The sequence below is a fragment of the Alcaligenes sp. CHO6 genome (genome assembly GCF_037120595.1).
Classification (GTDB): Bacteria; Pseudomonadota; Gammaproteobacteria; order Burkholderiales; family Burkholderiaceae_B; genus Alcaligenes; species Alcaligenes ammonioxydans.
Genome location: NZ_JBANCI010000002.1, coordinates 457283 through 514381, shown reverse-complemented (window position 1 = coordinate 514381; position 57099 = coordinate 457283). Strand labels below are relative to the sequence as shown.

Genomic DNA, 57099 nt, shown 5'->3' with positions numbered 1-57099 from the left:
AATGCCGACAAAATCCAGGGGCAGACTGTGACACATGGGGATCAGTTCAGCGCAGCGCTTGGCGGCCAGAACCCCCGCCACGCGTGCGGTGTTCAGCACCTCGCCTTTGGCATTGTGCTGGGCCGACAGCAACTGGTAGGCGGCCGGGCTCAGGCGAACCACGGCGCGGGCAGTGGCCGAGCGGGCGGTGGCCGATTTATGGCTGACATCGACCATCTGAACCTTTCCATCCTCATCCAGATGGGAAAGGTGCAAATCAGTATTTTCGGTAGTGGTGCTCATGATCGCTCCGGAGACCGGGCCTAGTGCGCGGTTCTAATTGTTTATGGTTGCATTATATACATCCGCAGCGCGGGCCCCGCCTAAGGCCCTGGAGGGGGGCGGTCTTCGCGCAAGCGTGCTGGATCGAGCAGACGCGCCAGTTCGATCAGGGTGCGCGACTGCATTTTTTCCAGAGCTCGTGCGCGGTGGACCTCCACGGTGCGCATGGTGATGCTCAACTCCTGGGCAATCTGTTTGTTCAGACGTCCTTCCAGGGCCAGCGCCAGCACTTCGCGCTCGCGCTGGGAAAGGGTATCGAGCCGCTCTTCCAGCGCCTGCTCATCGTCCCGCTCTTGCTGACTGGCTTCGTAACTGCGCAACACATCCAGAACCCGATCCACCAGATCGTTGTCATTAAAGGGCTTTTCAATGAAGTCGGCCGCGCCTTGTTTCAAGGCTGATACGGCCAGCGGCAGGTCGCCATGACCTGTCAGAAAGATGACAGGCAGGCAGGACTGGCGGTCGCGCAACTGCTCGAATACCTCCAGCCCGGACAGGCCCTCCATGCGGATATCAAGCAAAATGCAGCCGTGTGTGTCAGGACTCAGGGCAGCTAAAAAAGCCTCGCCGCTCTCCCACTGTTCGGTATGGACCTGCCGAGTGGAAAACAGCCAGGACAAGGCATCGCGGATGGCTGGGTCGTCGTCCACGATATGGACCAGGGGAGCGCGCTTAGTCATAGTTCGATCAGGGGTAAGGAAAACAGGAAGGTGGCACCGTGGGGAACCCCGTTTTCAAACCAGAGTTTGCCATGGTGCAGCTCCACAATGGAGCGGCAAATATTCAAACCTATGCCCAGGCCCTGGGCTTTGGTCGTGGTGAAAGCCTGGAAGACCTCGGCCATGATCGTCGCTGCCACACCGGGCCCTTGGTCGGCCACCATCACCAGCACCACGCCATTGCTGGCTTGCATGGTCACTTCCAGAATGCGCCGTTCCGGCTCCAGGCCTGACATGGCTTCGGCCGCATTGCGCAGCAGGTTGAAGATCAACTGCTCCAGCAGAACCTTGTCGCCCATGACGGGTAGCCGCTCGGGGTGGGAGGGCACAATCAACTGGATCTGGTGATGGCGCAGGCCCGCTTTGGCCATGGCCAGGGCACCCTGCAGGGCATCGGGCAGATTCAGGGGACTGAGCTGCGGATCTCGCTTGCGCACGAAATCATGGATACGGTGAATGATCTGCCCGGCGCGACGCGTCTGGTCAGCCAGACTCTCCAGCCCGCGTCGCAGCTGCCTGGGGTCCAGCGGCTCTGCACCCAGCAGGTTCAGGGAGCCAGCCGCATAGCTGGCAATGGCCGATAGGGGCTGATTCAGTTCATGGGCCAGCGTAGAGGCCATCTCGCCCATGGTGATGAGCTTGGCTGTGTGGTGCAGTTGTTCAGACTGTGAACTGGCCAGGGCTTCGGCCTGCTTGCGCGAGCTGATGTCAATGATGGAGCTGATCCAGCCTACATGCTGTTCCTGGGCATCAATCAGGGGGGACTCAAAAACCTGCACATCGACGCGAGAGCCGTCGGGTCGTTGAAACTGGGTGTCAAAAACCTGCACGGCGCGGGTGGATTTGAGGCGGTCCCGGCGCTCCAGGGTTTCATCCATCATCTCCGGCACCCACCAGGGCATGGGCGGGGCCAGGCCAATAATGTCCTCACTGCGGCGGCCGACCAGCTCGCAAAACGCGGGGTTCACGTACAGCACCTTGCCGTCCAGATCGCGGGCGCGCATGCCAGTGACCATGGAGTTTTCAATGGCGCTGCGAAAGGCCTGCTCTTGCATCAATGCCAGTTCCGCATCACGGCGCTTGCGGGCGTAGTGGTGCTGCATGGCCAGGTTCACCACAGCCAGCAAGGCTAGGCCGGCGATGACGGTCATCAGCAGTGTGAACGTGGGAATGTTTTGCTGCGGGTATGGGATCATCAGCAAACGCACCCCATGCAAGGGAGGGTCCACCGACATGGCATAGCGCAGCTCGCTTGGGCCGGGCTCGCCTTTGGAGCGCGTGGCCAGCGTCTGGTCGCCCTGGTCAATCAGGGAAACATGGTACTGCTCGGCAATCCACCAGGGCACGTTTTCCATCAGGATGGTCGCCAGGGAGAAAGTGGCCCGCAAGGTGCCGACAATCGCATTGTCCTCGTAAATGGGAACCACCAGATCCAGCACGCTTTCCTGGTGCTCGCTGGAGTAATAGGCTGGCAGCCAGGTCGAGGTTCTGGGTGTGCTGACGTGGGCCGCAATACGGGTGTCGGCGCCGGGTGGACGTACCAGCAAGGTCGTGCCAAAGCGGTCCTGGATGGCCACTTTCAGCAGGTCAGGATGAATCGTCTTGAAATGCTGCAATTGCGTTAAAGCCGTCTGGGTGGTGATGGGTGGGGAGTGCATTTCAATTTCGCTGGCAATGCGGCTTAAATTGTTTTCGTGCGAGCGCAGTTGAAAGGACAGGGATTGTTCCACCCACAAGGCATTGCGGATCAGTTCATTGGATTGCTCATCCGTGCGCTCCTTGTTGACCGCCCAGGCAAATACGCCCATCAGCAGCACAATAATCAGGATGGCCAGAATCGGCACATAGCTGCTGAGCGGGTGAGGGGTCAGGGTACGCGAGGCAGCCTGGCGTATGAATCCGGACGGGCGAGCAAGACGCATCATGGCAAAAGGTTTCGGATTTCCACAATAGATAATTCGGGACCGCTTTTTTAAGCTACACGCTTTCACGCAAATCAATCAATAACACGTGTCGGCTCCCCACCGACCGGAGGCAACCATGAAAAAGACCCTTGTGGCCAGCGTGCTGGCGTCCGTGTTTCTGTCCGCGCCCGCCATGGCCAACCCCCTGATCATCAAGTTCAGCCACGTCGTATCGCCCGATACGCCCAAGGGCAAGGGGGCCGTGCGCTTTAAAGAACTGGCCGAAAAGTACACCGAGGGCAAGGTGGTTGTCGAGGTTTACCCAAACTCGCAACTGTACAAAGACAAGGAAGAGCTCGAAGCCCTGCAATTGGGCGCGGTACACATGCTGGCACCGTCGCTGGCCAAGTTTGGTCCTTTGGGTGTGCGCGAATTTGAGGTGTTTGACCTGCCATTCATCTTCAATGACCGCAACGATCTGCGCAAAGTCACCGAAGGGCCCGTGGGCCGCATGCTGCTGGACAAACTGGAGCCCAAGGGCATCAAGGGCCTGGCTTACTGGGACAACGGGTTTAAGGTCATGAGCGCCAACAGCCCGCTGAAAAGCGTGGATGACTTTCTGGGCCTGAAAATGCGCATCCAGTCCTCCAAGGTGCTGGAAGCCCAGTTCAAGGCACTGGATGCCGTCCCCCAGGTGATGGCGTTCTCCGAGGTCTACCAGGCCTTGCAAACGGGTGTTGTGGATGGCACCGAGAATCCGCCTTCGAACATGTACACCCAGAAAATGCACGAAGTGCAAAAGCATGCCACCGTGTCTAACCACGGCTACCTGGGTTACGCCGTGATCGTGAACAAGAAGTTCTGGGAAGGCCTGCCTGACGATATTCGTCAAGGCATGGAAAAAGCCATGAGCGAGGCCACGGTGTATGCCAACGACATTGCCGAGCAAGAGAACAACGACTCCATGAAAGCCATGGAAGAGTCCGGCAAGACTCAGTTCTACCAGCTCAGTGATGCGGAGCGCGAACAATGGGTCAAGCAACTGCGCCCTGTTCATAAGGAAATGGCTTCGCGTATCGGTCAGGACGTGATTGACGCTTTCTATAAAGCCACCGAATAAGAGCAGCGTCATCTGATTGTCTTATACAGGTCTGATTCAGACCTGTTCTTCCTTTCTTCCCGCTCTCTGTTTGCGCCAGCCCGGTTCCGGGCGGGCCAACTGTAGTCTGGAGCTACCCATGTTTTTACGATTTCTGGACCGCTTTGAGGAAATGTTCATTTCATTTCTGATGGTGGCCGCCGTAGTGATTATTTTTGTAGCGGTCTGCCAGCGCTACTCGGTCAGTCTGTTGGCGGACCTGGTGGCCTGGTCGCGGGCTCAGGGCTATGAGTCCGTCATGGCCATGGCTCGTTCTACCTATCGAAGCGTGGCCGGCATCAACCTGCTCTGGGCACAGGAGCTGTGCATTTACCTGTTCGTCTGGATGGCCAAGTTCGGCGCTGCTTATGGCGTGCGCATTGGCATCCACGTGGGGGTGGACGTGTTGGTGAACGCGGTGGGACCGCGCTGGCGTCATCTGCTGGTGGTGATTTCTCTGTTGTCGGGCGCTTTGTTCACCGCGATTGTGGCCTGGATCGGTGGCAGCTTTGTCTATGGCATTGCCCAGACGGCCCAGGTGTCGGCTGATCTGGAGGTGCCCGTGTGGATTGTGTATCTGGCTGTGCCGGCAGGCTCGTTGCTGATGTGCTTTCGCTTTCTGCAGGCCTTGATGAACTTTATTCAGACGGGGCATTTGCCCAATCACGAGCCGGTGGCGGATCTGGTGGCTGAAACAGAGCGCGGTCTGTCTGAATCTGAAGGAGCGCGCGCATGACCGCCCTGATTATTTTTGCCATGCTGGCTGTCCTGCTGCTGACAGGCATGCCCGTATCGATTGCCCTGGGCCTGACGGTGATGGGATTTCTGTTCACCATGACCGAAGTTCCGATGGACAGTATTGCGCTCAAGCTGTTCACCGGGATTGAAAAGTTCGAGATCATGGCGATCCCGTTCTTTATTTTGGCGGGCAGTTTCCTGACTCATGGCGGGGTCGCCCAGCGCATGATTCGTTTTGCCGCCTCCCTGGTGGGGCACATGCCCGGTGGCATGGGTCTGGCGGCCGTGCTGGCCTGCGCCTTGTTTGCATCCATCAGCGGTTCGTCGCCGGCGACGGTGGCGGCCATTGGTTCCATCATGATTCCGGCCATGGTCAAACAAGGCTATCCGGCGCAGTTTGGTACCGGGATTGTGGCAACGTCGGGCGGTCTGGGCATTTTGCTGCCACCGTCGATTGTGATGGTGATGTACGCCGTGGCCACCAGTGGCATGATGGTGGAAGGTCCGGACGGCGCCAAAGTGGGCACAGCTTCGATCGGTCAGTTGTTTATTGCCGGCGTGGTTCCAGGTTTGATCCTGGCATTCCTTCTGGGGGCAACGACCATGTTCCGTGCCTGGAAACTGGACTACCCCCGTATGCCGCGTGCCTCCTACAAAGAGCGCTGGCGTGCCTTCCTGGACTCCATCTGGGGCCTGATGCTGATCGTCATTGTGATGGGCGGTATCTATTCCGGTGTCTTTACCCCCACCGAAGCGGCCGCCATCAGTGCCGTGTACGCCTTTGTGATTGCCGTCTGGGTCTATAAGGATGTGAAGCTGCGTGAGGTAAAACGCATTGTGCTGGAATCGGCAGCCATGAGCGCCATGCTGCTGTACATCATCACCAATGCGGTCATGTTTGCCTTCATCCTGACCTCCGAGCAGATTCCACAGGCGATTGCCGAATGGATTGTGTCGCAGGGCATGGGCCTGATCGCGTTCCTGCTGTTTGTGAACGTCTTGCTGCTGGTGATCGGCATGGTGATGGAGCCCTCGGGTCTGATCTTGATTATGGCTCCCATCCTGTTCCCGGTTGCCATGAAGCTGGGCATGGACCCGGTTCACTTTGGCATCATGCTGGTGGTGAATATGGAGATCGGGCTGGCGACACCGCCGGTCGGTTTGAATCTGTATGTGGCCTCCAGCATATCGAAGCTGGGGCTGACCGAAGTGACCAAGTCCACGGTGCCCTGGTTGCTGACCGGTTTGGCCTTCCTGCTGATGATTACCTTCATTCCGGAAATTACGCTTTGGCTGCCCCGCATGATGGGATGGCTGTAGGAGTCCTGATTGCTATCCGCGGTCAGGGCGGGGTGAGCCCATAATGGGGCAGCATGGCGTTATGTCGTCTGTGTAAAACGTGAATCACCCTGAAGGCCGGGCGACAAGCCCGGCCTTTTTTGTGGGCGGGCGTTTTGGAGGCGGGCAGATTGTTTTTGTGCAGCGGCTGCTTTGGTGTGTGTTGAAACGGCCTGATGTCAGAATCGTCGGCTGCTGGCGTCTTGCGCTTATTGCATGACCGGGCTCTGTTGAATGGGTTTCCCCCGGCATGTAGGCAAGTGAAACGTACTGATAAGTATTATTTGCCTATTGGCGCGGCCAGTCTATTAGTATCATAGGTTGTTCGGGCCGCCATGCTGGCGGTATTTATTCATACGGAGACCTTATGTCCATTTCAGTCGGTGAGCGCGTTCCAGACGCGACCCTTAGCGAGTACATTGAAACCGCCACGGAAAGCTGCCCTATGGGCCCCAATAACTTTCAGGTGGCTGATCTGGTTAAAGGCAAGAAAATTGCCGTGTTTGCCGTTCCAGGCGCGTTCACTCCCACCTGCTCCGAGCAGCACCTGCCTGGCTTTATCGCCAAGGCAGAGGCGTTCAAGGCGGCTGGCGTTGATGAGATCTGGTGCGTGGCGGTAAACGATCCTTTCGTGATGGGCGCCTGGGGCAAGTCCCTGAACGTCAATGGCAAAGTTCGTTTGCTGGCCGATGGCAGCGCGGTCTGGACCAAGAAACTGGGTCTGGAATTTGACCTGACCGCCAAAGGTCTGGGCGTTCGTTCCAAGCGTTTTTCTGCTTTGCTGGACGACGGCGTTGTCACGCAGCTGAACATTGACAACGACGGTGGCCTGCACACAACGGATGCAGACACCCTGCTCAAACAGGTACAGTCTTAAGTATCTGATCCCGCGCCAGTCCGGCGTGGCGTGGGAGAGAAGGCTTACAAAGCGCTGGCTGCAAGCTGGCGCTTTTTTTTACCGTGCTTCTGTCGCGATATCGGTGCCGACACCTGAACGATCGCGATGGCCTGGGCGGTTCTGCAGTTTTTTTAGGATGTGTGAATGCTGACATCGGTGGGTGCGTTCTCGTCCCTGTATTTTGCGACCCTGATGCTCTTGCTCAGCTCGGGCCTGTTCAATACCTTCATGGGGGTGCGCCTGACGGCCATCTCGGTGTCAGAGGTGTGGATCGGCGGCCTGATTGCCGTGTATTACCTGGGTCTGGTTTTTGGCGCCCGTATGGGACATCGCCTCATCATGGGGGTAGGCCATATTCGGGCCTATGCGGCCAGCGCGGCTATTGTCACCATTTGTGTGCTGCTTCAGATTCTGATCGACTCCATGTACGTCTGGTTGTTGCTGCGCTTTTTGGCGGGCGCGGCCATGGTGGTGCAGTTTATGGGGATTGAAAGCTGGCTGAATGAGCAAAGTGACAACAGCCAGCGCGGTACGATTTTTGCCATCTACATGGTGTTTTCCAGCCTGGGTACGGTGCTGGGACAGTTGTCCCTCACGCTGTTTCCCCATTTGAATTACGAGCCCTTGGTATTTGTGGCCATTTGTTCGGCCTTCAGTCTGGTGCCCGTGGCCATTACCCGCCGCAGTCACCCGCCTTTGCAGGTACCAGCGCCGATCAATGCACGCTATTACGTTGATCGAGTGCCCCTGTCCATGATGGTGTTGCTGGTTGCCGGTATGCTGACGGGTGCTTTTTATGGTCTGGCACCGGTGTACGCTGTGCGCGTGCATTTAAGTAGTGAGCAGGCTGCCTTGTTTGTGGCGGTGTCGGTGGCCGCGGGCGTTCTGGCGCAATGGCCGGTAGGTTGGCTGGCGGATCGCATGAGCCGCGTCAAGCTGATTCGCATCAATGCCATTTGTTTGCTGGCCCTGGCCATTCCATTATGGGGCTGGTTCGAGGTGCCGTTTTGGTTTTTGCTGATCTTCTCGGCCATGTTCGGGGTGCTGCAATTTACCCTGTATCCCTTGGGGGCGGCGTTTGCCAATGACAACGTCGATCCGGAGCGGCGCGTAGGTCTTAGTGCCATTCTTTATATGGTGTATGGGCTGGGGGCCTGTGTGGGGCCGCTGCTGGCCGGTGGCCTGATGACCTATATCGGCAGCAATCTGTATTACATCTTTGTGGCGGTCTGTGGCTTGTCGCTGGTCTTGCTGGTTCGTCCGCAAAAGGTACTGGGTGATCACTTGAGCCAGGATGCTCCCACCACTTTTGTGCCCATGCCCGACAGTTTGCAAAGCTCGGCAGCCGCCGTGGCGCTGGACCCACGCGTGGATATCAGCTCTGACGTGTCGCACGACCCGGTGTTCGAGGATCTGCCGCCCGTTCAAGAGCGGGTGCCCGCAACGATGGAAAGCACGGCCATGGAGCGCAAGGAGGGGGATGAATCTGCAGGGGCGACACATACAGAGAAAGACAAGGGGGTTGATCCCGTCGTGGGCAGCGCCGCAGACTTGGATGGCTCTGGGAAGCAGATCGATACGGGAAGCCCGGGACACACCGAAGACGCAGAGAGCAAGCGTACATCGTCAGATCCGGGTTCCTGAGCCCTCGCCAGAATCGGACATGGTGTTGTAGCCTTTTCAAGCATGATTCATTCATGAAAAAACCCAGGCCACGCCTGGGTTTTTGTAGGCCTGCCTGAATCTTAAATCTGGAATTCAGGCCCGTTAAATTCGGCCTCAACCTCAATCTTGCCGCTCAGAATGTCCTGCTGCAGCGCTGCAATACGCTGGCGCACGACATCCGGGGTATCGGGAGCCATGATCAGCCGTACCGCATCAGGCTGTTGCAAGCCCACCTTAAAGATCTTGCCGGACTCGAACTTGTTTTCGCTCAGGTCCTTGCATGCTTGAAAAACGCCAATGCCTACATCCGCCCAGGCCGAACCTATAAACACATCGGGTTCGCGAGCCACCCAGTCAATCACATTGCCGATTTGCTTGATGCCCAGTTCACGGCAGGCCTGCGTTGTGCCGCTACGTCCTTTGTTCAGCATGGTGTAGATGATGTCTGCTCCGGCTTTGGCCTGAGCCTGGGTGACGCGGGCGGCCAGCTCAATATCATCCTGATTGCCGGAGAAATTTGTCAGCAGCTTCACCTCCGGATTGGCGTGCTTGACGCCAGCCGCATAGGACGCACGGGCGCGTAAGCCCGGTGGCACCCGTATCCCGGACTGGTGTGCCACCACGCCGGTTTTCGTCATCAGGGCTGCATAGGCACCGGCCAGCCAGGCGGACTCTTCCTGACGAACGTCGTAACTGCTCAGATTGCTGGCGGTAACCGCTCCTTGGGTGATCACCAGGCGGATATCAGGAAACTCCTTGGCGACAGCCAGTGCGGCGTCGGTATTCTGACCTCCGTGAGCGATCAGCAAGTCAGGTTTGTAGTGAGTGGCCAGTTCACGCAAGGCGGCTATCTGCGCCTGGGTTTCATTGGCAACCTGGTCTTTGTAATGGCCGCTAAGAGCGAGCTGATCCATGGCTTTTTTAAAGCCTTGGTAGCCCGCCTGCATGAAGCCGTTGTCATCGATGTGGCCGCAGAACAGGGCAGCGACCACCGGTTTGCTGGCAGCCAGAACGCGGCGGCTGAGCCAAGGCGTGGCCAATGTGCCCGCTGCAGCGCAGGTGGCCAGTAGTAATTGGCGGCGTGTTAATCCGGTCATGATGATGTCTCCTGGGTAGTCTCCGACGTGAGCGTCGGTAGAATTTGTTTTTTCTAATCTACAGGAGATGAAAAGCAGTCGTGCCCCGTCGCTTTAAATGTCAATCATATGGCTTTTCTTATAGTGCGGTTTGCCGGGCCCCGATGGGCTTGGCCCGGCAGGGGGCTGTTTAACGGGGAATCAGCGCGACGATGGCTCCTATGGCCAAGACAACACCCACGATATTGAGCGCACTAAGCTTTTCTTTGAAGAAACCGGCTCCAATGAGGGCTCCCAGCGCAATCACGCCGATGTTCATGGCAGAAAACACCAGAGTCGGGTTTTCGGGAAAGAGCTGATGGGCCCGAATATAAAAGAAAATATTCCCAAAATTCAGTGAACCCAGTACCAGTCCGGCCAGCAGGCTACCTTTGTGCCATTGGCAGCGCTTGATCAACAGCCAGCACAACATCAGCACACCCGCCAGGGAAAAGGACACAACCAGGCTGCTGGAGAAGGCAGCGCCCGCTTTGGAGAGCTGCTTGAACAGAATGTCGATCACGCCATACCCTAACCATACCGCCAGCAGCATCAGGGCAGGGTGCCCGGATCCCGGCTCCTGACTGCTGGACGAGCGGGGGCGTATCAGCAAACACAGCAGGGCAGTCAGGGCCAGGGCAATACCCAGCAGTTTCTGGCCGCCCATGTGTTCGCCAAACAGAAGAAAAGCAGCCAACAAGGGTAGAAACAGCGACAGTCGCTGGGCAGCGTCACTGAGTACGATGCCAGCCTGTCGGACGGCGGCCGCCATGAACAGAAAGACACTGGGCAGCAGGACGCCCAGCGCAATCAGAATCCACCACGGGGTAGCTGGATTGAGCAGGCTGCTCGGATGGGGTTGCAACAGTACCAGGCTTAAGGTGACTGCTACGCCGTAGTTGACCATGATGGCCTGAGCCACATCGATCTGCCGCTGGCGAGCGATCTTCAGCAAAATGGAAACGGCAACACTACACAGAATACTGGCGAACAGGGTCAGCATGTCAGAGAGCCTCGAGCATGGCGCGTGGTCGGGTCTGTTCCAGGGACAGAGGTGGTTCGGACAAGGTGGTTTTGGCAGCTTCCAGTTGCAGTCGGGCAAACAGATCCTGATCGGCCACAAACTGCGGATTGCCAGTCGTCAACAATTGCTCGCCGTAGAAAATCGAGTTGGCTCCGGCCATAAAGCACAGTGCCTGGGTGCTGTCGTCCATGGTTTCGCGGCCGGCAGACAGGCGTACGGCGCTGGTGGGCATCAGGATGCGGGCAATGGCGATGGTGCGCACAAACTCGAAAGGGTCCAGGTCCTCGACCTGATCCAGAGGCGTTCCGGGCACTTTAACCAGTTGATTGATCGGCACGGACTCGGGGTAGGGGCGCATATTGGCCAGTTGAGCAAGCAGACCGGCACGCTCGCGCCGGCTCTCGCCCATGCCAATGATTCCGCCGCAACAACTGTTCAATCCGGCTGCGCGGACACGTTCCAAGGTGTCCAGCCGGTCTTGGTAGGTGCGTGTGCTGATGATCTGTCCGTAGAATTCCGGCGAGGTGTCCAGATTGTGGTTGTAGTAGTCCAGTCCGGCCTCTTTAAGGCGTTCGGCCTGGCCTTCTTTGAGCATGCCCAGGGTGACACAGGTTTCCAGTCCCATGGCTTTGACAGCGCTGACCATATCAATGACTTGATCCAGCTGTTTTTCGGTGGGGGAGCGCCAGGCAGCGCCCATGCAAAAGCGTTGCGCTCCTTGTGCCTGGGCCGCACGCGCGGCTTCCAGCACCTTCTCCAGAGGCATCAGGGGTTCGGGTTCCAGCTCGGTCTGGTACTTGGACGACTGTGGACAATAGGAACAGTCCTCGGGACAGGCGCCTGTCTTGATGGACAGAAGGCTGGAGAGCTGGATCTGATTGGCAGGGTGGTGTTGTCTATGGACAGTCTGTGCCTGGAATACAAGGTCCATAAAAGGCAACTCGTACAGCTCCATGATGCGACGGATCGTCCAGGGGGCGGGGGTATTTACAGACATGGCAGGCTACCTTATTCAGTGACGCGGCTATGCTAGGTTCTCCCTCACTGAAAGACGACTTTGCCGCCCTGTCGATAGCGCGCCATTGTCGGGCTGACTGGCTTGCTTTCATGTTAATTGAATGAAAATGCGCTTAATTTCTTCTAATTTTCATTATTTATGTTGATGCAAATTGTTTCCATCCAAATATTTGCAAAATGTTTCAATGGCTGATTGACAGGCTGATTGCCCAGGGTTCGAGGTTTTTATCCGCGCTAAACTAAGGGGAAAATTTGTCAAAGGATCAACATGCATGTGTTCGAGCGCCGCATCACCGTGGAGTGGGGTGACTGCGATGAGGCCGGGATTGTTTTTTATCCCAATTATTTTTATTGGTTTGACAGCACGTATCAGGCCTGGCTGCGGCAAGTGGGGTTGAGTCAGCGTATTTTGCAAAGTGAGTACGACGCGGTGACACCACTGGTGGATGTGGGCGCCAATTTCCGTGCGCCGGTGACTTATGACCAGGAAATTCGTATTGGGGTGCGGGTCGTCCAATGGCAGGAGGGACGTTTCAAGATGGAATACCAGGTCTTCAATATGGACGGGGTACAGGTTGCCAGCGGTCATGAGTGGCGCGCGTGGGCGAAGGTTCTGCCCGGGGGAAAACTCAAAGCGGCGGCCATTGCCCCCGGTTTTCGTCAGCGTCTAGAGGGAGGTGGTGCTGTTTAACTGGGCCTGATTCGACGCAGGCAGGCGTTGTTGCACATCATGCAAGGCCGGCTTGCCATCGAGCGGGATGTAGACAAAAGCCAATTGCTTGAACAGGCGCGCTTGCCAGCGTGCTTGTTGCAGGCTGATATCGAGTACCAGCAGGCTGGGTTCATCTGGCCATTTACCATTGGGGTCCAGGTTGACTGCAGGCCACCAGCGCAAGTCCAGTTTCTGCAAACTACGCAGCAAACTTTCCTGGACTGCGTCGTTAAAAGCACGGCTGCAAATTTGTGCGCCTGGATTGCAGGCGGTCAAAATCGCCGCCCCACGGCTGGTTTCCTGTTGCAGTAACTGATTTAAGGTTCTGTTGAACTGGCCGATACGCACATCTATATCGCCCTGCGGGCTATGTACACGGTAGATCGCCTTCTCGAATGCGTGAGACAGGGCGGCGGGCAGGTCTTTCTGTGTAGACATAAGCTATCTTGCGTCGTTCTGTTCTCTGGACCCACAAAACAGGCAGTGGGATGCATGGTTTCTGTGCTAAAGCCCACCCCCGGCAAAAGGCGCCCATTTTTAATGGGAGGCAGCCGGCAGAGAAAAAATCTGCCGGGCGCGGGGAGCTTGTTTCAGACCATGCATCCATTATTTACACAGTTTCAGCCTTCAAGCAAGGGATGCGACCCGTGGGTCCTGGATGCGATTCCAGATGGCATACAGGCTGGGCAAGAATAAAAGGGTCAGGATGGTGCCGATGGCTGTGCCGCCGATCAGCGTCAATGCCATGGATCCCCAGAACACGGAAAACGATAGCGGGATAAACGCCAGCACGGCGGCCAGCGCCGTCAAGATAACCGGGCGGGCGCGCTGGACGGTAGCTTCAATCACCGCATCATAGGGGGAGGCCCCTTCGGCGCGATTGGTCTTGATCTGCTCGATCAGGATGAGTGTGTTACGCATCAGGATGCCGGCCAGACCAATCAGCCCCAAAATGGCGGTGAAGCCAAAGGGCTGCTGAAAGATCAGCAGGGCCGGCACGCTGCCAATCAGTCCCAAGGGGGCAGTCAGAAATACCATGATCATGTTCGAGAGCGAACGCACCTGGATCACGATGACCAGGAGCATCAGCGCAATCATGACCGGAAAGACCGGCAACAGAGCGTCGTTGGATTTCTTGGCCTCGGCGGTAATCCCGCTCATCTCGATCAGATAGCCCGGTGGCAGAGAGGCTTGCAGGGGAGCAAATGCCTCCATGACCCGGTTGGCCACTTCTGCCGGCTGAACGTGTGGAGCAATGTCACCGCGCACGGTCATGGTGGGTAAACGATTGCGGCGAGCCAACTTGGGCTCCTCCTGGATGATCTCCAGTTTCCCAATCTGTTCCAGTGGCAGGTTCTTGCCTTGGTCGTTGGTGACGGTCAGGCCAGACAGTCGGGTGGGGTCATGCCGGTTGATCGCCGAGCTGCGGGCGATGACCAGGACATTGCGCAGGTCCTCACGGTATTCCGCCACTGTCGTACCATCGAGTTGCAGCTGAATTTGCTCGGCCAGACGCTGGCGGTTCAAGCCCAGGGCTTGCAGGCGTTGCGGGTCTATATCCAGCTTCAACACGGGCACGCGTGCGCCCCAGTCCACGTTGACCTGACGCATGTCCGGGTCGGCTCGCATGATGGCCATGGCCTGTTCCGAAATGTCGCGCAACCTGTCCAGTTCGGGGCCCCGAACCAGAAACTCGACCGGATACTTGGTGGAGGGGCCAAATACCAGTTGGGTGGCGCGAACCCGTGCCTCGGGAGTCAGACCATCGGCCACCACCTGACGAAAGCGCTGCAGCAAGGCATCGCGGTCGTGATGATCCGCCGTCAGGACGACCAGACGGGCAAACGAAGGGTCCGGCAGTTCCGGGTTGTAGGACAGAAAAAAGCGTGGCGCACCCTGTCCGGCATAGCTGGTGACCAGTCGTGTTTCAGGCTGCTCGCGCAGCCAGCTTTCCACTTTGCGGGTGACGGCCTGAGTGGACTGGATGCTGCTGCCTTCGGGCAACTGCACCTCCACCAGCAGTTCAGGCCGATCGGACGTGGGGAAAAACTGCTGTTTGACGAAACCCATGCCCACCACCGCCAATATGAAGGCCCCCACCACAATACCGGCCACCAGAAACTTATGGTGTACGGACCAGGCGATCATGCGCCGCAGGCGCATATAGTTGGGCGTGTCGTAAATGGCTTGATGGCCCCCTGGGCGGGCCGCAATGGCGGGCAAGAGCTTCACGCCCATATAAGGCGTGAACGCCACGGCGACCACCCAGGAAGTCAACAGGGCGGCTGCCAGAATCCAGAAGATGTTGCCTGCATACTCTCCGGCAGAGGAGCGGGCAAACCCGACGGGCAGAAAGCCAATAATGGTCACCAGCGTGCCAGAGAGCATCGGGGCTGCCGTATGATTCCAGGCGTAGGCGGCGGCCTTCAGGCGGTCCATGCCTTCTTCCATCTTCACGATCATGATCTCGATGGCAATAATGGCATCGTCCACCAGCAGGCCCAGCGAGATAATCAGCGCGCCCAGTGTGACTCGGTCAAAGACCTTGCCCGTCATCATCATGATGACAAACACCATGGCTAGTGTCAGGGGGACGGCAGCGGCCACGACGATCCCCACCCGCCAGCCCATGCTGATCAGACACACCAGCAGCACCACACTGAGCGCGGCGAAGAACTTGAACATGAACTCGCCCACCGCCGAGGCAATATTCACCGATTGGTTGGTCACGGTCTCCAGCGAGAATCCCAAAGGCAGGGCGGCAGCAATCTCTTCGCGCGCTTTCTCGAGATCTTTGCCCAGGTACAGGCCGTTATAGCCTTCTTGCATGACCACATCCAGCAGCATGGCAAACTGCGCATTATGATGAATCTCGAAGCTGGGCGGGTCCTCGTAGCCCCGGCTGATGGTGGCAATATCGCCCAGACGCAGCGCGTGACCCTGAACATAAATATAGGTGTCGCTGATCGCCTGAACATTATCCAGTCCCGCACTGAGGCGCAGATGAATCCGTGGCCCGTCGGTACTGATGGCGCCACTGGGGGTCATGGCGCTGCGCTGCGACAGGGCCTGCAGGATCTGTTGGGGATTGAGTTGCAAATTGTGCAGCTTGGTCTCGTCCAGATCGATGAAAATACGTTCGCTTTGCTCCCCCAGGATGTTGACCTTCTTGACGCCGGGCACTTGCAGCAACTGGCTGCGTACCTTCTCCGCTTCCCGGGTCAGCAGGCGGGGCGGCAAACCAGGGGCCTGCAGCGCGAACAGGCTGAACGACACATCCGAATACTCGTCATTGACGAAAGGGCCCTGTACGCCCTGGGGCAGACTGGGCGCCTGATCCTGGAGCTTTTTACGTAACTGGTAGAACTCGCTCTGGACATCGGCCGGGGGCATGGTGTCCTTCAAGGTCACCACCATCAGGGCAGTGCCGGGACGGGTGACAGTCTCCACTTTGTCAAACCAGCGCAGCTCCTGCATGCGTTTTTCCAGGGGCTCGGCCACCAGATCCTGCATTTCCTGGGCCGTGGCACCGGGCCACAGGGTGGTAACGGTAAGAACTTTGACGGTAAACGCCGGGTCTTCTGCCCGACCCAGTTTGACGAAGGAGTAGATGCCGGACGCCGCCAGGGCGATGATCAGAAATAGCGTGATGGCCCGTTCGCGCACGGCCAGCGCGGAAAGATTGAAGCGGCCTGTCATGGCTTGGCCTCGCGTGTTTCAGGGCGCACTTCCTGGCCTTCGTGCAAGAGATTGGCGCCCAGCGCCACGATAGGGGTGCCCGCATCGGGCCCATCGGAAAGGTAGGCGTGTTCCTGGGCCAGCTTGGCGATAGTCACTGCCTGCCAATGCACGGTGTTCTGAGCGTCGATGACCCACACGCCCGGGCCTTTGCCTGGATCGTAAAGCGCGGTGAGGGGAACCTGGTTCAAGGCATCCGCCTCCGGGGGTGTCAGGTGCACGATGGCGCTGGAACCCAGGCGGGCGCTGATGTTTTCATCGTCAAAGGAGAAGCGGGCCTGATAGCTGCGCGTGGCCGGGTCCGAGGACTGGGCCAGTTCGCGCAATCGGGCGGGCAGGCTTTGCTGGGAGTCGGTCAGCTCGATCGTGGCGCGGGTGCCCAGCGGAATATCCCATTGCTCAGGCAGGCTGACGATCACCTCTCGCGGGCCGTCCTGAGCCAGACGTAGCACGGCCTGGCCGGGACTGACAACCTGGCCAACGTCACCCATCTGCGCAGTGATAATGCCATCCGCATCTGCCTTTAGGGCGCTGTACTGATCGGCATTCCGTGCGATTTCGGCCTGTGCCTGGGCGGACTTGAGATTGGCCTGAGCGCTGCGCAACGCCTGTCTGCTTTGTTCGTGGGCCTGACGAGAGACGCCCCCCTGGTCGACCAGCAAAGACAGGCGCTTGTAATCCGATTCGGCCTGTTCGGCCTGAGCCTGGGCAGCTTGTACGGCGGCCAGACGGGCGCGGTGATCCAACTGCAGGTCCTTGGGGTCCAGCGTCATGAGGAGCTGCCCCTTTTTCACATGTTCACCGTTTTGGACATGGCGTGTGTCAATTTTGCCGCCCACCCGGAAGGCCAGTGGGCTTTCGATTCGTGCGCTGACCAGTCCCAGAAAGCGCCGTTGCTGATCCGCCTTGGCTTGAACCATGCTTTGAATCACCAAGGGCGCCTGGGTGCGCGGGTCAGCCTCCTGGGTCTGCTGGCTGCACCCCATGAGAACCAGGGCGGTGGACAAACTCAATACAGGACTAAGAGAGCGAAAGAGAGCCATGCAGGACTCCGGGTAAGTAAATAGTTGGTTGAACTGTAACTCGGGAGGTAGGTCAGGGCATCAGGCTGCGCAAAATCAGGGGAGTTACCACCAGCAAACCCTGACGCGTTTTTTCGGCCGGATGTATCTCCAGCAGCACGGGATGCAGACAGGCTGTGAGCGCAAACAAAATGCCCTGAACCACTTCGTCCAGCGGGGTACGCCGCTCGAAGTCTCCGCTTTCCCGGCCTGCGCGTACCAGTGCCGTGATTTGTGCCAGCAGATCCTGCCTGTGCTGATCGACAGTGGGCCAGTTGTTTTGCAGGGCCTCGATCACGACTTCCTGCATGCGTCCTTCTTGCAGGAACAGCTCCAGGCTTAGCTGGCAGGCGGTTTCGATAAAGTGGCGCAGCCGCTCGATGGGAGGGAGGTCACTGTCGACAATCTGCTGCAGCTGCTGATGCATGCCATGCAGCACCGAGTGGCAAATGGCCTGGCCGATAGCCTGCTTGGAGTCGAAGAAGCGATACAGGTAAGCGCTGGAGACACCGATTGATTTGGCCAGACTCGCGACCGAGGTTTTGCGATAACCATAGAGCCGGAAATGCCTGTTGGCCTGCTCGATGATCTGTTCGCGGCGATGGTGTTCGGTCGGACCACGCTGGCCCAGGGTGCTGACAGGCATGACTCTTGAATATTGAAGTAACGATAATGCAATACATTAACTTCCCTGGAGAGCAGGAGCAAGGCAATTGCTGATTTGAATAGGGAGCAATGCAAGAGCACTAGCAAGCCACAGGCCTGCGCAGGCAGCTCGCTTGCAACTGGCGAGCCCTGGGCTACGCCTCATTTCCTGGAAAGGGGGCTGGGACTATCAGGGGGGGCATGGTACCGGTAGGAGAGCCCGATGGACGGGGTGGCCTTGGAGGAGCGGAGCGCGACCATGGTTTGACTCGGGGCGCTGGGTTGCGGCGTGCCTGGAAAGGCAGGCCTTTATAAAAGCCTGCCATGGGTTTTGCAGCAGTAATGAAAAAAGCCTGACAGATCGAAATCTATCAGGCTTTTTGGAATTTTTGGCGGAGCGGACGGGGCTCGAACCCGCGACCCCCGGCGTGACAGGCCGGTATTCTAACCAACTGAACTACCGCTCCGCAGCGGTGCCAAGCAAAAGCTTTGGCGTCCCCTAGGGGATTCGAACCCCTGTACCCACCGTGAAAGGGTGGTGTCCTAGGCCTCTAGACGAAGGGGACAGGACTTACAACTAAACCGTCGTTTTGGTGGAGGTAAGCGGGATCGAACCGCTGACCTCTTGCATGCCATGCAAGCGCTCTCCCAGCTGAGCTATACCCCCAATTTTTCTTTACTTCATTTTTTGACTGTGCCAAAAAACCAAAGTATCGAAATAAGTGTCAGGCTTGACGAGGCTTGCCACTTCAAACTGCTAGAACCAGTCCGGGACTGATTCATAAAATCTTTTGGCGGAGCGGACGGGGCTCGAACCCGCGACCCCCGGCGTGACAGGCCGGTATTCTAACCAACTGAACTACCGCTCCGCAGCGGTGCCAAGCAAAAGCTTTGGCGTCCCCTAGGGGATTCGAACCCCTGTACCCACCGTGAAAGGGTGGTGTCCTAGGCCTCTAGACGAAGGGGACAGGACTTACAGCTAATCTTCGTTTTTTGGTGGAGGTAAGCGGGATCGAACCGCTGACCTCTTGCATGCCATGCAAGCGCTCTCCCAGCTGAGCTATACCCCCATTTCGGTGTTCTTTTTTGTTGACCACCAACGAAGAATTGAGATTATGAAGATGTTTTTGTCTTTGTGCAAGTCTTTTGAGAGAAAAAAGAAAAATAAAGCAAAAAAACTTCAAGACAGGGGGCTGAGGCAAGACGAACGCGGGTAGGAAGGGGTGAGATGGACACAAGAGGCAGGCAGGGGAAACCGGGCCGAGTGCGACTTGCTCCCATCCGTATCTTTTTATTTCAAGCGGTGTTTTGTATCTTCTTTGTGTCATAACATTTCATATATGAGTCAATAGACGTAAATCGTTTCTCGACTTCACGTCGTTTTTTTGTCCCTTGCGCGGGGGGGGGGGAATCCCCTCTTAGGCGCATAAATGAAGGCTCTATAAGAAATTTGCGCTGCTCGGTAATCTAATGATGTTATGCTTCGATGAGTAACATTTCACCTGCAATCATTACGTTTTGTAGGCCGATCTCTGAGCCTGCATTTTCTATTTAATGGCGCTATGTCAGCAAAGCAGTGCATATCATCACCTCTGCCTGTTCCAGTGGATGCACAAAGACGAATCAGTTTGCGTGCTTTGCTGATTTGGGTGCTGCTGGTTTGGCTGTTATTGATTTCCGCGACGGTTACGGTCATTTACAAGCAGAATCAGGCAGATATCCGCTTGCAGGCCAGCAGTGGCCTTTTGCGACAACTGTCGGATATCAGTTATTCCGTGGCGCTGGCCGCGCCATCCAGCTCCACCCCGGCCCGTTTGCGTCAGCTCGACCAGCAGTTTCAGTCTGTCGTGCAGTTGCTTCGCGAGGGAGGCATGGTCGATGGTGTGGTTCTCGTGCCGCTGGACAAACCCTTGCTGGGACTGGTCTCGCAGTTGAGCAATGAGTGGCAGCGGCGGCTGATGCGCCTGGATTTTCCGGTCAGCTCGGAGCAGGTGCTTTTACCCGCTGCCAGTCTGAATGCCGAAGATTCCCTGTTCCGGCATAACACGCAGCAATTGCTGGACGCTTTTGACGTTCTGCGTGAACGTACTCGCTCCCAGCACCGCTGGACGGTGTTTTTCATGCTGGCGCTCGATGCGTTGGCGCTGTTTCTCTCTTACTTTATGTTGCGCGCCTGGGTGGCCACGCCCTTGAGGCAACTGCTCGCCCAGGGACAGGCCTTTACCCAGGGGCATTACCGCACAAAAAGCATCAGTTCCGGTACGGATGAAACGCGCTATTTGTCGCAGATTCTGAATGACTGCGGGTTGCAGATTCAACAGCGGGATGCCCAGCTCTCCATTCAGCAGCGCAATTTATCGCAGCTCAACGCCATATGCCGCAGCGTAAGTCACAACCCTTTATTGGGTATTTACGTGAGCCGCGACGGCCGCTTTGATTTTGTTAATAAAAAGTTGGCGGAAACATTGGGATATAGTCGCGCGCAATTGCGTCAGGAGTTCACGGTGGATCAGATTTTCCTGTCTCCACGATTTCCGTCCCTGACTCATACGGTGCCCGATTCGCGTTCAGGCGGCAGCAGTTTGCGTTATGAAACACGGGCATTGCGCCATGATGGCAAATCCATTGATGTAGAGATCTGTGCCATCCCCATTCGGCTGAATGGCCGTACGGCCATGGTGGCGGTGGTGCAGGACATCACCACGCGGGTGCGTAATGAGGTGACGGGCCGCTTGGCGGCGGTAGTCTATGAGAACACCTGCGAAGCCATTGTGGTTACCGACCGCTTTGGCCACGTGGTCGATGCCAATCCGGCCTTTAGCCGTATCACGGGCTATGAGCTCGATGAAGTTCGCGGACGCAGCTTGTCGCTCCTGAATTCCGGTCGTCAAGATCGCGAGTTCTATCGCAAGATGTGGCGCGAGATTTCAGAAACGGGGCGTTGGCAGGGGGACATCTGGAACCGTCGCAAGAACGGGGAGGATTTTGCCGAGCGCCTGACGATCAGTACTGCGTGGAACCCCGACGGCACGGTGTATCGTCACATCGGCCTGTTTACGGACATCACCAGCCATAAAAAGCGTGAGGCCCAGATGTGGCGGCAGGCGCATTACGATCATTTGACAGGCTTGCCCAACCGGCAGATGTTCCAGGATCGTTTGCAACAGGCTCGCGAGCAATCCCGCCGTACTGGTTTGCCCTTCGCCCTGATCTTTATGGACCTGGACTTCTTCAAGGATGTGAACGATTCCCTGGGGCATGAGAAAGGAGACGTGCTCTTGCAGGAAGTGGCCCAACGCCTGCAACGCTGTGTGCGGGTGACAGATACGGTAGCGCGAATTGGTGGCGACGAGTTCACTGTCATTTTGTCCGATATCAGTGATGCATCGATTGTGGAACGTACCTGTCGCTGTTTGCTGGACACGATTGAGGAGCCTTTCCAGCTGGGCAAGAACTCAGTGTCTGTCTCTGCCAGCGTGGGTATCACCTTGTTCCCCGAGGATGGGGACGATGCCGGTCAGCTTTTGAAAAATGCGGACATGGCCATGTATGCGGCCAAAGCGTGTGGTCGCAACCAATACTGCCGTTTTTTACCTGCCATGAGCGAAGCGGTGGAGGCTCGCCTTCGTTTCTCCCAGGATCTGCAAAAGGCCTTGAGCGAAAAGCAGTTTCAGCTCTATTACCAGCCTATTGTGGATATGCGTACGGGACAGGTCACCCGCGCTGAAGCCTTGATTCGTTGGGAGCATCCTCAGCTCGGTCTGGTGCCGCCTTCGGAGTTCATTCCTTTTTCCGAAGACTCCGGGCTGATTGTCTTGATCGGAGAATGGGTATTCGAGACGGCTGCCCAGGCGGCTGTCAGGCTGCGCCACGAGTTGGACCCCAGTTTCCGGGTCAGCCTGAACGTGTCACCCGCGCAGTTCAAGCTCAATGGTTCTTGTGCGCGGGAATGGGTGGAGTATCTGCAAACCCAGGGCATTCCGGGCGATGCGCTGGTGGTGGAAATTACGGAGCGTCTGTTGCTCGATGATCAGGGGCAGGCCTTGCAGCAGCTGCGCTCCTTGCGTGAATATGGCATGAGTGTGGCGCTGGATGATTTCGGCACAGGCTATTCCTCTCTGTCCCATTTGAAGCGCTTTTCCATCAATGTGCTCAAGATTGATCAGTGCTATATCCGTAATTTGGCGCTGAGCAGCGAGGATCTGGTCCTGACCCAGGCCATGATCGTCATGGCGCAAAAACTGGGTTTGCGCGTCGTGGCAGAAGGAGTGACCAGCCATGAGCAGCTGGACTTGCTCAACCATGCCGGCTGCGATTACATGCAGGGCTATTTGTGCTCGACGCCGATCCCGGCAGACGAGTTTGTGGATTGGTGCAAGACCTGGAATCGGGACCATGCAGGGGGATTTGCCGCGGGTCTGTATCCCGTGGGTCCCCAGGCGCTGCAGTAAGAAGGTCTGTTCAGGCGACGCGGTCGCTGGACATGTCGGCGTGCCGCACCCCCGGTGCTCAGGATGAGCGGCGAGCGCGCCAGGCAAACATAATCAGCAAGAGGCTGGCCCAGATCAGAAAGGGCAGGTTGCCGTATTTTACGTAGGGTGTCAGGCCAGTGGTGCCCTGTACTTCCACATCCAGTACGCCCGGTGTCAAGGGCGGCAGCACGGCGCGAATCCGTCCATACGGATCAATGGCAGCCGTCATGCCGGTGTTGGTCGCGCGCAGCATGGGACGTCCTGTTTCCAAGGCTCGCATGCGCGAGATCTGCAAATGCTGGCTCAAGGCCCAGGAGTTCCCGAACCAGCCCAGATTGCTGATATTTAGCAGCACGCTCGCCCCCTGCTGACCAGGGCGGCCCTGGACGGCCTGGATGATCTCTTCACCAAAAACGTCTTCATAGCAGATATTGGCCGCGACACGACCTTCTGGCAGCTGGAAAGGAGCTTGTGGCAGGGCGCCCCGGTGAAAGTCACCCAAGGGGATATTCATCATGTCCACGAACCACCGAAAGCCGGCGGGGATGAATTCGCCAAAGGGCACGAGATGGTGTTTGTCGTAGTAGGCAACAGTGCTGTTGATGATGTCCTGAGGCTGGGTTTGGGGGGTGATCAGCAAGGCACTGTTGGTATAGCTGAGTCTGCCATCGACCGTACCGCGATCCATGGGTACGCCCAGCACCAGATTGGCTTGATGACGTTGGGCCAGTTCTGTCCAGCGCAACCAGAAGCTGGTTTCCAGACGGTTCTGCAAAACCGGGATGACGGTCTCGGGCAGGACAATCAGACGCGGCGCGTCCTCGGGGGATTTGGCGTCCAGATTGGCCAAGTCGTAATAGCGTTCTATGCCCTCGCCCATCGCGGGGCCAAACTTGGCGCTCTGGTCGACATTGCCTTGCACCAGCCGGGCGATGAACGGATCACCCTGAGGTTTAACCCAGGCGATATGCGGCAAACTGATGCCGATCAGGCCGAAAACCATGGCGATGCCAATACCAATGGCACTAGAAGGGCTCTGGTTTTTGTCTTTGGAGGCGGCAAACTGGGCGATGACCGCGGCACTGAAGGCGGACAGCCAGGCCAGACCATAGACGCCGACAAGTGGAGCCCAGCCGGTAAACATGCCTTCCGCATGGGCGTAGCCGATGTTCAGCCAGGGGAAGCCGGTCAGTAGCGTGCCCCGCAGCCATTCGCTCAGCGCCCAGCAGCTTGCAAACCCCGCGGACAATAGCAGTCGTGGTAGCCAGGCATCACTATTGTGTTTGGGACGCAGCTTTTGCCACACGGCCGCAGCCAGGGCGGGGAAAAGGGCCAGTGCAGCTGCCAGCAGCAAGACCCCCAGGGCCGCCAGCCAGGATGGCATCCCGCCATACTGGTGCATGCTGATGTAGAGCCAATACACGCCGACGGCAAAGTTGCCCAGACCAAACCAATAGCTGCGTCCGAAAGCTTGTCGTAACGACTGCGCTGCCATGATCTGCGAACAGGCTATGGCTAGCAGGGTGATCTGATAAAACGGCAGAATCCAGGAGGGCAGCGGGCCTATCGAAAAGGACAGGGCATGCAAGCCCCCCAGAGCCAGCATTAACGCGACGCGCAGCGCCTGGGGGACAGGCTTGGAATCAGGATTGTTCAAGATGGGGCTCGGCGGGTGTGGCTCGCTGAACGTGCAGCCAAAGGGCTCGTTTGGCATCGGCACGCACGACGGTGATGCTGATGCCGTCAAGCTGGGCGACATCGCCCCGGCGAGGGATGTGCCCCAGTTCGGATGCCAGCCAGCCACCCACGGTATCAAAGTCGTCGTTGGGCAGATTGGTATGGAACGCTTCGTTGAAATCGGGGATTTCAGTCAGGGCCATGACCCGCCAACTGTCAGGGCCTGCCTGAAAAATGGTCTGTTCGGCGTCTTCATCGTATTCGTCCTCGATGTCGCCGACAATTTGTTCCAGCACGTCTTCCATCGTGACCAGCCCGGCGGTGCCGCCATGTTCGTCAATGACGACGGCCAGGTGATTGCGGCTGCCACGGAACTCATGCAGCAGCACATTCAGGCGTTTGGTTTCAGGAATGAACACGGCAGGGCGGATCAGCGGCCGCAGATCCAGTGTGGGGTTGGCAATGGACAGCAGCAAGTCTTTAGCCAGCAATATACCGATGATGTTGTCGCGTTCCGTCTCATAGATGGGGAAGCGGCTGTGGCCCGTTTCAATAATGATGGGCAGCATCTCGGTCAAGGGCTTGGCGATGTCCAGCATATCGATCTTGGAGCGCGGCACCATGATATCGGCCACCGTCTTGTTGGCCATATCCAGCGTTCCAGCGATCATGGAGAGCGATTCGTCGTCGATGACTTTGCGAGCGTGGGCCGCAACCAGGACAGACTTAAGGTCTTCTCGGTCTTCGGGCTCGTGACGCCGATTGAAAAAAGCACTTAAGCGAGAGATAGGATTGTTTGAGCTGGCCTTGGAAGGGCGGGGCTCAGGGTCGGTAGCAGAGTCTGACATTGTCCGAAGGACGAGTTAAGGAAAAATTAAGCATAACCGAAAAACGATGACAAGGTATGGACCTGTCATCATTCGCAAGGCGTGAAGCACGGCGCGTATTGATGCGGTTTTGTCATCGGCGGCCACACGAAGCCGGCACAGCGCGCGCTAGCGTTCCTGATAGGGATCAGGAATACGAAAGCTGGCCAGCACGGCTGTTTCCAGTGCTTCCATGTCCTGGGCCTCGTCTTCTTCGAGGTGGTCATAACCCAGCGAATGCAGGCAGCCGTGCACAACCAGATGAGCAGCATGATGCAAAAAGGGTTTGTCTTGTTCCTGGGCTTCACGTTCCAGAACGGGCAGACACAACACAATGTCGCCATGGACCACGCCGTCTTCGTCCTGACCATATTCAAAGGTCAGCACATTGGTCGCGTAGTCGCGATCTCGGTAGCTCAGGTTCAGGCTTTGGCCTTCCTGGGCTCCCACAATGCGCAAGGTGGCAGACAGACCCGTAAAGCGATCCTCGGGGTGGATGCGTTCGACCGCCATCTCAAGGGTGCGCTGCATCCAGCGGCGGATACGGGAGCGGCTCAGTTCGGGACATTCAACAGCGTACTGGACGCTCAAGGACAGATCAGGCATCACCGGCTCGTTCGTATGCGTCCACAATTCGCGCAACCAGGGGGTGGCGCACCACATCACGGCTGCTAAAGCGCGAACAGGAAATACCTTGCACGTTTTCCAGCACCGTGACGGCATGGGTCAAACCACTGCGCTGGCCTTTGGGCAAGTCCACCTGGGTGGGGTCACCAGTAATAACGGCCTTGCTGCCAAAACCGATACGGGTCAGGAACATTTTCATCTGTTCCGGCGTGGTGTTCTGGGCTTCGTCCAGAATCACAAAAGCATGGTTCAGCGTGCGGCCGCGCATGTAGGCCAGCGGTGCGATCTCGATGGTCTGCTTCTCAAACAGGCGCTGCACTTTTTCCACGCCCATCAAGTCGTACAGGGCGTCGTACAGGGGGCGCAGATACGGGTCCACCTTTTGGGCCAGATCGCCGGGCAAAAACCCCAGCCGCTCACCGGCTTCCACTGCCGGCCGGGTCAGAATCAGACGATGGACGGATTCGCGCTCCAGTGCATCAATGGCGCAGGCCACGGCCAGCCAGGTTTTGCCGGTACCGGCCGGGCCGATGCCAAAGTTGATGTCGTGGTTCAGAATGTTGCGCAGGTACTCGCGCTGACCAGGGGTACGTGGCCGCAGGTCGCGTTTGGCCGTGCGCAGGGAAATGTCGTCCTGACCCACAGGAGGCAGCTCGGGCAAAGCCTCTGGCGCAGGTTCCTTTTCGTGGCTGCGGCTGGCGCCCAGCTCGACCAGACCCAGTTGGATATCGTCGATATTGAGCGCCCGATGCACTGCGCGCGAATGAAACCAATCAATGGCCTTGGCGGCCTGTTCCGCACGCGCGCCTTCAATCGAAACATGGCTGCCACGCCGACGCAGCGTGACGTCGTAGGCAATGGCAATCTGCTTGATGTTCTCGTCCAAGGGGCCACACAGATTGGCCAGATGGGTGTTGTCCCCATCCAGACGCACAGCAGTGGGCAGGCGGCGGCGTTGACTAGTCATAGATCAGGCTCCTGCAACCCGGTCATGGGTCACGATTTCTCCGCGCAATGTGTTGGTCAGTACCTGGGTGACATGCACATCCACGATTTGTCCGATCAGGCGAGGATCACCCGGGAAGTTGATGATGCGGTTGTTTTCGGTACGGCCTTTCAGTTCCGAGTCGTCTTTGCGTGAGGTGCCTTCGACCAGAATGCGCTGCACGCTGCCGACCATGGCCTGGCTGATGGCCTGGGCCTGTTCGTTCACCAGTGCTTGCAGGCGGTGCAAACGGTCCAGTTTTACTTCTTTGCTGGTGTTGTCTTCCAGGTCGGCGGCAGGCGTGCCAGGGCGACGGGAGTAGACAAACGAGAAGGACTGGTCGAAATTCACATCGCGAATCAGTTTCAGGGTTTTCTGGAAATCCTCTTCTGTCTCGCCGGGAAAGCCGACGATGAAGTCCGAGGAAAGGACGATATCCGGCCGGGCTTCGCGCAGGCGGCGCACGATGGATTTGAACTCCAGCGCAGTGTAGCCGCGTTTCATGGCAGCCAGAATACGGTCGCTACCTGCTTGCACCGGCAGGTGCAGGAAGGGCACGAGCTTGGGCAGATTGCCATGGGCTGCGATCAGGCGCGAGGTCATTTCCTTGGGGTGCGAGGTGGTGTAGCGAATGCGCTCGATACCGGGAATCTCGTGTACGTATTCCAGCAGCATGGCGAAGTCGGCAATTTCGCCCGCCACGTCGGTAGGGCCACGGTAGGCGTTCACGTTCTGGCCCAGCAGCGTCACTTCACGCACACCCTGGTCGGCCAGGTCAGCCACTTCCATCAGCACGTCGTCAAAGGGACGGGAGACTTCGGGGCCGCGGGTGTAGGGCACCACACAGAAGCTGCAGTACTTGCTGCAGCCTTCCATGATGGACACAAAGGCCGAATAGCCTTCCACGCGTGCGGGGGGCAGGGCGTCGAATTTTTCGATTTCCGGAAAGCTGATGTCCACCTGCGAGCGGCCGCTGTTGCGCCGCTTGACGATCAGCTCGGGCAGGCGGTGGAGTGTCTGGGGGCCAAACACCACATCCACGTAAGGCGCGCGACGAATAATCGTGTCACCTTCCTGGCTGGCCACACAGCCACCCACGCCAATGACCAGATCGGGATTCAGCGCCTTCAAGTGCTGGACCCGGCCCAGGTCCGAGAACACCTTTTCCTGCGCCTTCTCGCGTACCGAACAGGTATTGAACAGGATGATGTCGGCTTCTTCGGGATTGGTGGTCAACTCAACGGGGCGATCCTGATTCAGGATATCAGCCATTTTTTCGGAGTCGTACTCGTTCATCTGGCAGCCAAAGGTGCGAATGAAGAGTTTGCGGGCAGGTTTGGCGGCAGCGTCCGCCGTGTCGGGGCTCGGGTGTGTGGTGTCAGTCATAAGAGAAGCCGTGACGGGTGTATATCCCGCGGGCCATTGAGAATGAAGAATCGAGCATTATAACGCCCCGTCTTACAGGGGGCACGAACAAGGGACTGTTCTTGTTCAACTTGTTGCGGGCAGGCCGCCCCTCAGAGGTGCGTTTATGGGAAGCCGCCACAGGGGTGAACTGGCCGTATCTGACGCGTTCAACTCGGCCCTCTTGCGAAGGGTTTTCTATGAATATATGATTCATATGTGTTTCATATAGAGGTTGAGTGATGGGTATTGTCAATATTGATGATGAGTTACACGATCAGTTGCGCAAGGCGAGCACCGTTTCGTGTCGCTCCATTAACGCGCAGGCTGCCTTCTGGATACGTATGGGTTTGCTGTGCGAATTGAATCCCACTTTGAGCTTTAACGACATCGTTGCCCGAGAGATGAGGGCGGTCGGTTTGGGTGAGCCTGCGGTGCCCCTGGAACAAACGGAGCCCGCATGATCAAGACGGCAGGCGAAATTGCCTTGATGGCCGAGTCGGGTCGTTTGCTGGCGCAAGTGTTCACGCGTCTGGATCAGTTGGATCTGATTGGCATGAACACCATGCAGGTCAATGATCTGGTCGAGAGCTACATCGTCCAGGACCTGCAAGCCCGGCCCGCCAGCAAAGGGCAGTACGGTTATGCCTATGTTCTGAACTCATCGCCCAATCAAGTCGTGTGTCACGGTATGCCGTCCACGGCGGATGTGTTGAAAGAGGGAGATATCGTGAACTTCGATATCACCCTGGAGAAGAATGGCTTTATCGCGGATTCCAGCAAAACCTACACGGTGGGGCAGGTTACGTCTGCTGCGCAAAAACTGGTCGATGCCTGCTATATGGCGATGTGGAAAGGCATACAAGCCGTGCGTCCGGGCGCGACTTTGGGTGATGTGGGATTTGCCATCTCGCAATACGCACGCACGAACGGCTACTCCGTTGTGCGCGATTACTGTGGGCACGGCATCGGGCGAGAAATGCATGAAGCCCCCGAGGTCCTGCACTGGGGTACGCCGCGCACAGGCTTGCGATTGAAGGAGGGCATGGTGTTCACCATTGAACCTATGCTCAATCAAGGCGGTCATGCGGTGCAAACCGGGAAAGATGGCTGGACCGTACGTACCTGTGATGGCTTGCTGTCGGCACAGTTTGAGCACACGGTGGCTGTGACAGAAAGTGGTGTGCGTGTATTGACGCTGCGGCCGGATGAAACCATCCCGCATTAATTAAGTAGACTGCGCTTATTTTGTTCCCTCGACTGTCGGCTTGTTGTTGTGTCTTATCCGGTCCTTGCAGCGTGTGGGCTGAGAGTGGCGGCGATAAGCTCTATCAGCCTTATGGAAATGAGATTCGCTCTAGACAGCGCTGGAGCCGCTACAGCAGTAAGGTTCTGCCATATTGCCATCGCAGTATTGCTCGCTGTATAGCTGTCGTGCCGAGGTCTCTCTTTAGATCAATATAGGGTGGCAGGCCTTTGTTTTCTTGGGGGACCCGAGCCGGTCAGCTTGGCGGGCCATTCGCCCGTGCGGTGCACGGGTCCCCTTGTCAGTGCTCTGCTGCGGGCGGGTCGTGAACTCGGAGCGCAGTTTGTCCGCCGGACAAACCGCAAACGTGCTCCTCAAACAGCACGACCCTTGCATCCCGCATCAGAGCACTGCCTGTGGCGAACGGCCTGACTCGCCCCGCCGACCGGCTCGGGTCCCCCAAGAAAACAAAAAGAGGCTTGTTGCTGCCACCCTATTGCTTGCAATCTAGCAGCCTTAGAAACAAAAAAGCCCGACATTGTTTTAATGTCGGGCTTTTCTTTAACAGCGACTAAAGAAGCAACTTAGCCTTCTACAACCTCGCCGCCTTCGTCTTTCTTGATCGGCTTGACCAGATCCTCACGTTTCACGCCCAGCCACATGGAAATAGCGGCAGCCACGAACACGGAGGAGTAGATACCAAACCAGATGCCGATGGTTAGCGCCAGCGAGAAGTTGTGCAGTGTGGGGCCACCGAAGAAGAAAATCGACAGCACCATCATCTGGGTAGAACCGTGGGTGATGATGGTACGCGAGATGTTCTGGGTAATGGACAGGTCGATAATCTCGGCTACCGACATCTTGCGCTGCTTGCGGAAGTTTTCACGGATACGGTCCATCACCACAACGGATTCGTTCACGGAGTAACCCAGCACCGCCAGCACACCGGCCAGTACCGACAGCGAGAATTCCCATTGAAAGAAAGCGAAAAAGCCGAGGATGATGACCACGTCGTGCAAGTTGGCAATGGCACATGCCAGTGCCAGCTTCCATTCAAAGCGGAAACCCAGATAGAGCAAAATACCGGCGACCACAAAGGCCAGTGCCATCAAGCCGTTATGCAGCAACTCCTGTCCCACCTGTGGCCCGACGAACTCCACACGACGCAGTTCTACGTCCGGGTGTTGCTGCTTCAGTGCCTGGATGACCTGTTCGCTTTGCTGGGTGGAATCCTGCCCATCCAGGATGGGCAGGCGGATCATGATGTCCTGGGAGGTGCCGAAGTTCTGTACCTGGAAATCGGTGTAGCCCAGAGACTGGACCGAGCGGCGCACATCTTCGACCTGTACGGTTTGTTGATAATGCACTTCCATGACTGTCCCACCGGTAAATTCGATGGACAGGTGAAAGCCGCGCACGATAATAAAAACAACCGCTGCGATAAACGTCAGAAAACTGATCAGGTTCAGCACCAGTGCATGGCGCATGAACGGGATAGTGCGGTGAATACGAAAAAATTCCATGATGCTTTATGCCTGTAGTTGGGCCTGGCCGGCTTGCGCCGGCCCTGGCGCTTTACTTCTTGTCCTGTGGCTTCCAGACCTGGCCGATCGAAATCCCTTGCAGGCGACGACGGTTGCCATACCAGAGATTGACCAGGGCACGAACCCCAACCACCGAAGAGAACATGGAGGTCAGAATACCGATCACGTGTACAACCGCAAAACCGCGGATGGGGCCGGAACCGAAGGCCAGCAAAGCGACACCCACAATCAGGCTGGTCAGGTTGGAGTCGAAGATCGTGGCCCAGGCACGATCAAAACCCAGGTGAATGGCCTGTTGCGGGGAAGCACCATTGCGCAGCTCTTCGCGGATACGCTCGTTGATCAGGACGTTGGCGTCAATGGCCATGCCCAGCGTCAAGGCAATGGCGGCAATACCCGGCAAGGTCAGGGTCGCCTGCAGCATGGACAGCACGGCCAGCAGCAAGAGCACGTTGAAGGTCAGGCCAATGGTCGAGAACAGGCCGATCAGGTGGTAATACAGCATGATGAAGATGGCAATCGCAATAAAGCCGTACAGCGTGGCGTTAAAGCCCTGGCGAATATTGTCGGCACCCAGGCTGGGGCCAATGGTGCGCTCTTCGATGATGCTCATGGGCGCGGCCAGTGAACCGGCACGCAGCAGCAGGGAAATGTCAGCGGCTTCCTGGGCATTCATGCTGCCGCTGATCTGAACCTGACCGTTGGGGATTTCGCTGCGGATAACCGGTGCAGTGACCACTTCACCCACGCCATTCTCAAACAGCACAATGGCCATGCGTTTGTTGATGTTGTTGCGGGTAATATCGCGAAAGATCCGTGAACCCTTGTTGTCCAGCGTCAGGTTGACAGTGGGCTGTTGGGTCTGCGAGTCGCGGCCGGGCTGGGCATCCTGCAGGTTTTCGCCTGTCAGGATTACCTGGCGACGCAGCAGCAAGGGGGCGCCACCGCGCTCGGTATAACGCTCCAGCCCAAAAGGCACGGTGCCCGAGTTCAAGGCAGCAACGGCAGCGGGGGAGTCTTCCACCATGCGCAATTCCAGCGTGGCAGTACGACCCAGGATTTCCTTGGCCTTGGCCACATCCTGCACGCCGGGCAACTGGACGACGATGCGGTCGGAACCTTGTTGCTGGATAACTGGTTCAGCCACGCCCAGCTCGTTGATCCGGTTGTGCAAGGTGGTGATGTTTTGTGTGAGCGCGTTTGTCTGGACTTGAATGGTGGCGGTCTCGGTCAGCCGCGCCGTCAGCCCGCTGTCGCCCGCAGGGGTAAAGGCCAGGTCGGGGATGGCACGACGAAGCTCAGACTGGGCGCGGTCGCGTTCGTCAGCCGAAGCAAAGCTCAGGCGCAGGGACTGGCCTTCACGCTCAATAGTGCCAACCGGTACCTTGGCTTCACGCAGCACACTGCGGGCGTCCGCGACCATGGAGTCGTAGCGGGCTGTCAGGGCGCCTTGCATATCGACCTGCAGCAGAAAGTGTACGCCGCCACGCAGGTCCAGCCCCAGATGCATGGGGTGCGCGCCCAGCGCGGTCAGCCAGGCGGGCGAGGCAGACACCAGGTTCAGGGCGACGGTGTAGTCGGGAGCAGACGCGGCAGAGTCCTTGTTCAGCTCGCGCTCGATCAGGTCCTTGGCCTTGAGCTGGACGTCAGTAGACGCAAAACGGAAACGCGCTGTGGCGCTGGGTCCGTTCTGTTCAAAATACGAGCCCGTCGTAGGGATATTGTTCTGCTTGAGCAGCGCTTCAACATGCGTGATCAGGCTGGTTTCAAGCCGGACCGTGGATTTGGCGCTGGAAACCTGCACAGCAGGAGACTCACCAAACAGATTGGGCAAGGTATAGATCAGGCCGATCGCCAGCGCGACCAATACGATGGCATATTTCCAGAGGGGATAACGATTCATGGGATATCTACGACGGGTGCAGAAATGGCAACCCCGGACCGAGGTCCGGGGTCGGAGGCATTACAGCGACTTGATGGTGCCTTTGGGCAGAACAGTCGTAACGGCCACGCGTTGGACCAGAACTTCGACGGGTTTGTCGGTCAGGTTGGCCACTTCAACGGTCAGGTAGTTGTCGTGAACTTTGCTGACTTTGCCCAGCAGACCGCCGGAGGTGATGACTTCGTCGCCTTTGGCCAGGTTGGACACCAGGTTGCGGTGCTCTTTCTGGCGTTTCATCTGAGGACGAATCATCAGGAAGTACAGCACAACAAACATCAAGATGATGGGCAGCATGCCCATCAGGGCGTTTTCGCCGCCGGCAGCTGCCTGGGCGGGGATGAGAGTCAGAATGTCAACAGCGGACATGTGGGGCTCCTGAGGATTTTTTTGTGTGGGTTGTCAAAAACTAACGGTGTATTGTAGCGGCACTTTATTGCCGGATCACAAACAGCCTGTTATTCGATGCCGCGTGCCCGGTCCTGGTGAAATTGCTCCCGCCAGGCTGCAAAACGCTTTTGCTCGATGGCATCGCGCATCTCTTGCATGATCTGCAAATAGAAATGCAGGTTGTGCAAGGTATTCAAGCGTGAGCCGGTAATCTCATTGGAACGCTGCAGGTGATGCAGGTAGCCACGCGAAAAATGCTGGCAGGTATGGCAGCTGCAACTGGGGTCCAGCGGGCGGGTATCGTCCCGATAGCGGGCGTTGCGGATCTTGATATCGCCGTAACGCGTGAACAGCCAGCCATTGCGCGCATTGCGGGTAGGCATCACGCAGTCGAACATGTCCACGCCCTGGCTGACGCCTTCGACCAGATCCTCAGGCGTGCCCACACCCATCAGATAGCGCGGGGCATGGGCGGGCAGTTTGGGGGTGGTGTGCGCCAGAATGCGCATCATGTCTTCTTTGGGTTCGCCGACCGACAGACCACCAATGGCGTAGCCCTCAAAGCCGATTTCCGTCAGGCCCGCCAGTGATTCGTCGCGCAGGTCTTCATACATGCCGCCCTGCACAATCCCAAATAAGGCATTGGGATTGCTCAGACGCTTGAATTCCTCGCGTGAGCGACGGGCCCAGCGCAGGGACATACGCATGGATTTGGCCGCCTCGGTGTGAGTGGCCGGGCGATCGTCAATCAGATAGGGCGTGCATTCGTCAAACACCATGGAAATGTCGGAGTTCAAGGAATACTGGATCTGCATGGACACTTCAGGCGTTAAAAAAAGGCGTTCGCCGGTGATGGGGGAGGCAAATTTCACCCCTTCCTCGGTAATTTTGCGCATGCCTTTCAGACTGAATACCTGAAAACCGCCCGAGTCGGTCAGGATGGGCTTGTCCCACTGCATGAAGTTATGCAGGCCCTTGTATTTGTCCATCACTTCCGTACCGGGACGCAACCACAAATGAAAGGTATTGCCCAAGATGATCTGGGAGCCGATGTCCTTTAATTCGTGCGGCATCATGGCCTTGACGCTGCCATAAGTGCCTACCGGCATGAAAATGGGGGTTTGCACCACACCGTGGTTCAGGGTGATCTGGCCACGGCGAGCGGCGCCGTCGGTGCTTAAAAGGTCAAACTTCAGTCCACTCATGGGGTAGGGGGCTCAATGAACATAGCATCGCCATAACTGAAAAAGCGATACCGGGATTGGACGGCGTGCTGGTAGGCACGTTGTATGGGTTCGATCCCCGCCAGGGCTGACACCAGCATCAGCAAGGTGGACTGGGGCAAATGAAAATTGGTGATCAGTGCATCAACCCATTGATATTGGAAGCCGGGAGTGATGAACAGGCGTGTATCGCCTTCAATACTGCCATCGGCGCAGCGCTGGTTCATGCCGGGCTCTTTGCTGGCGGCCGATTCCAGTGAGCGCACGCTGGTGGTGCCCACGGCGATGATGCGGCCACCCGCAGCCCGGGTTGCCTCAATCTTGGCCAGGGTGGCGGCGGGTACGTGGTAGCGCTCGGCGTGCATGACGTGTTCGCTGATATTGTCGACACGCACCGGCTGGAAGGTGCCGGCCCCTACATGCAAGGTGACAAAGGCCTGGTCCACGCCTTGCGCACGCAAGGTGGCCAGCATGTCGTCGGTAAAGTGCAGGCCTGCCGTAGGAGCGGCCACGGCACCGGGGTGTCGGGCATAAACGGTCTGATAGCGTGATTCGTCCTGCTCATCGGCCGCATGGGTGATGTAGGGGGGCAGGGGCGTGGCCCCGTACTGCTCCAGCATGTCCAGCACGGGTTCATGAAAGCGCAGGGCAAACAGGGCATCCTCGCGGCCTGTGCAGTCGGCCAGCACCTTGCCATCGGCCAGTTCCAGCAAGGTGCCTGGCTTGGGCGACTTGCTGGCGCGGATATGCGCCAGGGCGGTGTCAGGGCCGGTCACGCGCTCGATCAGCACTTCGACTTTGCCGCCGCTGCTTTTCTGACCATGCAGGCGCGCCTTGATGACTCGCGTGTCATTAAAGACCAGCAGATCGCCTTTGCGCAGCAGGCCAGGCAGGTCGGTGAACTGGCGGTCATGCAATTGGCCGGCCCCGTCCAGATGCAGCAGACGGCTGCCTTGGCGCTGGGCCGGAGGGCTTTGAGCGATCAGCTCGGGGGGGAGCTCGTAGTCGAACTGGGCGATGGTTAAAGAGGGATCGATGCTCATGGTTTGTCGTAAAGGGCCACGGACTGCAAGGTCGGGCCTGATGGGGTAACCGACTATTTTAACGCTTTGCCGTCAGATTGCTGAATCGGCCATATCCGCAGTGTTTTTCTTTCGGTATGCTTGGGTTTTTCCTGAATTGATCTGTTGGAGACGAGGGCATGGGTGTTTTGAAGACAAAGCCTGTTTTGAGTCGTTGCAAGCATATGGCTCTGGCAGCCTTGCTGATGGTGCAAGGCGCCTCACTGGCTCTGGCCCAGGCCCTGCCTCCCGAGTTGGCGTCGGTCTGGAGTGCCAGCCGCCTTCCCCAATCGTCTTTGTCGATTGTGGTGGACGAGGCAGATGGCCCGCGTCTGATTGGCGTCAATCCCCAGGAGCCCCGCAACCCCGCTTCGGTCATGAAGCTGGTCAGCACCTGGGCTGGCTTGTCCGCCTTGGGGCCGGAATATACCTGGCGCACCACCTTGATGGCCCAGGACGGCCTGCAGGTTGATGAGCAGGGCACCTTGAAAGGACCCTTGTATATCAAGGCGGGAGGCGATCCGTTTCTGACCGTGCCGCAGTTATGGGACATGTTGCGTGAACTCCGTTTGCGTGGGGTGAAGAATCTGACCGAAGTGATTGTGGATCGTTCCATTTTTGGCAATGTGACGATCAATCCGGGGGATTTTGATAACGCGGGTGATCGACCCTATAACGCCAGCCCGGATGCCATGATGGTCGGGCTGGGAGCCTCCCGGCTGGTATTTCAACCTGATGCGCAGGCGCGCAAATGGGTGGCGATTATTGATCCGCCGCTGCCGGGTGTGCGCGTGCAGGGTGAAGTGGAGTGGTCGACCGCAACGTGCCCGGGCTCACCGGTGATCGGCACCCAGATTCAACCCGAAGCCGGGGGCATGGTGGTACGCGTCAGCGGTAAGGCGGCCGCCTCTTGTGGCGAATTCAGCGTGTATCGTCTGGTGCACTCTCAAACTGAGTTTTTCGACAAACTGTTTCGCAGTCTGTGGCGCGATCTGGGCGGCACCCTGGCGCGTGATATCAAGCCTGGCCGGGTGCCGGGTCGTGCCCAGGCCATTACCTGGCATGATTCGCAGTCCCTGTCTGACCTGATCCGTCTGGTGAACAAGCAAAGCAATAATGTGATGGCCCGCACCATCTTGCTGACCGTGGGCGCGGAGATGAGCGGTCCCGGGGCCACCGTGGCCAGCGGCGAGCGGGCAGTCATGAACATATTGGGACGCCAGGGCGTCAACACCAGCGGCTGGGTTGTGGACAATGGCTCGGGCCTGTCGCGCAACGGACGGGTGACCGCCGGCGGCATGGCTGATATGTTGAAAGTTGCCTGGCGCTCGAACTGGATGCCTGAATATATTTCCTCTTTCGCCATCTCCGGTGTGGATGGCACGGTACGTTCACGCTTGCGGGACGACGAGGTGCAGGGGCGCGCCCACCTGAAAACAGGCACCTTGCGCGACAGCCGTGCGCTGGCCGGTTACGTGCTGGGAGCGAGCGGAAAGCGGTATATTGTTGTCATGATGGTCAATGACGAACGTTCTGCCTCTGCCCGGCCCTTTTTTGACGCAGTGGTGAAGTGGTTGGCAGTGCGTTAATGATCACGATAGTGCGGGCTGCTGTGCAGCGGCCCTGTTTGTAGTTTGTTCCTAATTTGATGAAGCAATCATGCCCATACACGAAATACGTCACCCTTTGATCCGCCATAAACTGGGCCTGATGCGCAAGGCAGATCTGAGCACGAAAAATTTCCGCGAAATGTCCCAGGAAATCGCCTCCTTGCTGACCTACGAGGCTTGTAAGGATTTGCCCCTGGAGCCCACCACGATTGAAGGCTGGTGTGGGGATGTGGAAGTGGAAAAGCTGGCAGGCAAGAAAGTGACGGTGGTTCCCATCTTGCGTGCCGGTATTGGCATGCTGGACGGGGTGTTGAACCTGATTCCGGGTGCCAAGGTCAGCGTGATCGGCATCGCCCGAAATGAAGAGACCCTGGAGGCCCAGGCCTATCTGGAACGTCTGGTCGGGGAGCTGGATCAGCGCCTGGCCCTGATTATCGACCCCATGCTGGCAACCGGAGGTTCCATGGTTGCCACCATCGATCTGCTGAAGAAAGCAGGCTGCAAGAACATTCGCGCCCTGGTGCTGGTGGCAGCGCCTGAAGGCATTGCCACTCTTGAAAAACACCACCCTGACGTACATATCTATACCGCGTCCATTGACAAGCACCTGGACGAGCATGGTTATATTGTGCCGGGCCTGGGGGATGCGGGGGACCGTATTTTCGGCACCCGTCAAAAAGTGCAGGACGGCGAGGTGTAGGCCGGGAACTTGTCGCGCTTTTTTACAATCCCTTGCTCGTCCCCTAGAGGGGATAGGCATAATAAAGAGTCAAACCTACGTTTCACTGAATTCAGGATGTGCATGAAACTGAAAGCTTGGATGGCTGCTCCGCTGTTGGTGATATCGGGCCTGGGTTCGGCTCAGGCCGGTCTGTGCGACGTCCCTTTCATGCGTGATGGCGGCCAGGTTCAATTGACGGGTTCGGGTTTTCTGGCCATGGGCGCAGACCTTGCTTTTTCCGACGTGAAAAAGCAGGGGGGCGACCAGTGTCAGGCGCGCGTACAGGGCAAGGCTAGTGTGGCCCTGGCTGGCTTACCGGCCAGCAAGCCCAATATTGACTATGTCATGACAGTGCGTGATGGTCGTACCCGCTTTCAGCGTGACGATGGCCGAGGTGGCTTGGAAGCGGTCCACGGTTCATTTGACTTGCGTTTGCTGGGGCTGTTTTCCTACGAGCACGGCGGCTTGCAGGAAGGCCAGACCTTCCCCCGCCAGGACTTCCAGATCAATCTGGACAAACGAGCCCAGTCCAATGTGCTGCGTGTCCATACTGGTGCCAAAACGGTGGGCGCCCTGCAGACGGTGCAGACGGCCTTGGGCAATTACGAATGCTGGCCGATTCGCTACCAGCGAGAGATCGAGCCTACCCAAGCCAGTTTCAGCGGCATCAGCCTGCCTATTCCGGGTATTAATTCTCAGGTTACCGATTGGTACTGCCCGGAAGTGCAAATGGTGATGAAGCAGGAAAGCATTCAGAATGGTGTACCGTCTACGGTAGACGTGACCCACTTGAAGTAAGCTTGCGACGCGTCCGTTGCAGGTTTACGGAGTATCTTTATCCTGAATAGAGCGGGTTAAAGAATTTTGTGCGGCGCTGTGATGGCGTCATTCACTTGGCGATACGTATTTGTCGCGTGTCCCTTTCAACTGCAAGGAGTTATTTATGGCTACCAAGAAAAGTCTGGAAAACAGCGGAGACAAATTCATCGAGGAAGTGAAAGCGAGCTTGGATGAAGCTGAGCAACTGATGCGTGAAGCAGCCGAAGCGACGGGCGATAAAGCTGGAGAGCTCCGTGAGCGAGCTTTGCGTTCATTGCGTGTGACCCGCGATTCGCTGCATGATGCCCAGGAAGCGGTGGTTGAGCATAGTGTTCGTGCGGCCAAGGCCACCGATAACTATGTGCATGACAAACCCTGGCAAGCCATCGGCGTGGCCGGTATTGTGGGCCTGATGTTCGGCATGCTGATCAGCCGTCGTTAATCTGTCTGTGCTCTGCGCTGCTGACTGGTTTAAGCAGCAGAAAAAGTAGCCCTGCCGATCCGAACCTTCCGGTTCGGATCGGCAGCCTCTTCGCAATCAGGCTCCTGACATTGCGTGCAATGGCAGGATGTCGCAGAGCAGGAATAAAACATGGCGCTAAGGCAAACTATCAGTCAGCTTGGTTCTACCTTGATAGGGGCCGTCAGTACTCGATTGGAGCTGTTCGCTCTGGAAGCTGGCCAGCAAAAGGCGAGCCTGATCACGCTGTTTAGCATGGTGTTCGGCGCGCTGCTCTTCTCAACGCTGGCAGTGCTGGTGTTCAGCTTGCTGCTGGCTTTGTATTTCTGGCCGACAGAATATCGCTACTGGGCTCTGGGCGTGTTGGTCGTGCTGTATGCGGGTTTGGGAGTGGGTCTGTTCATGGCGGTACGCCGTCGTTTGACCTCCGGTCCGATTCCTTTTTCGGCCACTTTGTCCGAGTTGCGTCGCGATGTTGCATTTATTGAGCGCTTGCGGGATACCGAAGGAGACGGTAAATGAGCATCAAACAAGAGAGCATGTCTGCCCAGGAGCGGGCTGTGCGTATTGAATTGTTGCGAGTGCGCGCCTCCCTGGAGCGCCAGACTTTATCGTCCCAGGTCCATTCGCTGGGGCAGGACTTAAGCCCTGGCAATTTGTGGAACAGTGTCAAACCTTCTGGTCTGAGCATGGGCGGCGTGGTTAGTAATGCGTTGTCTTTGTCGCGTCGTTATCCGTTTTTGCTCTCCGGTGCATCGGCATTGCTGAGCAGTTTGGGTGGGCGCTGGATGCGGATTGGCGCTCTGGCCCTGGGAGCGTGGAAGTTGTACGACTCGTCCAAATCAGCGCGTGAAAAAGCCCGCAATGTTCTGGTTCCCGTGCGACGCAGTCCCCGCGTGGACGAGTAAGTGGCGCGTATTTTGAAAAACCGGCTCCGGCCGGTTTTTTTTGCGTCTGATCCTGGCTTTGCATTCTGCCCGACTGGTTTTTGAGGGCAGCAGGGCTTATGCTCCCGATAATCAATAATTCCAATTGAACTAGACCCACCCCAGGAGACATCGCCCGTCATGCAGGTGCCATTACTGAATGCGTTAAGAACTTTTACGGTATCGGCGCAAAGGCTGAACTTTACCAAGGCAGCCGAGGATTTGCTGGTCTCCCCCTCAGCGGTCAGCCATCAGATCAAAGTGCTGGAGGAGTATCTGGGCTGCAAACTGTTTTTGCGCAAAAACCGTTCCCTGGAGCTGACGGATCAAGGGCAGTTTCTGTTTGATCGTTTGCAGCGGCCTTTTTACGAGATCAATCAGGCCTTGCGCGAATTGCGTATGCCACACGGCAAAAGCCGCATCAATCTGTCCTTGCGCCCCTTTGTGTCCAGCATGTGGTTTACCAGGCAGCTGTGTGACTTCTGGTTGAAGCACCCGGATATTGAAATTAATTTACTGCATAGCTTGCAGGCGCCGGATTTCTTCAGAGACAACATCAATTTTGCGATTGTCTGGGGCAAGCAGGGGGACTGGCCGCACTTACAGACTTTGCGCATCATCCCCGGTAATTTGACGCCCGTGTGTGCGCCATCGTATTTGCAGGCGCATGGCCAGATTAGGTCTTCGGCAGATCTCAACCAGCATGTGCTGATTCACGAAGAGAATCAACTCTGTTGGGAGCAGTGGTTACGCAAGGCGGCTGGTCAGGAACTGACGGCTAAAAAGAGCTTTCATATCGATGACACGAATGTACGCCTGAATGCGGTTCTGAACGGTCAAGGGGTGATGCTGGGTTGTCCGGCTCTGTTGCAGCCACTGATCGAGAAAAAGGAACTGGTTCAGCTGTTCGATGTTTGTCTGGATGAATACGCGTATTTCCTGGCTTATCCCAAAGAGGCGAATCATAGTCGGCAGGAGCAGGAGTTTGTGGATTGGGTGGCGTCCATTGCAATCCGCTAGGCGGTAGGGTCGGAGCGTTTCCCCGGCTGGCGTTCAGTGATGGGACTTTCTCAGTTTTACTGGGGTTGCCACTGCCACTGCCACTATCCCTTTGTCCCTAGTCTCTAAGGTAATGCTTGAGGCTTGGGAGGCCGTTCTTGCAACGCATCGGGCTTGTGAGCCCTTTATTGCGCGCTATTTTGCTCACCTCAGGCATGGAGCGGACTTGCCAGCGGCCGTTCCGCAGACCTTGAATCGGGGTTGAGGCCGGACTGGTCGTTCTCAATCCGCAACGATTGCAGCCTTCCGTTTCTCCTTCCTTCGTTTCAACAACAAAAAAAACTCATCGTTCCGTCAAATTTACTCAATTTTCAAGCGCCACTCCCTGTCGCATCATGGGCCTGACCAAATAAAAGCCATTCATGGTGCTCATGCAAACCAGAGGAGATATCGAGATGAATCATGCTGTGCGCTCGCCGATTGCGATTGAAGAATTTGACCGCAGCTATTTTCAGCAGGAAACCGACGAGGTTTTTGCCTTGCCTCCCGAGTGTTTTACCTCGGAAGCGTTTTTTCAGTTTGAACTGAATGCTGTGTGGAAGAAGCAGTGGTTCTGTGTGGGCCGTGCAACCGACATCCCCAATGCCGGTGACTTCTTCACCTTTGATGTAGGCAATGATGCCTTGTTCGCCATTCGCACGCGTGAAGGCGGTATCAATGTCCTGTCCAACGTCTGTCGCCACCGCAATATGCTGTTGCTGGAAGGGGCGGGGAATGTACGTCGCATCAGTTGCCCCCTGCATGCCTGGGTGTACAACATGGAAGGTGAACTGGTTTCGGCTCCCGGCCTGACGGATACTGACGCCAGTTTCGACCCCAAGAGTGTCTGTCTGCCCAAGATCCGCACCGAGGTCTGGGAAGGCTTCATCTTCATCAACTATGACGCCACCGCGCCCGCTTTGCATACCCGTCTGGGTAATCTGGGCAAGCAGTTGGCCAACTACCGCATGGCCGAACTGAAGTCCTCGGAACCCTTGAAGATGGAGAGCTTCGACTGGAACTGGAAGATCTTCAATGACGAGTGCTATCACTGCAGCTTTTTGCACGCCTCGTCCTGGGGAGGCATGTATGAAACCAATCCGGACCGGGTGGATGAAACCGCTGTCTTTAATGATGTGCCCAATGGCATTGTGTCCTACAACCTCATCTCCACACATAGAGATGCTGCACCCACCCATACCGGCTCCATTTTGCAGCCGCCCATGGATGGCTTGACCGACCAGGAACGTACCCAGCTTTCCTACGTGACGGTGGCCCCCAACCTGTTGCTGGTGGCCATGCCCGACAAGGTCAAGTATTTCATGTGGTTGCCCAAAAGTGCCCAGCAGTCCACCTATGGTGTGTCCTGGATGTACCCGCAAGCCACGCTGGAGCGTGAGGACCACAAAGAGAAGTTCGATCAGGAACACGACGATCTGTACCCCGTCATGATCGAGGATCTGTTTGCCTGGCGTCGTTCGCATCAAGGCATGCAGTCCAACTTTGCGTCCCGTGGCCGTTTGACCAACGAAGAGCTGGTCATCAAGCGTTTGCAGAACTGGCTGATCGATCTGTACCGCGCCGAAGAGCGTCGTGCGGACGAACAAAGCCGGGTGTTGCCGATCAGAGCGATCGCCTAAGGGAGCAGGAGCCGCATCATGCAGCAAACTTTGCAAACACGCGTGCTGAAGAAAACCAGGCTCTCGGACCGTGTCGTCGGTCTGACCCTGGGTTTGCAAAACGGGGCCGAGTTTCCCGCCTGGGAGCCGGGGGCCCATATTGAGTTGGAGCTGGCGGTCTCGCAGAGCGAGCCGCTATACCGTCAGTATTCCCTGTGTGGCCAGCAGGCCAACACCCGTGAATGGCAGATTGCCGTTCTGAAAGAGGACGCGGGGCGAGGGGGCTCGGCCTACATCCATGAAGTGTTGCAAGAAGGGGATGCGCTGGCTGTCAGTCTGCCGAAAAACCACTTCCCCTTTGCTGCCAACAAGAAGTGCTTTTTTATTGCCGGTGGCATAGGCATCACGCCTATTGTGCCCATGGTTCAGGCGGCTGCAGCCGCTGGCCTGGACTGGCATCTGTTGTATCTGGCCAGAAACGCAGCAGATTTTATTTTTCTGCAAGAACTGCAGCAGGTGGACGGCCAGCGCATCACCACGCATGCCTCCAATCAGGACGGCCTGTTTGATCTGCAAGGAGCATTGAAAGTGCTGGATGCACAAACCGTCGTCTATTCCTGCGGTCCGCAGCCGTTGCTGACGGCCTTGGAAAACTATCAACAGGAACAGGCCGACAGTGGCTGGCAACTGGTGCTGGAGCGTTTCTCGGTAGAGACCGACCCAGCCATGCTGCAGGGCAAGAGCTTTACCGTGACGTTGCAAAAATCGGGCAAACGCATTGCGGTAGCCGGGGATGAAACGATTCTGGCGGCCTTGAAACGGGAAGGCATACGGGTCAAGTGCTCATGCCAGAACGGAACTTGCGGGACTTGTGAAACTGGGGTGATTGCCGGTCTGCCGGAGCATCGTGATTTTGTGCTGTCTGAGCAGGAACGCCAGCTCAATGAAACCATGATGATTTGTGTTTCGCGTGCCGTGTCGGCTGAATTGGTATTGGATCTATAACAATAAACAGGAGAAACACCATGAAGAAAGTGGTGGTTACAGGCGGTTCGGGCCGTGTGGGCTCGTACGTCGTACAGCAATTGATGCAGACCATGGATGTGGTCGTGGCGGACTTAAAGCCCAGCCAGCATCAGGTGTCCTTTGTGCAAACCGATGTGATGGATCTGGACGCGGTTCGTGCCGCGACCAAGGATGCGGACGCGGTTATTCACTTGGCCGCTATCGATTTTGACTGGAAAGCGCCCGAGGAGCAGTACATCAATGTGAATGTACGAGGCACTTGGCATGTACTACAAGCTTGTCGGGAAAATGGCGTAAAAAAAGTGGTGCTGTGTTCCAGCATTTCCGCCTGCGGCCTGTCGGAAATGCGGGCGGACTGGAAGCCCCAGTATCTGCCCGTGGATGAAGCTCACGACAACAAACCTTATCAGGCTTACAGCGTCAGCAAAATCATGATGGAGCAGATGGCCAAGAGTTTCAGCGAGGCCACGGATATGGAGATTATCTGCCTGCGTCCGCTGGCCGTGGTGTTGCCCGAAACCATTCACGAATATATCCAGTTTGTGGACAGCCCCGACCGTAACTGGCTGTTTTATTACATCTGGGCAGCGGACTTGGCACGCGCCTTTGAGGCGGCCGTGAATCTGCAAGGTCTGCGCTACGGCGTGTTTTTCATCAGCGCAGACGATAGTTCTCACCCCCTGGCAACGACAGACTGGTATCAGCAGATTATTGGTCCTGTGCCTGAAATCAAGAACCCGCGCTGGTATCAGAATAATCCTCGAGCTTCTATTTTCAGCAGCCAGGCCGCCAAGGAAATTCTGGGATGGCAGCCAAGTACGGATTTCCAACACCTGCGTGAGCAATACGCGGTGGAAAAAGACCTGGCCTGACGGGCCCAGGTACCCATGATGAATAATTTGAACACGGAGACTTGAGCATGACGGGTATTAAAACCGGTACGCTGGATTGGACAGGCGACAACCCTTTTATTTATTTAAAGACCGACCCTGAGCAGGATTGGTCGTCCTTGTCCCTGTATTTTCGCATTGCCAGCTCGGCTTATGGCAGCGGCCAGGCCATTCTGGTTCTGGACAAGCCCTACGAGGACGGACAGGACAATGACGCGCGTTTGCTGATCACGGACAACCAGCCCTTGGCCCACTATCTGGTACAGGATTTTGTGCGCCATTTCGGCCTGTTTCGCAAGGCAGTGGCGCTGGACAGGTTGCAGGTGTTTGATGACGGCATTTTTCAGACGGTGAACCGTTTCCCGGAACTGGTCAGCGAGTCTGTGACCTCCGCCCGTGCTGGTCTGACGGTGGAGTTGCAATGGCATCAAATGACGCAACCAGCTATTTGCGTGGATCTGCCGCAAAGCCAGACCCAAACCCAGAAGCACGAAATGATGTGTGTGTTTCACCCGGCGCAGCAAGCCAAGGTGCTGATCAATGGCACGGCCTTGCCGGGCAACACCATCGAGCGTGACTTTAACGGCTCGCGTGCGCAGTCCGCCAGTCTGGCGAACAGCGAGACCTGGGTGCGTGTGGCATAAGGAGACGAGATGGCTCAGCATGTAGAGACACAGGCTCTGGCCGTGATGCCAGCCTGGACGGGGGTGCGGTCCCTGCAATCCATTTTGCCTTCGCAAGACCGCCTGGTCTTGCATGCCGGGCCACCGTTTCGGGATGCGCAGGAACTGCCTGCTGCGATACGAAACTCGGTCCTGATTGGCATACTGTACGAGGGGTGGGCCACGAGCAAGCAAGAGGCGCAAGCCTTGCTGGAGGCGGGCGGCGTGCAACTGGCCCCCGCTCAGGATTATGGGGTGGTCGTGCCGCTGGCCGGCGTTGCGACACCGTCCATGTGCCTGATCGAGGTCAGCGACAGCAATCGGCCCGAGAACAAAAAATACTCGGTGTTCAATGAGGGCATGCAGTGGTGCACCCGACTGGGTATTTTTGCTGATGAGATGGTGCCGCATCTGCGTTGGCTGCATCAGGATTTGGGTGCACGGCTGGCCGCGCAGTTCCAGGGGCCGGTAGAACTGGCACCCATCGTTCAGGCGTCCTTGCTAAATGGTGATGATGGCCATGCGCGGACCCTGCATGCTTCCCGGCAACTGGCCGACATTATTGTCTCCTGGGGCATCAATGATGCGGCCAGTCAGACTTTCCTGCATGGCGCGATGGCCTGGGCATTGAATTACTGGATGGCGGCCAGCGCGCTGATCCTGGCATATCAGACACCTGCCGATGGCGCTAACGCCATTGTTAAAGTGGGGGGCAATGGTTTGCGTTTTGGTTTGCAGCTGGCCGGCTCCACGAGCTGGTTGGTGACGGATGCTCCTGTCATTGCGGGCAATAAAGAGCCCGGCCATGAGCAGGCGAACGCACTGGGTGCCTTGGGTGACAGTGCCGTGGTGGATTTTGTGGGGCTGGGTGGTCAGTGTCTGGATCTGGCCAGTCTCAGTGCCAGAAATCTGCAGGCATTCCTGCCCTCGGATTATCTGACGCGTCAAAGTTTGTTCTTGAAGACTCGCTTGCCTTTTCTGGCCGGACGCCCCGGCATTACCGATTTTGCGCAAGTGATGGCCAGCAATACCGGACCGTTGGTGCTGCTGGGCATGATTGACGGTGCTGGCGAGCGTGGTCGTGTTGGCGGCGGGGTGGCGACGGTGGATGCCTCTTTATTGCAGGCTCTCAAGGAGTGGCACAATGAAACGACAGTGGTTTAAGCTGCCTTTGCATCAATTGCTGCATGCTCTGCATTCGGGTCAGGCCAGTCTGCCCGAGATCGTGGCCTCGTTCTATGAGCGTATCGCCCTACGTGATGACAAGATCGGCGCCTGGCAGTATTTGATTGATCAAGAAGACTATCTGGCCGAATACGAAAGTCGCAGCGATTTTTACAAGGCCTCGCCCTTGATGGGCCTGCCCTTTGCGGTCAAGGACGTGATTGACACGGCAGGCATTCCCACTAGCATGGGATCGGCCATTCACCAGGATCGGATTCCAGACATGGATGCTTCCTGTGTTACCGCAATCAAAGCGGCAGGCGGCATCTTGATGGGCAAGACGGTCACGACCGAGTTTGCTTACTTTCAGGCAGGCAAGACAAACAACCCGCATGATGCCGAGCGCACACCCGGTGGTTCGTCCAGCGGCTCTGCTGCCGCTGTCGCTGATTTCATGGTGCCGGTCGCCTTTGGCACACAGACGGCGGCCTCGGTCATACGACCCGCCTCTTATTGCGGTTGCACAGGCTATGTAGGCACCCGCAATGAGTTTTCCTTACGCAATATTCAGCCCTTGGCGCAGTCGCTGGATTCGCTGGGGATACTCAGCAATGATGTGCTGGATACGCTTTTGCTGCGTAATCTGCTATTGCACAAACCGTTGAATCTGGCGGCGCCAGGCACCCAGAGCAGCAGTGTGTTCGCGATGTTTACCGGCCAGGCACTGGGCGAGGTTCAAGACAAGATGCTGGAGACCCTCCAGGCCTGCCAGCAGGATCTGATCGGGCAGGGGCATCAGTGTGTGGATTTTCCCTTGCAGGACAGCATTGTTGAGCTGACGTCATTGCACGCCCAGATCATGGCTTATGAGGTGGCGCGCAATCTGGTGTATGAACAACAGCACCATGACAGCTTGAGTGCCCATGTGCAGTCCTTGATTCGTACGGGACTGGCTTTTCCCTACAAGGACTACATCGCGGCCTTGCGGCGGGCGGATACACTCAAACAGCGGCTGCTGGACTGGTTCGAACAGGCAGGGGCGGATTTCATCCTGGCACCTGCGGCAGCAGGGATAGCGCCTTGTAAAACCGAGGGCACCGGGGCGCCATTCATGAGCCGGGCCTGGCAACTGTTGGGCTTGCCCGTGGTCTCCCTGCCTTTGGGTTATGCCCAGAAAATGCCGATGGGCTTGCAGTTGATCGGCAAGCCGCATCAGGATGATGATTTGCTGCTGCAGGCGCTGCAGTTTCAGCAACATTTTCTAAGTACGGATTCGGTTCTGGCCGTGTAATTTCCTGTTTTCTTTTTTCTTTTGAACGCTCTGTTTTTACAGAGCGTTTTTTTTGACGCTGCGCTTTTACAGTTTAGGCAGTAAGTATTTTTCCAATAAGCACTTCAAACCGTAGAGTGCTCCGCCGATAATCGCCGCAATGGCCAGAAAGTCGGCGCTGAACACACTTTGTTCCTTATCGGCCAGTTCCATATAGATGTGTTCGTTAGCGGGTCGCGCGTAGGTCATGGGAATGGAAGGCCTGGGCAAGTCCGCCTGCAGGACCAGATAGTTGCCATTCGGGCCTGCCTGCAACAGAAGCGTGTCGACCGGGGTGGGGGCCAAACCATTGCTGTTCCCCAGTTCGCACAGTGTCCGGGCTCCTTGCGCCCAGTTGTCCTGGCTGTCCGGACAGTAGGCCTGAATGCTGTAGCCGTTGCTGAACTGCACCGTCAGCCACCCTTGGACGTGCGAGGCGGGGTCGCTGCTTACAGTTACGTTGGTCAGGCTGACAGTGGTCATGGTGCAAATTCCTTGGCAGTGCAAACGCGCTTTTCAGTCTGCTTAGGGCAAGGACTCAGTCTATATTTGATGCGCGCTTCAACAGGCTATTCTATAGAAGCTGGCATGGGAATATGGCTTTAGGTATAGATAGAATCACCTTGAGAAGACTGGCTTTTAATGTAAATCAAATTGTTTCGTAAAAAAAACAGCCCTGCAAAGCAGGGCTGTTGATAGCGGAAAGCTGGCAGAAAGAGGGAAAGCCTAGCTGGCGCTTGCCTTGCCCATGTTGATAGCCGGTTTGGCATCATGGGCCGGTTCGGTGTGATAGCGACGTAGCGGCTTGTTGGCCGTTTCGGGCATCAGAACCGTAACCCAGAAAAAGCACAATACCGCGACGATCGTGACGTAAAAAGCCGGAGCCAGGTAGCTGCCAGTCTGGGTGGTCAGCCAGATGGCCAGGTAGGGCGCCGTACCGCCAAAAATGGCGAAGGTGATGTTGTAGCACATGCTGGAGGCGGTATAGCGCATGTCGGTGGGGAACATCTCCGAGAGCAAGGTCACGGCCACGACACTGGCGGCCACCTGCCCGATACCAATGATCAGCATGCCGAAAATGGCTGCTTCCAGGGACGCTCCTTTGCTGACGATCATGTAGGCCGGTATGGTGAACAGTGCATGCCAGACTGCGGCAAACTGCATCATGCGACGGCGGCCCACCCGGTCCGAGATCACGCCGGCAATGGGGGTCAGGGCGGTGACAAACAGCAGGGCCACCATGTTCGCGGTCAGGGACTGGACCGAGGACAAGCCAATGACCGTGCGCAAAAAGGTGTTCATGTAGGTGGAGAAGATATAGAAAGACAGGGCGTACAGCACAATGAAGCCGCCCAGCTTCACAATATTGGAACCCTCTGCCTTGAATACCTGGGAGGCGCTGTAGCTGAGCTGCCCTTTCTTCTCTGCACGCATCTGTTGAAACTCGGGCGATTCGGCCAGATGATCGCGGATGAAGAAGGCCACAATACCCATGGGGATGGCCAGCAGGAAGATGATCCTCCAGCCCCAGTCACCCATGGCGTCGGTACCCACAATCGCAGCCAGACCGGCACTGATACCGGCAGCCAGCGCAAATGCAAAGTACGTGGCGCCAGACATGGCCCAGGCGTAGGAATTACGCTTGTTCATGGGGCTGTGCTCAACCGTGTAGATGGTGGCGCCTGTGTATTCGCCACCGGCCGACAGCCCCTGGATACAGCGGATGATAATCAGCAAAACCGGTGCCCAGATACCAATACTGTCATAAGTTGGAATCATGCCAATGGCTGCGGTCGAGCCGGACATCAGCAAGACGGTCAGGGCCAGGATTTTCTTGCGGCCAATCCGGTCGCCCAGTCTGCCGAAATAGATGCCGCCTAGAGGCCGCACAATAAAGGACACCAGGAATACCGCAAAGGTGGCCAGCAAGCCGGCCATCTTGTCTTCCGAAGGGAAGAAGTTCTGTGCAATGTAAACGGCCATATAGCCGAACAAGGCAAAGTCAAACCATTCAACGATCGTGCCGGCCGCTGAACCCATCATTACTTTTTTAATGTGACCGGTCTCGGTATGTTCCGATTCGGCCACCGTGTTTGCCCTTTGCATACTTATGTCTCCTCAAGTATTGGGACTATCTGTTTTTTGAAATCAAACCCTGTGGGGGTAGCTGGTTTTTTATTATTTACTGGCGTGTGTGGCTGTCTTTTATTCGTATTGGTATTGGTTGGATGCTCGATCAGAGCACCGGCTGCAACAGGATGAGTTCCTCCTTTTTGTAGGGCTGGGCATCCGGTCCTGGCCTGCTTGCAAAGCGCCATCCAGTGCGTGCTAGATAAGCTAATCCTCTGCCAATCGCTTGTCCATTCACTATTCACGCACTATTATTGACCGCGATGTTATCAATCTAAAATATGAGCAAAATCATGATTCCCGCACGCCTGGATTTGCATCATCTGCGGGCCTTTAAAACGGTGGCCGAACAGTTGCATTTCAAAAAGGCGGCCGAGCTGCTGCATATCACGCAGCCGGGGCTGACGCGCATCATCAAAAAGCTGGAAGATGATTTGCAGGTGGATCTGTTTGAGCGCAGCACCCGCCAGGTCCGGCTCACGGCGGCTGGTTTTTTGCTGCTGCAGGAAATTGAACAGGTGTTCGTGCATCTGGAGCGCGGCATCGAGTTGGCTCAGAAAGCCAAGTTTGGCGATATTGGGCATCTGATCATTGCCTACAATGACTATGCGGTGCAGGACGTGCTGCCCAGAACGCTGGAACATTTCAAGCAGCAATATTCAAACATCACAACCGATTTGTTATATATGCCCACGCAGCAGCAAATTCAGGGCTTGCAGCAAGGCAGTCTGGACCTGGGTTTTGGCTTTGCCTTCTCGGATGATCCCGAAGAGCTGGGCGTGCAGTGGAAGCCTGTGTGTCATGATGACCCGATTGTGCTGTTGCAAAGCGATCATCCCTTGGCCCGGGAAAAGTCCATCCCCTTGGTCGAGCTGGCCCATGAGCGGTTTGTGGTGGGCAGCAAGACACACTGGCAGGTCTGGCGCCGCTACTTTTATTCATTGTGCCGACATGCCGGTTTTCATCCCAACTCTGTGCAGGAAGCCAGCACTATTACCGGCATCATGAGCATGGTGGCGGCCAATATTGGCATCGCCATTTTGTCGCAATCCTTGCGCAAATATGTACACCGTGATCTGGTGGCGATTGATCTGGATTTGTCCGGGCAGCATCCGCAATCCTTTATCAACATCATGTGGCAGGAAAGCAATGCCAATCCTTGCGTGCCTTTATTCATCCAGACCATTACCTCGGAGCTGATGACGGCGCGAGCCTGAGGCTTGAGTATTTCTCATGGACCCTTGATGAGCGGTCATGATGCAGGGCGGGCTGTTTTGCTACAGTGCAGTTTTTAAACCCCGTCCCCTGCTATGAGTACTTCCACAATACAGTTTGGCCTGGATCACGTCATGCTACGTGTGCTGGACCTGGACCGATCGCTGGCTTTTTATCGCGATGTTCTGGGCATGCAGGTAGTGCGTCACACGGATTATGAATCCGGCCGTTTCACCAATGTCTTTCTCAGCTTTGACCCGAGCACGCAGTCCAGCCTGGAACTGACCTGGAACTGGGATCAAGACGAACCTTATGAAAAAGGCGGGGCGTTCGGTCATCTGGCCCTGATGGTCAAGGACGTGCATCAGGCAGTGGATTATCTGCAGGAGCAGGGGGTCAGAATCAAAACCCCACCCAAGCAGATGAGTCATGGCAAACGTACGATTGCTTTCGTATTTGATCCCGACGACTACCTGATTGAGCTGGTGGAGCCGCTGGCTTAGGCCTGACCGGCGCATTGGGAAGGCCAGGCGGCCGGCCTACTTGGTGTGCCGGCTTAATGCACCCAATAAAACAAAGACCATGCACCGTTGCGGTGATGGTCTTTGTTGCGTTTGATGCGTACGGGCTAAACGCGCGCTCTGCCTTACAGCCCTAGCGAGCCCCACATATCATCCACTTTCTTTTTGGTGGACTCATCCATTTTGATCGGTGTGCCCCATTCGCGCTGGGTTTCTCCCGGCCACTTGTTGGTGGCATCCATGCCCATCTTGCCACCCAGTCCCGAGACGGGCGAAGCAAAGTCCAGGTAGTCGATAGGGGTGTTCTCGACCAGCACAGTATCGCGCACCGGGTCCATGCGGGTGGTCATGGCCCAGATCACTTCCTTCCAGTCGCGGGTGTTGACGTCCTCGTCCACGACCACGATGAACTTGGTGTACATGAACTGGCGCAGAATGCTCCAGACCCCGAACATCACGCGTTTGGCGTGGCCCGCGTACTGCTTGCGTATGGACACCACAGCCAGGCGGTAGCTGCAGCCTTCGGGTGGCAGATAGAAGTCCACGATTTCGGGCAGTTGCTTGCGCAGCAACGGTACAAAGACTTCGTTCAGCGCGACACCCAGAACAGCAGGCTCATCAGGTGGTTTGCCGGTATAGGTGCTGTGATAGATCGGGTTGCGACGCATGGTAATGCGCTCGACCGTAAAGACCGGGAACCAGTCCTGCTCATTGTAGTAACCAGTGTGGTCGCCATAAGGGCCTTCCAGCGCCATTTCGTAGTGGCTGTCGGCAGGCGGTTTCATGCCTTCAGGCACGTCGGGTGTCAGGGCCTCCGGGTGATTGCTGGGCAGGATATGGCCTTCCAGCACAATTTCGGCCCAGGCAGGCACGGACAAGTCGCTGCCCAGTGCCTTGGCAACTTCGGTGCGTGAGCCGCGCAACAGCCCGGCAAACTGATATTCGGACAGGCTGTCCGGGACAGGTGTGACCGCCCCCAGAATGGTGGCTGGGTCTGTCCCCAGAGCAACCGCAATCGGGAAGGGTTTGCCGGGATTTGTCAGGGCGTGGTCGCGAAAGTCCAGTGCTCCGCCGCGATGGGACAGCCAGCGCATGATCAGCTTGTTGCGACCAATCAGTTGCTGGCGGTAAATGCCCAGATTCTGGCGCTTGGCATGTGGGCCTTTGGTAATGACCAGACCCCAGGTCAACAAGGGAGCGACGTCACCAGGCCAGCACAGTTGCAAGGGAATCTGGTTCAGGTCCACATCCTTGCCTTCCAGTACGACTTCCTGGCAGGCAGGAGAGCGTACGTGCTTGGGGCTCATGTCCCACAAGGCGGATTTGAGCATGGACACTTTGGACAGTGCATCGCGCATGCCGGTGGGGGCTTGCGGCTCTTTCAGATTGGCCAGTAGTTCGCCTGTGTCGCGTAATGCCGACACCTCTTGCGCGCCCATCCCCCAGGCAACGCGTTGCGGCGTACCGAACAAATTGGCCAGGACCGGCATGGCGGCCTTGACGCCTTGATGCTGGGCATTCTCAAACAAGAGTGCCGGTCCACCGGCACGCAGTACCCGGTCACTGATTTCAGTCATTTCCAGCGAGGTGGAAACGGGCTGCGTAATCCGCTTCAGATCGCCCCTGGCTTCCAGTTGGGCAATAAAGTCTCTCAAGTCACGGTATTTCACAGAAGAACGGGGCTCCGCTTGCAGATATTTTGGTTAAGACCTTGAACAGGTTCTAAGGTTAACATCGGGCAGTTAGCAATACTAAGGATGAACCCATGGGCTTCCAAGATATGGACTATGTACTTAGTCGCTCAGCCCGTACCCTGACGTATCGCATCGGCGAGTTTGTACATGTGTGTGCCATGTATCTGGGCATAGCCGTACTGGTGACGATTGCAGCCTGTGTGGTTGTACCTTCCATGCGTGCTCAGTTTAACCAGCTTTATACCGGTCTCGTGCAAACCCTGCGCCCCGAGGCGGTGAAATACGATGCGTACAGTCTGGCGGTCTGGCCGGCAGACACGAGTCAGCCGGCCCTGTCTGAAGATGACCAGGATTTGACCCAGACGGAACAGCAGCAGGCGGTTTCTGCCTATCAGGGCTTTATGAAAAATCTGCGTGCCTCGGTGACGGGGCAGCCCATCGCAGGCGTGACAGCCGCCCAGCAGCAGGCCTTGCGCAGCTACCTGGCGCGCAAGTACAAGATCGCCTACTCGGTATCCGGGGCCCTGATCCACACGGCTTTTATTGTGGGCAAGGAAAAGAACCTGGACCCGCAACTGATTCTGGCCGTCATCGCCATTGAGTCACGTTACAACCCCTATGCAGAAAGTCATGTGGGGGCCCAAGGGCTAATGCAGGTCATGACTAAAGTCCATAAAGAGAAGTTTGATATCTATATGGAGGGCACGCTGGCGGTATTGAGCCCTGAGGCCAATATCCGGGTGGGCGGTCAGATTTTGTCCGACTGTATCCGTCGCCGTGGTTCCATTGAAGGGGGACTAGCCTGTTATGTGGGGGCCACCGGCCCCAGCGATGGTGGTTACGGGGCCAAAGTGCTGGCAGAGCGTCGCCGTATTGCCCTGGCCTCCGGTATCCCGGTCCGGACACGCTAGGCGGTCCGGATGGGAGGTAACGAGTGTCTGGGCGTCTGAGGGCCGGGCCCAGAGCGGGGCTTAGCGGCCCAGGAACTGGCCCAGACGACTGATTGCCTCTTGCAGACGGTCCATGCCGGTGGCATAGGACAGGCGCAAGGTATAGGGCGCGTGAGCGGTGCCAAAGTCTCGGCCCGGTACCGCTGCCACACCGGCCTCGTGCAGCAATTGCTGCGAGAACGCATCGCTGTCCTGGCTGTATTCACGGATATCCGTATAGATATAGAAAGCGCCATCCGGGCGGACAGGCACGCGCAGACCCAGACGCTCCAGCTCGGGCAGCAGGTAGTCCCGCCGTTGCTTGAAAGCCAGACGGCGTTCTTCGTAGATCGCCATGGTTTCCGGCTCAAAGCAGGCCAGGGCGGCATGCTGGGCCAGTGAGGGGGCGCAGATTGCCAGGCTGGCGGCCATGCGCTCGCAGGCTTCGGTCATCCAGGAGGGCAGGATCAGCCAGCCCAGACGCCAGCCCGTCATGTGGAAGTACTTGGAAAAGCTGTTAATAACAATAATGTCCTGATCCAAGGTCAAGGCGCTGAGGGGCGCCTGTTCGTAAAACAGACCCAGATAAATCTCGTCCAGGATGATAAAGCCATCACGGGCGCGCACTTCCTTGATCAGCTCTTGCAGGGCTGGGCGGGAAATCGTGGCACCTGTCGGATTGTTGGGCGAGGCAATCAGCACGCCGCGCGTGTTGGGGCCCCAATGATCGCGAATGTGCTGGGCGCTCAGTTGAAAGCGTCCTTCTGCCGAGGCGGGGATCAGACGGGCTGTGCCGCCCGCTGCCATGATGAAGTTCTGGTTGGCCGGGTAGGAGGGGTCGGGCATCAGCACTTCATCGCCGGGATTGATCAGGGCCAGGGTCGCCAGTGACAGGGCGCCCGAAGCCCCTGCCGTGACCACGATGCGAGACGGGTCGACACGGGCCTGGAACTGCTGTTCGTAATACAGGGCGATGCGCTCGCGCAAGGCGCTCAAGCCCGCTGGGGCGGTGTACTGGCCCAGGCCTTGATTGCTGGCCTGATGCAGCGCATCGACCACGGCTTGCGGGGCGGTAAAGTCCGGTTCACCTATGCCCAGGCTGATAATGTCGCGGCCCGTGGCCTTTAAGGCATTGGCCTGTTTGAAGAGTTCAACAGCATGAAAAGGAAGAACGTGTTCGGTACGACTGGCGAGGCGGGACATACGGCAAATCTCGGGTAAAAAGTGTATTGTAGGACCTTGCTCAAAAGGGCGTCAGGTGGCTGTGGCAGGTGCGCATGCTCAAGAAGGGTGCAAGCCGGCGGGCCAGTTGGCCTCAAGTGTAGGTTTGTTGCAGGAAAAGTCTATGGTTTCTTCGTCCAGGCGTGCATTTTTGATGGGTCGTCGTCCTCCCCAGACGGCCTGGCAGTCATTTTGTTCGCGTCTGAAAGCCCGGGTTCAGGGCGAGTGGTCCTTGCTCAGTGCGGAGCCGGATCATGAACAGGCGCGCCTGGAGCCGGCTTCCAGCGCGGACGTGCATATGGTGTTGACGCTGGCCGCCGAGTATGGGGTCACGGTGTGTCTGGAGGGTGTGCCGCAGGCTAGCGAGACGGATGGTCCGGTGATTGTTCTGGCTCCGGGTCGACAAATGGCACGCTGCGACCGTCTGGAACCCAACTCCAATCGCTGGTTTGTTCAGCCGGGTTGTTTGCTCGGAGAGATGGAGGCCAAAGGCTTTCAGGGGCTGGCCACTGCGCCTGCCGGCATGACGGTGGCCGCCTGGCTGGCTGACCGTCGTCAGCATGATTGGCCCAGTGGTCGTACGGCGTTGTCGGGTGTTCTGCATTGCTCGGTCATTCTGGCGGACAACACACAAGCGGCGCTGGGCCCCTTCGGACAGGACAACCGTAACCCTCTGGACAGCCTGCGTATGCAGCAGTTGATCCCCGCTTTGTTTCGCTTGATGGGCGAGCCCGACACGCAGGCCCTGCGTCAGGAGCATTGGCCCTGCCGTTACCGCCTGGATGCGCTCGAACCACGTGACGGCGATAGCATCAATCTGGCGCATCTGCTGTTGGGCCACGGTGGTGATCTGGCCTGGGTGGAGTGGCTGGTGCTGGATGAGACCGTGCTTAGTGGCTCGGACCCGCAAGACTGGTCCTGGCCCAATCAGGAGCAGCCGTGGCAGGCCCAGGATGTGGATAGCCGCATCAAGGCCCTGTTTGATCCCACCGACCGCTTTTCTTATCCTGGCCAGATGCTGTGAGTTTGTCCTGGCCCGTGCTTGACCCCTGATGTAACTCAAGGGCTAGAATGGTTCCTGCCTGGGCCGCAAAGGCTCGGCAAGGCGACTGGGATGGAGGCTGTCAGCAGGGCAGATGAGGGCAGACGGTTTGAACAGGCTGCAGGTCTGTTTGAATAGACGCTGTCAGACAATGGCCGCTTTCAGGCGATCCCGGTCCGTTTTAAATGGATTTTTGAGTGGGTAACAGCATGGACGCCAATTTTCGGAAAGCAGCTCTGGAATATCATGAACAGGGCAGGCCCGGAAAGCTTTCGGTCACGCCGACCAAGCAATTATCGAACCAGCGGGATCTGGCGCTGGCGTATTCGCCTGGCGTGGCAGCCGCTTGTGAAGAAATCGTCAAGGACCCACAAAACGCCTTTCGCTATACCGGGCGGGGCAATCTGGTCGGCGTCATCTCCAACGGTACCGCCGTGCTGGGTTTGGGAAATATCGGCGCCCTGGCCTCCAAGCCCGTCATGGAAGGCAAGGCCGTGCTGTTCAAGAGCTTTGCCGGTCTGGATGTGTTTGACATCGAGATCAATGAAACCGATCCCGACAAGCTGGTCGACATCATCGCGGGTCTGGAGCCGACCTTTGGCGGCATCAACCTGGAAGACATCAAGGCGCCCGAGT

51 protein-coding genes and 6 tRNA genes (2 of these 57 only partly in view) are annotated in these 57099 nt (G+C 57.2%); 27 read left to right on the top strand and 30 right to left on the bottom strand.

The genetic code is table 11. The features are described 5' to 3' along the window. From moaC to V6936_RS10300, 3 genes are all read right to left on the bottom strand, one after another. Positions 1 to 282, bottom strand: partial view of a cyclic pyranopterin monophosphate synthase MoaC gene (gene moaC, locus V6936_RS10310; RefSeq protein WP_003803737.1) — the 5' portion only. The gene continues 222 nt to the left of window position 1, outside the view; the window shows 282 of its 504 coding nt (coding positions 1–282); the start codon lies at positions 280 to 282; its stop codon lies off the left edge, out of view. Between the two features lie 80 nt (positions 283 to 362). Next, a complete protein-coding gene (locus V6936_RS10305) occupies positions 363 to 1001 on the bottom strand; it encodes a response regulator transcription factor (protein ID WP_059318658.1) in 639 nt (212 codons plus the stop codon). Beyond that, positions 998 to 2965 carry a PAS domain S-box protein gene (locus V6936_RS10300; protein ID WP_131071299.1) on the bottom strand — a complete coding sequence of 656 codons (1968 nt, stop codon included), beginning with the start codon at positions 2963 to 2965 and terminating at the stop codon, positions 998 to 1000. Before V6936_RS10300 ends, V6936_RS10305 begins: the two co-directional genes overlap by 4 nt. Before the next feature lie 115 nt (positions 2966 to 3080). Here V6936_RS10300 and V6936_RS10295 point away from each other — a divergent pair, with 115 nt between their 5' ends. The 5 genes from V6936_RS10295 (at position 3081) to V6936_RS10275 (ending at position 8700) form a co-directional block, all read left to right on the top strand. Then, a complete protein-coding gene (locus V6936_RS10295) occupies positions 3081 to 4064 on the top strand; it encodes a TRAP transporter substrate-binding protein (RefSeq protein ID WP_003803732.1) in 984 nt (327 codons plus the stop codon). A gap of 118 nt (positions 4065 to 4182) precedes the next feature. Beyond that, positions 4183 to 4818 carry a TRAP transporter small permease gene (locus tag V6936_RS10290; RefSeq protein ID WP_003803728.1) on the top strand — a complete coding sequence of 212 codons (636 nt, stop codon included), beginning with the start codon at positions 4183 to 4185 and terminating at the stop codon, positions 4816 to 4818. Then, positions 4815 to 6140 carry a TRAP transporter large permease gene (locus V6936_RS10285; protein WP_003803726.1) on the top strand — a complete coding sequence of 442 codons (1326 nt, stop codon included), beginning with the start codon at positions 4815 to 4817 and terminating at the stop codon, positions 6138 to 6140. Before V6936_RS10290 ends, V6936_RS10285 begins: the two co-directional genes overlap by 4 nt. 385 nt (positions 6141 to 6525) lie before the next feature. After that, positions 6526 to 7035, top strand: coding sequence for a peroxiredoxin (locus tag V6936_RS10280; protein ID WP_003803725.1), 510 nt, complete (start codon positions 6526 to 6528; stop codon positions 7033 to 7035). A gap of 165 nt (positions 7036 to 7200) precedes the next feature. Then, positions 7201 to 8700, top strand: coding sequence for an MFS transporter (locus V6936_RS10275; protein ID WP_301606741.1), 1500 nt, complete (start codon positions 7201 to 7203; stop codon positions 8698 to 8700). 101 nt (positions 8701 to 8801) lie between these two features. On the opposite strand, the gene V6936_RS10270 is transcribed toward V6936_RS10275, so the two are convergent. The 3 genes from V6936_RS10270 to bioB form a co-directional block, all read right to left on the bottom strand. Beyond that, positions 8802 to 9818 (bottom strand): BMP family protein, encoded by a 1017-nt coding sequence (locus V6936_RS10270; protein ID WP_003803722.1) that lies wholly within the window; start codon positions 9816 to 9818, stop codon positions 8802 to 8804. Between the two features lie 169 nt (positions 9819 to 9987). Then, complete coding sequence (locus tag V6936_RS10265) at positions 9988 to 10839, bottom strand: EamA family transporter (protein WP_059318661.1); 852 nt, start codon at positions 10837 to 10839, stop codon at positions 9988 to 9990. A 1-nt stretch (position 10840) separates the two neighbouring features. Beyond that, the gene (gene bioB, locus V6936_RS10260) at positions 10841 to 11857 is read right to left on the bottom strand and encodes a biotin synthase BioB (protein ID WP_003803719.1); all 1017 of its coding nucleotides are present in this window, start codon (positions 11855 to 11857) and stop codon (positions 10841 to 10843) included. A 288-nt stretch (positions 11858 to 12145) separates the two neighbouring features. Between bioB and V6936_RS10255 the strand changes: the two genes are divergently transcribed. Next, positions 12146 to 12568, top strand: a complete 423-nt coding sequence (locus tag V6936_RS10255) for an acyl-CoA thioesterase (protein ID WP_003803716.1) — start codon at positions 12146 to 12148, stop codon at positions 12566 to 12568. Here the strand turns inward: V6936_RS10255 and V6936_RS10250 are convergent. The 10 genes from V6936_RS10250 to V6936_RS10205 form a co-directional block, all read right to left on the bottom strand. Then, complete coding sequence (locus V6936_RS10250; RefSeq protein ID WP_003803714.1) at positions 12545 to 13027, bottom strand: DUF3293 domain-containing protein; 483 nt, start codon at positions 13025 to 13027, stop codon at positions 12545 to 12547. The two genes, V6936_RS10255 and V6936_RS10250, sit on opposite strands and share 24 nt — an antisense overlap. 189 nt (positions 13028 to 13216) lie before the next feature. Further along, entirely contained in the window at positions 13217 to 16288 is a 3072-nt protein-coding gene (locus V6936_RS10245) for an efflux RND transporter permease subunit (RefSeq protein ID WP_301606746.1), read from the bottom strand. Further along, positions 16285 to 17370, bottom strand: coding sequence for an efflux RND transporter periplasmic adaptor subunit (locus V6936_RS10240; RefSeq protein WP_131071303.1), 1086 nt, complete (start codon positions 17368 to 17370; stop codon positions 16285 to 16287). The genes V6936_RS10245 and V6936_RS10240 overlap by 4 nt, the downstream gene beginning before the upstream one ends. A gap of 52 nt (positions 17371 to 17422) precedes the next feature. Beyond that, positions 17423 to 18034, bottom strand: coding sequence for a TetR/AcrR family transcriptional regulator (locus tag V6936_RS10235; RefSeq protein ID WP_059318664.1), 612 nt, complete (start codon positions 18032 to 18034; stop codon positions 17423 to 17425). A gap of 389 nt (positions 18035 to 18423) precedes the next feature. Beyond that, positions 18424 to 18500, bottom strand: a tRNA-Asp gene (locus V6936_RS10230). A gap of 23 nt (positions 18501 to 18523) precedes the next feature. Continuing rightward, positions 18524 to 18599, bottom strand: a tRNA-Glu gene (locus tag V6936_RS10225). Between the two features lie 25 nt (positions 18600 to 18624). Continuing rightward, positions 18625 to 18700, bottom strand: a tRNA-Ala gene (locus V6936_RS10220). A 125-nt stretch (positions 18701 to 18825) separates the two neighbouring features. Then, positions 18826 to 18902 (bottom strand) — tRNA-Asp (locus V6936_RS10215). A gap of 23 nt (positions 18903 to 18925) precedes the next feature. After that, a tRNA-Glu gene (locus tag V6936_RS10210) sits at positions 18926 to 19001 on the bottom strand. Positions 19002 to 19027: 26 nt separating this feature from the next. Continuing rightward, positions 19028 to 19103: transfer RNA gene (locus V6936_RS10205), tRNA-Ala, on the bottom strand. Positions 19104 to 19661: 558 nt separating this feature from the next. On the opposite strand from V6936_RS10205, the gene V6936_RS10200 reads away from it, so the two are divergent. Then, positions 19662 to 22484, top strand: coding sequence for an EAL domain-containing protein (locus V6936_RS10200; protein ID WP_336579819.1), 2823 nt, complete (start codon positions 19662 to 19664; stop codon positions 22482 to 22484). A 58-nt stretch (positions 22485 to 22542) separates the two neighbouring features. Here V6936_RS10200 and lnt read toward each other — a convergent pair whose 3' ends face one another. From lnt to miaB, 5 genes are all read right to left on the bottom strand, one after another. Next, positions 22543 to 24111 (bottom strand): apolipoprotein N-acyltransferase, encoded by a 1569-nt coding sequence (gene lnt / locus V6936_RS10195; protein WP_336579941.1) that lies wholly within the window; start codon positions 24109 to 24111, stop codon positions 22543 to 22545. A gap of 37 nt (positions 24112 to 24148) precedes the next feature. Beyond that, complete coding sequence (locus V6936_RS10190; RefSeq protein ID WP_039943754.1) at positions 24149 to 25030, bottom strand: HlyC/CorC family transporter; 882 nt, start codon at positions 25028 to 25030, stop codon at positions 24149 to 24151. 147 nt (positions 25031 to 25177) lie between these two features. Next, positions 25178 to 25654 (bottom strand): rRNA maturation RNase YbeY, encoded by a 477-nt coding sequence (gene ybeY, locus V6936_RS10185; RefSeq protein WP_003803700.1) that lies wholly within the window; start codon positions 25652 to 25654, stop codon positions 25178 to 25180. Continuing rightward, on the bottom strand, positions 25647 to 26642 hold the full coding sequence (locus V6936_RS10180) for a PhoH family protein (protein ID WP_003803699.1): 996 nt from the start codon (positions 26640 to 26642) through the stop codon (positions 25647 to 25649). The genes ybeY and V6936_RS10180 overlap by 8 nt, the downstream gene beginning before the upstream one ends. Before the next feature lie 3 nt (positions 26643 to 26645). Then, on the bottom strand, positions 26646 to 28046 hold the full coding sequence (miaB, locus tag V6936_RS10175; protein ID WP_336579816.1) for a tRNA (N6-isopentenyl adenosine(37)-C2)-methylthiotransferase MiaB: 1401 nt from the start codon (positions 28044 to 28046) through the stop codon (positions 26646 to 26648). A 260-nt stretch (positions 28047 to 28306) separates the two neighbouring features. Between miaB and V6936_RS10170 the strand changes: the two genes are divergently transcribed. Both V6936_RS10170 and map read left to right on the top strand, forming a co-directional pair. Beyond that, complete coding sequence (locus V6936_RS10170; protein WP_003803695.1) at positions 28307 to 28528, top strand: ParD-like family protein; 222 nt, start codon at positions 28307 to 28309, stop codon at positions 28526 to 28528. Next, the gene (map, locus tag V6936_RS10165; protein ID WP_003803693.1) at positions 28525 to 29292 is read left to right on the top strand and encodes a type I methionyl aminopeptidase; all 768 of its coding nucleotides are present in this window, start codon (positions 28525 to 28527) and stop codon (positions 29290 to 29292) included. The genes V6936_RS10170 and map overlap by 4 nt, the downstream gene beginning before the upstream one ends. Positions 29293 to 29894: 602 nt before the next feature. On the opposite strand, the gene secF is transcribed toward map, so the two are convergent. From secF to queA, 5 genes are all read right to left on the bottom strand, one after another. Further along, positions 29895 to 30833, bottom strand: coding sequence for a protein translocase subunit SecF (gene secF, locus V6936_RS10160; RefSeq protein ID WP_003803691.1), 939 nt, complete (start codon positions 30831 to 30833; stop codon positions 29895 to 29897). Between the two features lie 52 nt (positions 30834 to 30885). Beyond that, positions 30886 to 32757, bottom strand: coding sequence for a protein translocase subunit SecD (gene secD, locus V6936_RS10155; protein ID WP_003803690.1), 1872 nt, complete (start codon positions 32755 to 32757; stop codon positions 30886 to 30888). A 60-nt stretch (positions 32758 to 32817) separates the two neighbouring features. Then, a complete protein-coding gene (yajC, locus tag V6936_RS10150; RefSeq protein WP_003803689.1) occupies positions 32818 to 33162 on the bottom strand; it encodes a preprotein translocase subunit YajC in 345 nt (114 codons plus the stop codon). A gap of 89 nt (positions 33163 to 33251) precedes the next feature. Next, entirely contained in the window at positions 33252 to 34388 is a 1137-nt protein-coding gene (tgt, locus tag V6936_RS10145; RefSeq protein WP_003803688.1) for a tRNA guanosine(34) transglycosylase Tgt, read from the bottom strand. Then, positions 34385 to 35449: a tRNA preQ1(34) S-adenosylmethionine ribosyltransferase-isomerase QueA gene (queA, locus tag V6936_RS10140; protein WP_003803687.1), complete on the bottom strand. Its 1065-nt coding sequence runs from the start codon at positions 35447 to 35449 to the stop codon at positions 34385 to 34387. Before queA ends, tgt begins: the two co-directional genes overlap by 4 nt. A 158-nt stretch (positions 35450 to 35607) precedes the next feature. On the opposite strand from queA, the gene dacB reads away from it, so the two are divergent. The 13 genes from dacB to V6936_RS10075 all read left to right on the top strand — a co-directional run bounded on the left by dacB (position 35608) and on the right by V6936_RS10075 (position 47693). Next, positions 35608 to 37056, top strand: a complete 1449-nt coding sequence (gene dacB / locus V6936_RS10135; protein ID WP_059318671.1) for a D-alanyl-D-alanine carboxypeptidase/D-alanyl-D-alanine endopeptidase — start codon at positions 35608 to 35610, stop codon at positions 37054 to 37056. Between the two features lie 70 nt (positions 37057 to 37126). Beyond that, a complete protein-coding gene (upp, locus tag V6936_RS10130) occupies positions 37127 to 37777 on the top strand; it encodes a uracil phosphoribosyltransferase (protein WP_003803685.1) in 651 nt (216 codons plus the stop codon). Positions 37778 to 37879: 102 nt separating this feature from the next. Beyond that, positions 37880 to 38596, top strand: coding sequence for a hypothetical protein (locus tag V6936_RS10125; RefSeq protein WP_336579814.1), 717 nt, complete (start codon positions 37880 to 37882; stop codon positions 38594 to 38596). A gap of 145 nt (positions 38597 to 38741) precedes the next feature. Further along, positions 38742 to 39059, top strand: a complete 318-nt coding sequence (locus tag V6936_RS10120; RefSeq protein ID WP_003803683.1) for a DUF883 family protein — start codon at positions 38742 to 38744, stop codon at positions 39057 to 39059. A gap of 150 nt (positions 39060 to 39209) precedes the next feature. After that, positions 39210 to 39599, top strand: a complete 390-nt coding sequence (locus V6936_RS10115) for a phage holin family protein (protein ID WP_039943748.1) — start codon at positions 39210 to 39212, stop codon at positions 39597 to 39599. Continuing rightward, on the top strand, positions 39596 to 39985 hold the full coding sequence (locus V6936_RS10110) for a hypothetical protein (protein ID WP_003803681.1): 390 nt from the start codon (positions 39596 to 39598) through the stop codon (positions 39983 to 39985). Before V6936_RS10115 ends, V6936_RS10110 begins: the two co-directional genes overlap by 4 nt. Positions 39986 to 40144: 159 nt before the next feature. Then, a complete protein-coding gene (locus V6936_RS10105; RefSeq protein ID WP_003803680.1) occupies positions 40145 to 41023 on the top strand; it encodes a LysR substrate-binding domain-containing protein in 879 nt (292 codons plus the stop codon). 434 nt (positions 41024 to 41457) lie between these two features. Next, entirely contained in the window at positions 41458 to 42681 is a 1224-nt protein-coding gene (locus V6936_RS10100; RefSeq protein WP_003803678.1) for an aromatic ring-hydroxylating oxygenase subunit alpha, read from the top strand. An 18-nt stretch (positions 42682 to 42699) separates the two neighbouring features. Then, complete coding sequence (locus V6936_RS10095; protein WP_336579812.1) at positions 42700 to 43665, top strand: PDR/VanB family oxidoreductase; 966 nt, start codon at positions 42700 to 42702, stop codon at positions 43663 to 43665. A gap of 20 nt (positions 43666 to 43685) precedes the next feature. Further along, on the top strand, positions 43686 to 44558 hold the full coding sequence (locus V6936_RS10090) for an NAD-dependent epimerase/dehydratase family protein (RefSeq protein ID WP_003803672.1): 873 nt from the start codon (positions 43686 to 43688) through the stop codon (positions 44556 to 44558). Positions 44559 to 44605: 47 nt separating this feature from the next. Further along, positions 44606 to 45220 (top strand): NAD-dependent dehydratase, encoded by a 615-nt coding sequence (locus tag V6936_RS10085; protein ID WP_336579810.1) that lies wholly within the window; start codon positions 44606 to 44608, stop codon positions 45218 to 45220. A 9-nt stretch (positions 45221 to 45229) separates the two neighbouring features. Beyond that, entirely contained in the window at positions 45230 to 46402 is a 1173-nt protein-coding gene (locus tag V6936_RS10080; RefSeq protein ID WP_336579809.1) for an oxamate carbamoyltransferase subunit AllG family protein, read from the top strand. Further along, positions 46383 to 47693: an amidase gene (locus tag V6936_RS10075; RefSeq protein ID WP_003803666.1), complete on the top strand. Its 1311-nt coding sequence runs from the start codon at positions 46383 to 46385 to the stop codon at positions 47691 to 47693. The genes V6936_RS10080 and V6936_RS10075 overlap by 20 nt, the downstream gene beginning before the upstream one ends. Positions 47694 to 47759: 66 nt before the next feature. On the opposite strand, the gene V6936_RS10070 is transcribed toward V6936_RS10075, so the two are convergent. Both V6936_RS10070 and V6936_RS10065 read right to left on the bottom strand, forming a co-directional pair. Continuing rightward, on the bottom strand, positions 47760 to 48194 hold the full coding sequence (locus V6936_RS10070; protein WP_003803663.1) for a hypothetical protein: 435 nt from the start codon (positions 48192 to 48194) through the stop codon (positions 47760 to 47762). A gap of 243 nt (positions 48195 to 48437) precedes the next feature. Continuing rightward, positions 48438 to 49817 carry an MFS transporter gene (locus V6936_RS10065; protein ID WP_003803661.1) on the bottom strand — a complete coding sequence of 460 codons (1380 nt, stop codon included), beginning with the start codon at positions 49815 to 49817 and terminating at the stop codon, positions 48438 to 48440. A gap of 317 nt (positions 49818 to 50134) precedes the next feature. Between V6936_RS10065 and V6936_RS10060 the strand changes: the two genes are divergently transcribed. Next, entirely contained in the window at positions 50135 to 51058 is a 924-nt protein-coding gene (locus V6936_RS10060) for a LysR family transcriptional regulator (RefSeq protein ID WP_230406254.1), read from the top strand. A gap of 93 nt (positions 51059 to 51151) precedes the next feature. Further along, on the top strand, positions 51152 to 51559 hold the full coding sequence (gene gloA / locus V6936_RS10055) for a lactoylglutathione lyase (RefSeq protein ID WP_003803657.1): 408 nt from the start codon (positions 51152 to 51154) through the stop codon (positions 51557 to 51559). Positions 51560 to 51702: 143 nt separating this feature from the next. Here gloA and ubiD read toward each other — a convergent pair whose 3' ends face one another. Further along, positions 51703 to 53247: a 4-hydroxy-3-polyprenylbenzoate decarboxylase gene (gene ubiD / locus V6936_RS10050; protein ID WP_003803656.1), complete on the bottom strand. Its 1545-nt coding sequence runs from the start codon at positions 53245 to 53247 to the stop codon at positions 51703 to 51705. Positions 53248 to 53342: 95 nt separating this feature from the next. Here ubiD and V6936_RS10045 point away from each other — a divergent pair, with 95 nt between their 5' ends. Beyond that, the gene (locus V6936_RS10045) at positions 53343 to 54182 is read left to right on the top strand and encodes a lytic transglycosylase domain-containing protein (RefSeq protein ID WP_219235683.1); all 840 of its coding nucleotides are present in this window, start codon (positions 53343 to 53345) and stop codon (positions 54180 to 54182) included. 60 nt (positions 54183 to 54242) lie between these two features. Here V6936_RS10045 and V6936_RS10040 read toward each other — a convergent pair whose 3' ends face one another. Further along, entirely contained in the window at positions 54243 to 55403 is a 1161-nt protein-coding gene (locus tag V6936_RS10040) for a pyridoxal phosphate-dependent aminotransferase (RefSeq protein ID WP_301606773.1), read from the bottom strand. A gap of 142 nt (positions 55404 to 55545) precedes the next feature. Here V6936_RS10040 and V6936_RS10035 point away from each other — a divergent pair, with 142 nt between their 5' ends. Next, positions 55546 to 56445 (top strand): hypothetical protein, encoded by a 900-nt coding sequence (locus V6936_RS10035; RefSeq protein WP_336579808.1) that lies wholly within the window; start codon positions 55546 to 55548, stop codon positions 56443 to 56445. Positions 56446 to 56672: 227 nt separating this feature from the next. Continuing rightward, positions 56673 to 57099, top strand: the 5' portion of a protein-coding gene (locus tag V6936_RS10030) for an NADP-dependent malic enzyme (RefSeq protein ID WP_336579807.1). The gene runs 1868 nt beyond the window's last position; the window shows 427 of its 2295 coding nt (coding positions 1–427); the start codon lies at positions 56673 to 56675; its stop codon lies beyond the right edge, outside the window.

Excerpts from the sequence above, each read along its gene's own strand:
- V6936_RS10305 (WP_059318658.1), bottom strand. The coding sequence starts at position 1,001 with ATGACTAAGCGCGCTCCCCTGGTCCATATCGTGGACGACGACCCAGCC.
- V6936_RS10300 (WP_131071299.1), bottom strand. The coding sequence starts at position 2,965 with ATGATGCGTCTTGCTCGCCCGTCCGGATTCATACGCCAGGCTGCCTCG.
- V6936_RS10295 (WP_003803732.1), top strand. The coding sequence starts at position 3,081 with ATGAAAAAGACCCTTGTGGCCAGCGTGCTGGCGTCCGTGTTTCTGTCC.
- V6936_RS10290 (WP_003803728.1), top strand. The coding sequence starts at position 4,183 with ATGTTTTTACGATTTCTGGACCGCTTTGAGGAAATGTTCATTTCATTT.
- V6936_RS10285 (WP_003803726.1), top strand. The coding sequence starts at position 4,815 with ATGACCGCCCTGATTATTTTTGCCATGCTGGCTGTCCTGCTGCTGACA.
- V6936_RS10280 (WP_003803725.1), top strand. The coding sequence starts at position 6,526 with ATGTCCATTTCAGTCGGTGAGCGCGTTCCAGACGCGACCCTTAGCGAG.
- V6936_RS10275 (WP_301606741.1), top strand. The coding sequence starts at position 7,201 with ATGCTGACATCGGTGGGTGCGTTCTCGTCCCTGTATTTTGCGACCCTG.
- V6936_RS10270 (WP_003803722.1), bottom strand. The coding sequence starts at position 9,818 with ATGACCGGATTAACACGCCGCCAATTACTACTGGCCACCTGCGCTGCA.
- V6936_RS10265 (WP_059318661.1), bottom strand. The coding sequence starts at position 10,839 with ATGCTGACCCTGTTCGCCAGTATTCTGTGTAGTGTTGCCGTTTCCATT.
- bioB (WP_003803719.1), bottom strand. The coding sequence starts at position 11,857 with ATGTCTGTAAATACCCCCGCCCCCTGGACGATCCGTCGCATCATGGAG.
- V6936_RS10255 (WP_003803716.1), top strand. The coding sequence starts at position 12,146 with ATGCATGTGTTCGAGCGCCGCATCACCGTGGAGTGGGGTGACTGCGAT.
- V6936_RS10250 (WP_003803714.1), bottom strand. The coding sequence starts at position 13,027 with ATGTCTACACAGAAAGACCTGCCCGCCGCCCTGTCTCACGCATTCGAG.
- V6936_RS10245 (WP_301606746.1), bottom strand. The coding sequence starts at position 16,288 with ATGACAGGCCGCTTCAATCTTTCCGCGCTGGCCGTGCGCGAACGGGCC.
- V6936_RS10240 (WP_131071303.1), bottom strand. The coding sequence starts at position 17,370 with ATGGCTCTCTTTCGCTCTCTTAGTCCTGTATTGAGTTTGTCCACCGCC.
- V6936_RS10235 (WP_059318664.1), bottom strand. The coding sequence starts at position 18,034 with ATGCCTGTCAGCACCCTGGGCCAGCGTGGTCCGACCGAACACCATCGC.
- lnt (WP_336579941.1), bottom strand. The coding sequence starts at position 24,111 with ATGCTGGCTCTGGGGGGCTTGCATGCCCTGTCCTTTTCGATAGGCCCG.
- V6936_RS10190 (WP_039943754.1), bottom strand. The coding sequence starts at position 25,030 with ATGTCAGACTCTGCTACCGACCCTGAGCCCCGCCCTTCCAAGGCCAGC.
- ybeY (WP_003803700.1), bottom strand. The coding sequence starts at position 25,654 with ATGCCTGATCTGTCCTTGAGCGTCCAGTACGCTGTTGAATGTCCCGAA.
- V6936_RS10180 (WP_003803699.1), bottom strand. The coding sequence starts at position 26,642 with ATGACTAGTCAACGCCGCCGCCTGCCCACTGCTGTGCGTCTGGATGGG.
- miaB (WP_336579816.1), bottom strand. The coding sequence starts at position 28,046 with ATGACTGACACCACACACCCGAGCCCCGACACGGCGGACGCTGCCGCC.
- V6936_RS10170 (WP_003803695.1), top strand. The coding sequence starts at position 28,307 with ATGGGTATTGTCAATATTGATGATGAGTTACACGATCAGTTGCGCAAG.
- map (WP_003803693.1), top strand. The coding sequence starts at position 28,525 with ATGATCAAGACGGCAGGCGAAATTGCCTTGATGGCCGAGTCGGGTCGT.
- secF (WP_003803691.1), bottom strand. The coding sequence starts at position 30,833 with ATGGAATTTTTTCGTATTCACCGCACTATCCCGTTCATGCGCCATGCA.
- secD (WP_003803690.1), bottom strand. The coding sequence starts at position 32,757 with ATGAATCGTTATCCCCTCTGGAAATATGCCATCGTATTGGTCGCGCTG.
- yajC (WP_003803689.1), bottom strand. The coding sequence starts at position 33,162 with ATGTCCGCTGTTGACATTCTGACTCTCATCCCCGCCCAGGCAGCTGCC.
- tgt (WP_003803688.1), bottom strand. The coding sequence starts at position 34,388 with ATGAGTGGACTGAAGTTTGACCTTTTAAGCACCGACGGCGCCGCTCGC.
- queA (WP_003803687.1), bottom strand. The coding sequence starts at position 35,449 with ATGAGCATCGATCCCTCTTTAACCATCGCCCAGTTCGACTACGAGCTC.
- dacB (WP_059318671.1), top strand. The coding sequence starts at position 35,608 with ATGGGTGTTTTGAAGACAAAGCCTGTTTTGAGTCGTTGCAAGCATATG.
- upp (WP_003803685.1), top strand. The coding sequence starts at position 37,127 with ATGCCCATACACGAAATACGTCACCCTTTGATCCGCCATAAACTGGGC.
- V6936_RS10125 (WP_336579814.1), top strand. The coding sequence starts at position 37,880 with ATGAAACTGAAAGCTTGGATGGCTGCTCCGCTGTTGGTGATATCGGGC.
- V6936_RS10120 (WP_003803683.1), top strand. The coding sequence starts at position 38,742 with ATGGCTACCAAGAAAAGTCTGGAAAACAGCGGAGACAAATTCATCGAG.
- V6936_RS10115 (WP_039943748.1), top strand. The coding sequence starts at position 39,210 with ATGGCGCTAAGGCAAACTATCAGTCAGCTTGGTTCTACCTTGATAGGG.
- V6936_RS10110 (WP_003803681.1), top strand. The coding sequence starts at position 39,596 with ATGAGCATCAAACAAGAGAGCATGTCTGCCCAGGAGCGGGCTGTGCGT.
- V6936_RS10105 (WP_003803680.1), top strand. The coding sequence starts at position 40,145 with ATGCAGGTGCCATTACTGAATGCGTTAAGAACTTTTACGGTATCGGCG.
- V6936_RS10100 (WP_003803678.1), top strand. The coding sequence starts at position 41,458 with ATGAATCATGCTGTGCGCTCGCCGATTGCGATTGAAGAATTTGACCGC.
- V6936_RS10095 (WP_336579812.1), top strand. The coding sequence starts at position 42,700 with ATGCAGCAAACTTTGCAAACACGCGTGCTGAAGAAAACCAGGCTCTCG.
- V6936_RS10090 (WP_003803672.1), top strand. The coding sequence starts at position 43,686 with ATGAAGAAAGTGGTGGTTACAGGCGGTTCGGGCCGTGTGGGCTCGTAC.
- V6936_RS10085 (WP_336579810.1), top strand. The coding sequence starts at position 44,606 with ATGACGGGTATTAAAACCGGTACGCTGGATTGGACAGGCGACAACCCT.
- V6936_RS10080 (WP_336579809.1), top strand. The coding sequence starts at position 45,230 with ATGGCTCAGCATGTAGAGACACAGGCTCTGGCCGTGATGCCAGCCTGG.
- V6936_RS10075 (WP_003803666.1), top strand. The coding sequence starts at position 46,383 with ATGAAACGACAGTGGTTTAAGCTGCCTTTGCATCAATTGCTGCATGCT.
- V6936_RS10070 (WP_003803663.1), bottom strand. The coding sequence starts at position 48,194 with ATGACCACTGTCAGCCTGACCAACGTAACTGTAAGCAGCGACCCCGCC.
- V6936_RS10065 (WP_003803661.1), bottom strand. The coding sequence starts at position 49,817 with ATGCAAAGGGCAAACACGGTGGCCGAATCGGAACATACCGAGACCGGT.
- V6936_RS10060 (WP_230406254.1), top strand. The coding sequence starts at position 50,135 with ATGATTCCCGCACGCCTGGATTTGCATCATCTGCGGGCCTTTAAAACG.
- gloA (WP_003803657.1), top strand. The coding sequence starts at position 51,152 with ATGAGTACTTCCACAATACAGTTTGGCCTGGATCACGTCATGCTACGT.
- V6936_RS10045 (WP_219235683.1), top strand. The coding sequence starts at position 53,343 with ATGGGCTTCCAAGATATGGACTATGTACTTAGTCGCTCAGCCCGTACC.
- V6936_RS10040 (WP_301606773.1), bottom strand. The coding sequence starts at position 55,403 with ATGTCCCGCCTCGCCAGTCGTACCGAACACGTTCTTCCTTTTCATGCT.
- V6936_RS10035 (WP_336579808.1), top strand. The coding sequence starts at position 55,546 with ATGGTTTCTTCGTCCAGGCGTGCATTTTTGATGGGTCGTCGTCCTCCC.